Genomic DNA, 57,004 nt, shown 5'->3' with positions numbered 1-57,004 from the left:
ATGCCAAAGAACCGGAGTTTTCCATCCGGTTCTTTTTCGTATGGACGGAAACGGGCGGGATTTAATGCGGTGCGATCGCTTGCGCGCTGCCGAATACGTAGACGAGCACGCTGCGGTCATGGGGGAAGACCCAATCGAGATAGACGCCTTTGAGGCTGCGGTTGGCGGTTCCGCCAAAAGGGGGTTCTTCGCAGAAGCGCTTTTTTTCCACTTTGCGTTTGGACATGCGCAGCACTTCGCAGTGTCCGTCTTCGATCAGTGCCCGTTCCACTTCGGTCATCGTGCCGTCGCGAATCAGGATGAGCATGCGCTGTTCCAGCCAGAACGAATAGATTTTCTCCGGAAAACGCTGTACGTCGTATGTAAGGGCGGCGATATGGCGATGTATTTTGTTTTGATCGGGATAAGGTACGTTTTCACGCAAAAAGGCCGGTTCGGCAAGCAGCATGAAGATCAGGCAGGACAGATCTTCGTCGTTCCAGTCATAGCCGGTAGTCTCGATTTTGAGGCCGCAGTCGTCCTGCACGTAGCGGTACAGTTCGGGCATCAGGTAACCGACCATCAGCTCCCGCATCGATTGCAGCGCGCCGTGTGATTCTTCGAGGATCATGGACTCGACAAGCGGTTGGAGAAAACGTTCGGCGCAGATGACGATGCAGCTGTCGTTCAGCGTGACGTTCACGCGGGCGGGCGAGATGCCGAAGTGTTCGGCAAACAGGGAAAGCGTTTTGTAACGAATGGTATCGGAAGCGGTGTAATTGGACATGGGAAGCCGGCTCCTTCTAAAGTTTGACATCGGGTGGGAGGAGTGGAGGAATGAAGGGGAGATAGCAGGTAATTTTGTCTACTTTAAAATAAACCTAATTGAAGAATTGAAATCGCTTCAAGCCGCAACAAACGAAATAAAGAAGGTTAAATCCGCTTATTTTTAGAAAAACGCCAAAAAAAACCGACATTTCCCTAAAGAATGTCGGTTTAATTATCTATAAATGTAAATTATTCCAGATTGGCGTGCTTGCCGTACATGCGGTCCGTGTCGAGTCCGCGCCGCTGCATCAGCCGCAGCACGGACGCGTCGCAGAACAGCAGCAGCGTCTGCTCGAACAGCGAACCCATCGGCTGGATCGTCGCGTAGTCGTCGTTCTCGCGCGACTTGGACGCGCCCGGCAGGCGCACAAGCATCGTCGCAAGCTTCGCAAGCGTCGAGTCCGGCTTGAGCGTGAGCACCGCGACGTCGGCGCCGAGCTCGCGCGCCTTCTCGGCCATCGGGACCAGCGTCCGGGTCTCGCCCGAACCGGAGCCGATGACGAGCAGGTCGCCCGGGCCGATGCCCGGGGTCGTCGTCTCGCCGACCACATGGGCCTGGCTGCCGGCATGCACGAGGCGCATCGCCAGCGCCTTGCCCATCAATCCGGAACGTCCGGCGCCGGCGGTGAATACGTTGGCCGCGCGATCGAGCGCTTCGGCGAACGATTCCGCCTGCGCCGGGTCGATGCCCCGCACCGATTCCGCGAGTTCCGCGGCGATCCGTGCGGCGAAGCCGGCTGTGCCTGTCGGTTCGGCAAGTGGGCCGCCCATCGACTTAGACCTGCGCGGCGGAGCCGGCTTCGATCAGGCGGCGCATTTCCGCAGCCGTACCCGCTTTGTCGTCCTGGCTGGCGATGCCGCCGCCGACGATGACGAGATCCGGCTGCGCCGCGATAACGCCCGGCAGTGTGTCGAGCTTGATGCCGCCGGCTACGGCCGTTTTGGCGTTTTTGACGACCGCTTTGATTTTTTGCAGGTCTTCGAACGGGCTTTGGCCTTCAGCCTGCAGATCGTAGCCGGTGTGTACGCAGATGTAGTCGACGCCGAGTGCGTCAACTTGAGCCGCGCGCTCTGCCAGGTTCGGCACGTTGATCATGTCGATCAGGATTTGCGTACCGTGCTTGCGCGCTTCTTCGACCGCTCCGCGGATCGTCGAATCGTTCGTCGCGCCGAGAATCGTCACGATGCTTGCGCCGGCTTCGGTCGCTTTCATGACTTCGTAGCCGCCGGCGTCCATAACCTTGAGGTCGGCCAGCACGTCAAGCTGCGGGAAAGCTTCCTTGAGCGCCTTGACGGCGTGCAGTCCTTCGTTGATGACGATCGGCGTACCGATTTCGACGATATCGATATATTTTTGAACTTCCGTCACGATTTCGATCGCGCCCGGGATGTCGACCAGATCCAATGCCAATTGCAATTTCATATTCAAACACTCCTTGGTGGGTTGGGATGGGGTAAACCGATTCGGCGTGATGCCGGTAGACCCATTGTAAGCCCGGAACAGCCGCCGGCGGAAGAAGGCACTTTGAAGTGGGGAAGTTACGTGGAGGATACTATTGCGCCCCGCGCGGGTTTGCGATCATCCGGTATAGCGATCGGACGTACTTTCTTTGCGGGGAGGTACGTATCTAATGTATACTATTGGGAGCGGAGCGGGTTATATGGGACGTCCGCGAGACGTATAAGTTCCGCCAAGCACGGACGAAACGGAGGTCTTTGAAGATGGCAAGCGAAGTGAAAGAACGGATCGACCTGCAGGCAATCAACTGCGAGAAGGAATTGACGCTGGCCGTCATCGGCGGCAAATGGAAACTGATCATTTTGTGGCATCTCGGACTCGAAGGCACGAAGCGGTTCAGCGAATTGAAGAAGCTGATCCCGAATATCACCCAGAAGATGCTGACCAATCAACTGCGCGAACTGGAAGAAGACCTGCTCGTGCACCGCGAAGTGTACCGCGAAGTGCCGCCCAAAGTCGAATATTCGCTGACCGCCTACGGCGAGAGCCTGACTCCGGTCCTGCGCATGATGTACGATTGGGGCAAAAAGTACGGCGAAGAAGTCATCTGGAAAGACGCCGGCCAAAAAGCCGAATAAGCTCTTTTTTCCATAGCAGGTTTGACAGTACGTTCAACTCGGGAGAACCTTTCCCGCTTTCCGGTCCGTTCGTACGGGTTCGGGGCTGCCGGACACGCCGAAAAACCGGCGCATCGATCATCGATGCGCCGGTTTTTTTGACGAAACTTATTTGATGAACCTTTTTTGAACGAACGTTTTTTAGAAAATTTCGGTTTCGCAGCCGCCGTCAGATCGAATACACGAGTCCCTGCTCCAGAAACTCCATTTTGCCGGTCCGGCCGACGAACTGCTCTTTGTTGTCCGCGTAATGCATCAGCTTGATGATCGACTGCATCTCTTCCGGCAGCGACAGCAGCTCGTCCAGCGTCGTATGCACGGCTCCCGGCCCTTCGAGCTGGACTTCGTGCAGGATGCGCCGGATGCCGCGGTCGCGCACAAGCGTCGTCAGCAGCTCGGGCTCGAACGTCATGTCGGCGCTGTAGAACACGTCGCGATTGAGAATCAGCGAATAGCTTTTTTTGCCGGCGATATGCGAGGTGGGAACCAGCTCCACGCACAGGTTGGGCGCCAGTTCCTGCACGTCGCCGACGCGCAGCGGACGGACGTCGAACGCGTCTTCGAGCTTCTCCAGCCCTTCCTGCGTCATGCCGCCCGACAGCGTATTCTGCCACAGCGGATCGACGAGCGCTTCGGGCAGCAGCAGCACCGGCCGGCGTCCATGCTTGAATTTCATCTGGAAGCCGTATTCTTCGAGGCCTCCGACGTGGTCGCCGTGCGTATGCGTCACAAGCACCGCATCCAGTTCTTCCATGCCGATGCCAAGCTCGTACAGCGCCAGAGGCGCCGTAATGCCGCAGTCGATCAGCAGCTTGAAGCCGTCCTGCTCGATCAGCGCATTATTATTGAAATATTTTTTGGCAAAAGCGTTACCCGTCCCGATCATTTGAAGGTTCATTGCGCATGCCCCCAGTCCTGTATTCGACGAGCATCGAAGCCGCAGCCGGATGCGTGCCGTTTCTTCCGAATCATTATGGACGATTTCCGCGCCGGAATCAACAAAGTGACCGCAACTTGACAGGGACGCGCGAGTATACATGTATAAGAACGGTCTTCCGAAAAGGCCGGCAGGCGCTGCAGAGGGGAATGCTTCGGCCTGTAGGTGCAGGAAAGCTTGGACTTGCACACGATGCAAACGATACAGAGAGGATGACGCCCGAATATGAGGTGGAAAAGAATTGCGGCCTGTACGCTGGCTCTGTCGCTGCTTAGCGGCTCCACGGTCTTTGCCGAATCGGCTTTTCAAAAAATAAGGGTTCTGATCAACGGGAATGCCGTCAGCACGGGCGGTTACCTGATCGACGGAACGACTTACGTGCCGGTGCGCGAATTCGACGGCCTGGCCGAATACAACGAGAGCAGCAAGACGGTGACTTTTAACAAGCCCAACGTCGATATGTTCCTGTTCAAAGGAGATACGCCGTTTGGCAACGTCAGCGTAGGGAAACTGAAATTCTACATTTTCTCGCAGATTGACGGCTTGAACACCGATATCCAGTCGGTCAAAGTGTCCATGCGCAATCCGGCGGGGGAAGTCAAAGATATCCAGTCGCAGGACCTGAGTTCGCGCAAAGACAATTTCTGGTTCAAAACGTACGATTTCACGTATGATTTTAGCCGGGCAGGCAAGTATTACGTCGAGTTTTATATCAAAAAAAGCGGCGGAGCCTACTCGATGGTCGCGCAAAAAACGATCAACGCCGTCGACTGATTGCGGGCGCGTTTCTCAAATTGACCTCTACAGGGCGAAGTGGTAGGATAAGCGGTGTGCTTTAAATTTTGGGGCGTACATGCGTCAGGCGCATACGCCGTAGGAAACGGGGTTTTACCACAATGAGCGAACACGAACATAACCACAATCATGCACACGGGGATCATGCCGGTCATGACCATAGCGAAGACGAAGAAATCGTAGTCGCGTTCAGCGACGAAGACGGCAACGAGAAAGAAATGGTGCTCGTGCAGACTTTCGACGTGGGCGAAGACGTCTACGCCCTGCTGCTGGAGCGCAACAATCCGGAAGCGGACGGTTTCATTCTGCGCCTCGAAGAAGAAGACGGGGAGACCGTGCTCGTCAACATCGAGGAAGAAGAAGAATGGGCCAAAGTCGAAGCGGCTTACAACGAACTCGTCGCGGCACAAGGCGAAGAGTAAGCGGAGCTTGGCTCTTGGGCAGACGGCGCGAAGTCTGAAGCCTGAAGCCGACTCCAGAGGATGTTCCCGATCGGGGACATCCTTTTTGTCGTGTCTGCGCTGACGCGTAAGGGAGAAGCGCGTTCGGCGATGCTGCGCGAGAAAAGGCTGGCCGAAGTGCCAGACGACGAGACGGCTTCGGGCAAGAAAAAGCCGGCCCAAGCGCCAAACGCCGAGAAGGCGCTTGTTCGCTTGGGCCGGCCGCATGAATCTGCATCGGGTTCCGCTTCGGAAGCGGACGGAAAAACGTGCTGTGCCGGATCGGGCTTGCGACGAATCGGGTATTGCGGTTTTTCTGTTGCGGTTTTGCGTTTAGCGGATTGCGCCCGGTTCGACGATGACTTTGACGAACTGTACGCTGCGGTCTTCCGGTCCTTTGACCGGGAGGCCGACTTCGACGTGATCGACGATGTAGTCGATATTGTCCTGCGAGATAACTTCGCCCGGCAGCAGAATCGGAATGCCCGGCGGATAGACGTAGATGAATTCGGCGATGATGCGATCCGCGGAATCCTTCAGCGGAATCGACTCGGTCTCGCCGTAGAACGCGTCCCGCGGCAGGATGGCCAGATGCGGGATGTCCGGAATCTTGACGACCAGCTCTTTGACTTCTTTGCCCTGATTGAGGAAATCTTCGGACATTTCGCGCAGCGCGTTCAGCAGGATGCGGATCGTGTCTTCGCTGTCTCCGGCCGTGATGAGGCACAGGACGTTATACATGTCGCTCATTTCGACTTCGATGTTATGGTTGTCCCGCAGCCAGTTCTCGGCTTCGTAGCCGGTGATGCCCAGATGCCGGACCTGGATCGTGATCTTGGTCGGGTCGTAATCGTACGTCGCTTCGCTGCCGATGATGTCCTCGCCGAAGCAGTACAAGCCTTCGATCTGGTTCACGGCGCTGCGCACGTAGTCGGCGAAATCAAGCGCGCGTTCGGCCATCGCGTAACCGTTCAGCGCAAGCTGGCGGCGCGCCGTATCGAGCGACGCGAGCAGGATGTACGAGGTGGACGTCGTCGTCAGCATGCTGATGACCGTCTGTACCCGTTTTGGGTTGATGTACCCGTTTCTCGTGTTCACGTTCAGTACGGAACTTTGCGTCATCGAGCCGCCAAGCTTGTGCACGCTCGTCGCGGCCATGTCCGCGCCCGCCTGCATGGCCGACAGCGGCAGCTGGTCGTGGAAATGGATCAGCACGCCGTGCGCTTCGTCGACGAGCACCGGCACGCCGTAGCTGTGCGACAGCGCCACGATCTGCTGCAGATCGGCGCAGACGCCGTAATACGTCGGATTGATGACAAGCAGCGCTTTGGCGTCGGCATGCAGCTTGAGCGCTTTGCGCACGGAGCTTGTCGTGATGCCGTGGTCGATACCGAGGTTCGTATCGCGTTCCGGCGCGATGAACACCGGCTTGGCGCCGGCGTAGATGATCGCGCCGAGAATCGATTTGTGCACGTTGCGCGGCACGATGATCTTGTCGCCCGGCCCGCAGACGGACAGGATCATCGTGATGATCGCGCTGCTCGTGCCCTGGACGGAGAAGAAGGTATGGGTAGCGCCGAAGGCGTCCGCAGCCAACTGCTGAGCTTCTTCGATCACGCCGGTCGGCTGATGCAAATCGTCGAGGGGAGCGATATTGATCAGGTCTATGGAAAGGGCGTTTTCCCCAATAAATTCACGAAATTCCGGGTCCATCCCCATTCCTTTCTTGTGACCTGGAATGTGAAACTGTACCGGATTTTGGTCCGCGTGCCGTTTGAGGGCGGTAAAAAGCGGAGTACGAGCATGATCCATTAGGGTTGTCACAACCTTTCGTGTGCGTAGAGTATGTTGAAGCACTTATGAAAAAATCAAACAAACTGAGTATAGCAAAACGGGGCGGGATTGCAAGGATGCATTTGGCAGGAACGTCGGTGCGGGGGCGGCGCGGGAAAAAGACGTCTATCGATCGGCGGGCCTGTTAGACTTCCCGAGGGTTCAGCCGATATAATGGCAGAAGATCGATAGAGACAGACCGAAGAGGCGGCGCCGCGCAGGCGCCGCGTGTGGAGAGGCCGACTGCTTTAGGAAGGCGGACGGCTCGAAAGGGGAATATGATGAAAGAGCGGTTAATCGTCCCGCAGTCCAAGCCCAAATTTTTTTCGTTGTTTTCCTGCTTATTCATTATCGTCTTTTTGACCGAATTCGTAAAAGGCGCTTTGTTCGTCACCGTGCTGCCCGTCTACATGAACGATGCGCTGGGGCTTCCGGCCCTTACGATCAGCCTGGCCTTTTCGCTCCAGTACGTGGGCGAAAACGTGCTGCGCAGCCCCGCCGGCTGGATGGCCGAGCACGTCGGACTGCGCGGCACGATCGCGGCCGGGCTGCTGCTGTCATGGGCAGCCGTCGTCGTGATCGCTTTCTCGATGACCGGCCCTTCGCTGATCGTCGCCTGCACGCTGCTCGGAATCGGCACGGCGCCGATCTGGCCGGTCGTCATGAGCACGATCAGCATGGAAGCCGAAGCGACCGGCGATACCGGCTCGCGCATGGGCATCATCCAGATCGCCACGCTTGCCGGAACGGGAGCGGGGCCGCTGATCTCGAACCTGCTGATCGGCGATTCGTACCGGGTCATCTTCTGGGTGCTGGTGTTCGTCATGGCGCTCGTCACGTCCGCCGCGCTGCTGCTGCCGCGCAGAATGCGCAGCGTCGCTCCGCGGCTCGCGCGCCGTCCGCGCATCCATCTGTCGATGCCCAGCCGCGTCCGCCGCGTCGTGAAGCGCCGGGCAATCCGCTCGGTCTATTCCGTCCGCAAAGTGATCCGGGCGCTGCTCGCGCTCAAGCTCACGCCGCTGCTGTACCCGGCGATGTTTCTCCAGTCGTTCGCAATCGGCATCCTGTCGCCGGTCATTGCGATGTATATCCGCAACGAACTCGGCATGACGGCCGGGCAGTTCAATCTGCTGCTGATCGTGGGCGGAGGCGTCGCCGTCGTCGGGCTCATTCCGGCCGGCAAGCTCGTCGACCGGTTCGGCACCCGCTGGTTTTTGCATATCGGCTTCTTGATGGCCGTGATCGCGCTGGCGGGCCTCGCTTCGACGCACACGATGTCGCTCGTCTGGTGCTTCGTCCTGACGGCCGGCGTCGGCTTCGCCATGATTCTGCCCGCCTGGAACACGCTGCTCGCGCAGCTCGTGCCGGAGAAAGAGCGCGGCGCGATCTGGGGCGTCTTCCTGACGCTGCAGGGCGCGGGCACCGTGCTCGGCCCGCTGGCCGGCGGCTGGACCTGGGACCATATCGGTCCGCAGGCGCCGTTCTGGGCGAGCGCCATTTCGATGGCGCTGCTGCTCGTCATCCATGCGCCGATCGCCTGGTCGTCGCGCCGGACTCGGGCCGTCTGAGGGCGGGGGCGAGAGCGGACAGGGACGGATAGGCTTGGCAGCGCCGGCATTCGGCAGATTGCCCCGTCCGCGCGGCCCAACGAATCCTCTTATCGCTATTTGCCGTTATTAGGCCTTTTTCGCGATTCTAACGAATCGTGCTATCGTTATTCGCCGTGCCGGGGCCGTTTTGGGCCTGTTATGCGCCAATAGCGTTGTGACGATTCGTTAGTTTGCCCAAAAGCGCCCCGGGACGCAAATAGCGTGATACGGATTCGCCCGACCCGCCGAAGCCAAGCCGAAGCCGCCCTTTCCGGGCGGCTTTTTTTTTCGCTGCCCCGCGACCAAGCCTCCCCGCGCCCCGCCGCGGATTAAAATCGCGCCAAACGGTTAAAGTAAGAAAGGTGAAAGCAAACACGAAGAGGAGGCAGGCGGCATGCAGTTGAATTTGCAAAACAAAGTCGTAATCGTAACGGGGGCAAGTTCGGGCATCGGCCTGGCGACGGCGAAGCTGTTTCTCGAAGAAGGAGCAAACGTAGTCGGCGCGAGCCGTCATCCCGAACGTATCCGGGAGCTGGGCGAAGAAGACCGGGTGCTGGCCGTGGAAGCGGACCTGAGCACGGCGGAAGGACCGAAGAGACTGGTCGAAGCGGCGATCGCGAAGTTCGGGCGCATCGACGTGCTCGTCAACAATGCGGGCATTTCCCATTCGCGGCTGGACGGGTTTCTCGGGACGACCGACGAGCAGTGGGAAGAGACGTATCTCAACAATCTGATGAGCATGGTGCGCACGTCGCGGGCGGCTATTCCGCATATGGCGGAGCAGGGCAAAGGCGTCATTCTCAGCGTCGCTTCGGAAGACGCGCGCCAGCCGCAGCCGATGTCCGTCGACTATTCGGCGTTCAAGGCAGGGCTGCTCAGCGTAGGCAAAGCGCTGTCGCTGGAATTCGGCGAACAGGGCATCCGCGTCAATACGGTCTCCCCGGGGCCGACGCATACGAATATCTGGGATCAGCCGGGCGGGATGATCGACGCGATCTCGGAAAAGTTCGACAAGCCGAAAAACGAAGTGATCGACTTTTTCGTGGACGAGGTGCGCGAGCTTCCGGTCGGCCGGATCGGACAGCCCGAAGACATCGCGTCGATGATCGTCTTCCTCGCTTCGGACCGGGCGGAATACGCGTCGGGCGCGGAATATCCGGTCAACGGCGGTTCGTTCAAAGGCATGTAACTTCGCAAGCACAAGCCAGGCAGCGCACGAAAAAGCGGCTTCCGTCCATGTATCCCATGAGCGGAAGCCGCGGTTCGTCGATTTTCTTTTTCATCCCATCCAAAAGGTCAAAAAGCCATCCGGTACAGCGGCAGCAGCGTCTCGAACGTGTCTTCGACCGTCCGCGCAAGCGTGTCGCCGTCTTGGAGCCTGGGATCGTCCTTTTGCAAAAAGCGGCCGCACAGCACTTCGGACTGCTTGACGGTCGCGAGGCGGTCGGCGATCAAGCGCAGTCCTTCGCGGCCGAGCTCCGAATGCTTTACGCCGCCCGGCTTCGTATGATCGACCGACCAGTAAAATTCGCTCTGCATTCCGGCCGGGACGAGATCAAGCACTTCGCTCTCGTTCGCGCGCAGCGCCCGGGACAGCACCGTTTTGTTCGGGCTTTCGTAGATGACGGCCATGACGATGAACAGATAGTCGGCGAACAGCCCTACCTGAAAATGCGGCAGCGCTTTGTAACCCCGTTTGCTCGTCGCCCACGCGACCCACGTATCGTTCGGCGGGTGGACGGTGCGGCGGGCGTGCTTGGCGACGTGCGGGTACATCTCTTCGCCGCACTGCGCGGACAGGAACGGCGCGATACCGCGGCCCAGTTCGTCCAGCTTCGGCCGCACGTTCGCGATCAGCGCGTCCATGCGGGGCTGCAGCCCCTCTATTTCGAATACTGCAAAATCTTTTTCGAGAAAACCTTGAACGTTCATGTTGTGGCTCCTTTCGTCGGGCGGTTCCCGGAGGAACCCGCAAGCGATTCAACGGCCATTATAGCACGAGTCCGAAGGACTCAAGCAAGCGGAACACAGCATGAAGGCTTGATGAAGGGGAATTCCGAGGACTTCACTTTACTAAACAAAACGAGTACAATGAAAATTATTGCAACCCTATTTCATACGCAAAGGATGGAGAACCTAAAATGTCGAAACAGCAAATTGGCGTAGTCGGCCTTGCCGTCATGGGCAAAAATCTGGCGCTCAATATCGAAAGCAAAGGTTTTACCGTCTCGGTATATAACCGCTCCCCGCAGAAGACCCACGATCTGGTCGAGGAAGCCAAAGGCAAAAACCTGGTCGGTACGTTCTCGGTGGAAGAATTCGTTCAATCCCTTGAAGTGCCGCGCAAAATCCTGATCATGGTTCAAGCGGGTCCCGCGACGGACGCGACGATCGAGCAGCTGATTCCGTTCCTGGATCAGGGCGACATCATCATCGACGGCGGTAACGCCTACTTCCCGGACACGCAGCGCCGCAGCGAAGACCTTGAAGGCAAAGGCTTCCGCTTTATCGGCACGGGAGTATCGGGCGGCGAAGAAGGCGCGCTCAAAGGCCCTGCGATCATGCCGGGCGGACCGAGAAGCGCTTATGAGCTGGTCGAGCCGATTCTGACCGGAATCTCGGCCCACGTGGACGGCGAACCTTGCTGCACCTACATCGGACCGGGCGGCGCAGGCCACTACGTGAAGATGGTGCACAACGGTATCGAGTACGGCGACATGCAGCTGATCGGCGAAGCGTACCACCTGCTCAAAGACGTGGTCGGCGCCGATACGGACGAGCTGCACGACATTTTCAGCGAATGGAACAAGGGCGAACTCGACAGCTACCTGATCGAGATCACGACCGACATCTTCTCGCAAAAAGATCCGGATACGGGCAAACCGATGGTTGACGTGATCCTCGACTCCGCCGGCCAAAAAGGCACGGGCAAATGGACAAGCCAAAGCGCGCTCGATCTCGGCGTTCCGCTGTCCATGATTACGGAATCCGTGTTCGCGCGTTTCCTGTCCGCCATGAAAGACGAGCGCGTAGCAGCAAGCAAAGTGCTCAGCGGACCGAAGACCGAAGCTTTCTCGGGCGATCGCGCCGAGTTTATCGAGAACGTGCGCAAAGCGCTGTTCGCGAGCAAAATTGTCTCGTACGCGCAGGGCTTCGCGCAAATGCGCGCCGCTTCCGACGAGTACGGCTGGGATCTGCAGTACGGCAACATTGCCATGATCTTCCGCGGCGGCTGCATCATCCGTTCGCAGTTCCTGCAAAACATCAAGGACGCGTACGAGAAAAACGGCGAACTCGCGAACCTGCTGCTCGACGATTACTTCAAGAACATCATCGAGAACTACCAGGATTCGTGGCGTAAAGTGATCGCTTCGGCGGTCATGAACGGCATCCCGGTTCCGGGCTTCGCAAGCGCGCTGGCGTACTACGACAGCTACCGCACGGAGCGTCTGCCGGCGAACCTGCTGCAAGCGCAGCGCGACTACTTCGGCGCCCACACGTTCAAGAGAGTGGACAAAGAAGGCGTCTTCCACCACGAGTGGCTTGACCTCGACAACGGCACGCTTGATCTGCCGGGCACGAAAAACCAATAATCGTTCGCAAACGCCCGCAAGGGAATTTGCCCGATGAACCAAGCGGCGGGGGCCGTCTCTCGAGACAGCCCTGCGCCGCTTTTGTTGTACATAAGCCCGACAAGTGCGGGACATGAACCTGGCAAGTGTCGGATATAAACCGAATAAGCCGCATCCGGCCGAATACGATATTTTAACGCTGCACAGCGTCTAATTGTTGAACGACAACAAGCGACCGTGGTATAATAGACAAAAAAGGAGCCCGAAGGCTCCTGTTGGATCGTCGATCTATTCTTCGTTCCAGGCGAGCATGCCGCCGGACATATTGACGACCTTGTCGAATCCGGACTGCTCCAGATATTCGCAGGCGCGTTCGCTGCGGTAACCGCTGCGGCAAATAAAGACCGTCTCGCGATCGGGGTCGAGTTCGTCCAGTCGTCCGGCCAGTTGGCCGAGCGGAATATGGACGGCGCCGGGGATCATGCCCTGGGCCACCTCTTCGGGTTCTCGCACGTCGATCATCAGCGGGGCTTCGCCCCGTTCGACCCGCTCGCGAAGTTCCGAAGGTTCGATCTGTGCAATGGGATTCATGGCTTTCCTGCCTTTCGGTTGGGATATGTTCATGATAGCCAATATCAAAAACTTGTGTCAAATCCAAATAGACAAGCCCGGAGGAGAATTGTTATGGACGTGATCGTCAGACGCACCGACAAACTGGAAGGCGCGATCGAAGCGCTGTCTTCCAAAAACTATACGACCCGTTACCTGCTCGCCGCCGCTCTGGCGGACGGCACCAGCACCGTGCGCTTTCCCGCGCACAGCGAAGACAGCGACGCGATGCGCCGCTGCATCGCGGAACTCGGAGCCGAACTGCAAGAAGACGACGAGAAAATCGTCATTACCGGCTTCGGCCGGAATCCCAAGCGGACGGCCGAACTGAACGTCGGCAACGCGGGCGCGGTGCTGCGCTTCCTGCTGGCGATCTCCGCGCTGTCAGACGACGTACATTTCGTCAATACGTATCCCGATTCGCTCGGCAAGCGCCCGCATGACGACCTGATCGAAGCGCTGCGCCAGATGGGCGCGCAGATCGACGATAACGGCGGCCGGCTGCCGATCACCGTCAAGGGACCGGTCCGGGGCGGCGCGATTACCGTATCGGGCGAAGTCAGCTCGCAGTATCTCAGCGCGCTGCTGTTCCTGACTCCGCTGCTCGAAGAAGACAGCGAGATTACGGTCACCGGCGACCTGAAGTCCAAAGTCGTCGTCGGCCAGACGCTCGAAGTGCTTGAGCAGTCCGGCATTACGGTCGAAGCGAACGCGGACTACTCGTTGTTCCGCGTGCCGGGCGGGCAGGCTTACCGGGCCGGCGACTATGCCGTGCAGGGCGATTACCCCGGCTCCGCGGCGATCTTGTCCGCGGCTGCCGTGCTGCCGTCCGACGTGACGGTGCGCCGCCTGGCGGTGCACAGCAAGCAGGGCGAACGCGCCGTCGTCGACGTGCTGCGCCTGATGGAAGCGCCGCTGACGCACGAGCACGATATCGCGGTCGTGCGCGGCACAGGCCGGCTTCAAGCCGTCGAATTCGACGGCGACGCGGCTACCGACGCGGTGCTGGCGATGGTGGCGGCGGCCGTGTTCGCGGAAGGTACTTCGCGCTTCTATAATGTGGAAAATTTGCGCTACAAGGAATGCGACCGTATTACCGACTACCTGAACGAGCTGCGCAAAGCGGGCGCGGACGTGGAAGAGACGCAGAGCGAGATCATCGTGCACGGACGTCCGCAGGGCGTAGCCGGCGGCGTTCGCATCGACTCGCATTACGATCACCGCGTGATTATGGCGCTGACGATCGTCGGCCTGCGCGCCGAGCAGCCGATCACGATTACCGACGCGCATCACGTCGCCAAATCGTATCCGGGCTTTTTCGATGACATGATCGCGCTTGGCGCGAACGTGGAATGGGTAAAAGAATAAGCGAAAGCTTATCCCAGGACCCAAGGAGGACAACCCCATGCCTTTTCAAAATCCAAGCCGTGAACAGATCGGCACGCTGCTGCAAGCGGCGGGCAATATCGCGGTCGTCGGCCTGTCCGACAAGCCGGACCGGACCTCGTACATGGTGTCGCACGCGATGCAGTCGCGCGGCTACCGCATCATCCCGGTGAACCCGGCCGCCGCCGGGCAGCAAATTCTCGGCGAGACGTGCTACGCTTCGCTTGCCGACGTGCCCGAGCCGATCGACATCGTCGACGTGTTCCGCCGCAGCGAGTTCTGCGCCGACGTCGCCCGCGAAGCGGTCGAAGTCGGCGCCAAGACGCTGTGGCTCCAGTCCGGCGTGTTCAGCGACGAAGCGGCCGACATTGCCGGCGACGCCGGTCTGACCGTCATTATGGACCGCTGCATCAAGGTCGAAGACGCCGTAACCGGCGCCGGTTCCCGCCGCTGAGCTTGTTCGTTGCGGACGCGCAAGGGCGCGCAACGTTCGGATAATGCGGCTTGGCCGCGCCCGGCAGTCCGGCCCCTTCTTATCCGGCTTGTATCCGAAACGGTGCCCGGCGATCTTGGATCGCCAGGTACCGTTTTTCTCGTTTCTGCGTCACTTCTGTAGCATCCGGCTTGCCGGACGCAGGGAGCGATCGCGGCGAACTTCTCCCCGCCGTTTGCACAAGCTTTTTCCCGAACAGGAAGGCCCGGTTCCAAAGGCTTTTCCGTTCAATCGGAAGAGCTTTTTCCCACGGCGAAAAAACGCCCCGAATCCTTTGACAAACCTTTCCTCAAAGCTTACCATTTGAAAGAAGAGAGGAGAGGGGCATCTTTGAATTGGTTAGGTTCGCTTCAACAGCTTGGACGGGCCGTGATGATCCCGACGATGGTTCTGCCCGCTGCGGCCATCCTGCTCAGCGCGGGCAGCCTTCCCTGGGGAGCATGGGGGCTTCCGGGCGTGTCCGAAGCGTTAAACGTGGCCGGATCGGGCGTACTGCTCTATCTGCCTTATCTATTCGCCGTGGGCGTAGCGCTCGGGCTCGCCAACCAGGCGGGCTATGCCGGTCTGGCGGCGCTGATGGGCATGACCATCTACGAGCGCGTCGTCGATCATTTTGCGAGCGGGCAGATTCAGCCGACGACGCTGATCGGCATCCTGCTCGGCGTGATCGCCGGGGCGCTGTACAATCGCTTCAAGGATCTCAAACTTCCCGAAACGATCCAGTTTTTCGGCGGATCGCGCTTCGTCCTGCTGTTTATGGGACTGCTGTCGGCGCTGTTCGCTTTTGCCATGCTTGCGATCGGGCCGCTGCTGCAGGCGCTGATCAATCTGATGCATCTCGAAGTCCAGTCGACGGGCGGATTCGGCCTGTTCGTCTACGGCATCTTATACCGGGTCCTGTCGGCCTTCGGACTGCATCACCTGCTGAACAATGTCGTCTGGTTCCAGTTCGGTTCGTACGAGACGGCATCCGGCATGGTCGTGCAGGGCGATCTGCCGCGCTTTTTTGCCGGAGATCCGACCGCGGGGCTGTTCATGGCGGGCTTGTTCCCGATCATGATGTTTGCGCTGCCCGCGACCGCGATGGCCGTCATTCACGAAGCGCGCGAAGACTTGAAGCCCAAAGTGCGCAAAACGTTTGTCCGCGCCGCGCTCGTCTGCCTGCTGACCGGCGTGTCGGAACAGATCGAATTCGCGTTCCTGTTCGCTTCGCCGTTCCTGTTCGCGCTGCATGCCGTGCTTGCGGGCTTCGCCATGTGGCTGACGTACGCGCTCGATATTCATCACGGCTTCTCGTATTCGGCCGGCCTGATCGATTTCGTGCTCAATTTCCATCTGTCCACGAACGGCTGGCTGCTGATCCCGATCGGTATCGTTTACGGCCTCGGCTATTATGTACTGTTTCGCTGGGCGATCCGCAAATTCCAGATTCCGACGCCGGGCCGGGAAGAAGGCTCGACGCTCGAAGACTGGGCCGGCAATATCCCGTACCGCGCGCCGCTCATTTTGCAGGCGCTCGGCGGCCGGGATAACATCGTGCAGGTACAGGCCTGCATCACCCGCCTGCGCCTGACGGTCAAAAGCGACCGGAAGATCGACGGACACGCGCTCAAATCGCTTGGTTCCGCGGGCTTGATCCGACTCGGCGGCGGCAACGTCCAGGTCGTGTTCGGCACATACTCCGAGCTGATCCGCGAAGAGATCAATAAGCTGATCGACCGCGAGCTGGACCATGTGCTGTTCGCTTCGCCGGTGCAGGGCCGGATGATTCCGCTCGACGAAGTGCCGGACCAGATTTTTGCCAAAAAACTTGTCGGCGACGGCGTCGCTTTTTTCCCGGAAAAAGACGAGCTTGTCTCGCCGGTGGGGGGCACGGTGCTGCATGTGTATCCGACGCAGCACGCGCTCGGCATCCGGACGAACGAAGATATCGACGTGCTGCTGCATGTCGGCATCGATACGTCGCATATCGAAGGGGCATTCAAAGCGTTCGTCGAAGTCGGCGACATCGTGGAACCCGGCCAGCTGCTGATCCGTTTCGATCTGCCGCTGCTGCGGGAAAAAGCGAAATCGCTCGCGACGCCGATGCTGATCACGAATCCGGACCGCGTCCGTTCCTGGAGTTTTGCGCCGTTCAAAGCGGTCAAAAAAGGCCAGGCTTCGGTCATGTCGGTCGTGCTGTACGATAAAGATAGAGAAACGGGAGGGGGAGGACGATGATTACCTGTATCGGGGCCGCACCCGGCGTAGCGATCGGGAGAGCTTTCGTTCTGCCGACATGGGAATGGGACGTGCCGGACCAGAAAATGGACGTGGTCGATCTGACGCGCGAATTCGAACGTCTGACCGAAGGCATCCATACGTCCCGCTGCGAGATCGAAGACATGAAAAAAGAGGTCAAAGAAATGGTCGGACCGGAGGAATCGAGCATTTTCGATGCCCATCTGGCCATTCTCGAAGACCCGGTATTCATGAGCGAAATCAAAGGAATCATCGAGCGGCAGTACAAAGCGGCGGAAGTGGCGGTCAAGGAAGCGATCGACCACTTCGTCACCATGTTCGACCTGCTCGACGACGAGTACATGAAAGAGCGCGCGACCGATATCAAAGACGTGGGCAACCGCCTGCTCAAGCATCTGCTCGGCGCGCCCGAGATCAAACTGCCTTCGGACACGCAGCCGTACATTTTGGTCGCCAAAGAGCTGTCTCCGTCGCAGCTCGTGCATCTCAATCCGCAGCATGTGCTCGGCATCGTGACGCTGATCGGCGGCAAAACGTCGCATTCGGCGATTATGTCGCGGGCGATGGGCATTCCTCTCGTGGCGGGCCTCGAAGGCAAGCGCGAAGAAGCGTTCCAGACAGGCGAGCTGCTCGTGATCGACGGAGACGAAGGCGTCTTGTTCATCGATCCGGACGAAGAGACGCAGCGCGTCTACGCGGACAAACAGCGCAAGCTTCAGCGTAAAAAAGAGCAGCTGCAGCTGTTGGCCGAAGTCGATGCGGTAACCCGCGACGGAGAGCATCTGACGCTTGCCGCGAACATCAGCTCGCTGCGCGAACTGGAAACGTCGCTCAAGCACGGCGCCCAGGGCGTCGGGCTTTTCCGGACCGAGTTCCTCTACATGGACCGGTCGGAATTCCCGAGCGAAGACGAACAGTTCGACGTGTACCGCCGCATAGCGCAGCGGGCGTCCGGCCAGCCGGTCGTTATCCGCACGCTCGATATCGGCGGCGACAAGCAGCTCGATTATTTCGCGCTGCCGGAAGAAGACAATCCGTTTCTCGGCTACCGGGCGATCCGGATCAGTCTGGACCGGCCGGATCTGTTCCTGACGCAGCTGCGCGCGATTTTGCGCGCCAGCGCTTTCGGCGACGTGCGCGTGCTGTATCCGATGATCTCGTCGGTGGACGAAGTGCTGCAGGCCAAAGAACTGCTGAAGCGGGCAATGGGTCAGCTAGGCGACCGGGGAGAAGCGTATAACGCGGACATTCCGGTCGGCATCATGATCGAAGTGCCGGCGGCGGCCGCTATCGCGGACCTGCTGGCCGAAGAAGTCGACTTTTTCAGCATCGGCACGAACGATCTCGTGCAGTACGTGCTGGCCGTCGACCGGATGAACGAGCAGATCGCGCATATGTACCATCCGTACCATCCGGCTGTGCTGCGTATGCTGCGCATGACCGTGAACGCGGCGCGCGACCGCGGCATCGAAGTGAGCGTCTGCGGCGAATTGGCCGGCGACGAGCGGGCGATCCCGATCTGGCTCGAACTCGGCGTCAGCAAGCTCAGCATGTCGCCGCAGTCGCTGCTGCGCGTGAAGCACCGTGTGCTGAAAACGTCGGCGGCCGAAGCGCGCGACACGGGCCGGCAGTGTTTCCGGCTCGGCCGCTCCGGCGAGATCGAGCGGCTGCTGTCCGCCTACGTCACGCCGGTAAGGTGAAGGCCCGGCGGGATTGATGCGGCGCAGCCGCAACGAAAAAAACCGCCCCCGATCCGGGGGTGGTTTTTTTGCATAACGAAAACCGAAAATCAAAAACCGGAACAGAACGAGGCGCCGCTCAGTTCCCGGCTGCCGAATTCGCCAGCGCGTCGCAGAACGCGAGGCCGTAAGGCGGCAGATCCGGCGGTCTGCGGGCCGAGATAATATGGCCGTCGACGACGACCGGCTCGTCTTGCCAGATTGCGCCGGCATTCTCCATATCGTCGCGAATGCCCGGCGTCGACGTGACCGTCACGCCGTCCAGAATTTTGGCCGAGATCAGCACCCAACCGGCGTGACAGATTTGTCCGATCGGCTTTTTGGCTTCGTGCATCTCCCGAACGAGCTGGAGCACTTTCGGATAACGGCGGAGCTTGTCCGGCGCCCAACCGCCCGGCACAAGAATGCCGTCGTAATCGGCGCTGTCCAACTCGTCGAAGCCGTATTCCGCTTCGGCGGGGACGCCGTATTTGCCGATATACGTTTTGCCTTTTTCCGCGCCGGCCAGATGAACTTCGGCTCCTTCTTCGCGTACCCGGTAAACGGGCACCCACAATTCCAGATCTTCGAATTCTTCGTCGACCAAAGCGATCACTTTTTTTCCTTCAAGACGCATGGAGATTCACCGATCCTTTCCGTAAGGGTCTATGCGGTCCAATAACCTCTTTCATTGTAACAGGACGGAAGGTCAGCCGCAAAACGGAGAAAAAAAACGTAAAACGTTTTTTTGAAAGCGCTTAATTATTTTGGAAAACAAGCAGGAATTTGCGTGACGCGCAGCGAATCTATTTGCAGAAGCCTTTCTTTTGCCGCCTACCGCGCATGGGCAGGCTTTTTACGCCGGAATACGGCGAATATTATATCCAAGGTGGAGGGATTGTTGGATGCTGGAGCATTGCGGATGCGGACAAAGATACGACCTGGATTTTCGACTCGTCGATTACAAACAGCATGTCAGCATTGACAACGTGCCCGTTCTGATCTGCCCGAAATGCGAACACGAAGAAGTGCTGCACTGGGTGAAGCGCGACCTGACCACGCTGCTGGAGAGCCTGCCGCTGGACGGGGACCGTTACGGATTGGACTACACGGATTTTAACGAGCTGGCCCATATCGTGTATACGATCTTTACGTGCAGCGAAGTGGATACCAAAGACGCGTTCAAGGCGGAGATCACGGAAACGTGTATGCTCCGGATCAACGCACTGCTGGATTTGTACCGCTGCGCGGCGGGAGTCGGAGACCGGTCTTGGATGACGGAGATCGAATGCAGTCTGGCCCAACTGACGGAGAAAGTGGTCGTAGACGGACAGGAGCTGCGTTTTTCGCCGGCTTGAAGGAAGCGGTATGTTTTGAGCACTTTTGACTTCGATTTACCCTATTGATACACTGAAAATTGACACTTGTATGGACAATGACAGGTGCCCAGATTCGCAGAACCGGGAGGAGACCGCATCATCATGCCTACTTTTAACCAGATCACGACCAGCGAGCAGCTGGAAGCCGTTATTCGCGAGTCGCAGGAGAAGCCGGTGCTGCTGTTCAAGCATAGCACGCGCTGCCCGATCAGTGCCGGAGCCTATGCGCAAGCGCAGAGCTATTTGAAAGGTTCGCCGAATCCGGACGCTTCCTACGCGCTGATCCATGTCGTGGAAGACCGTCCGGTATCGCTTGAAGCCGCGGACCGCCTCGGGGTGGAGCATGCGTCGCCGCAGGCGATTTTGCTCAAGGAAGGCCGGGCGGTTTGGAACGTTTCGCATTCCCGCATCACTTCTTCCGCTTTGCAGGAGGCGCTGTCCTAGGACAGCCGCCTTTTTTGGAAAAAAGTGAAGCGTTAACATTGCGCACTAAGCAAATTTATCGTATCATGGTACTAATGAAAGCTTGAATGTAATTCATTGAAACATGATTGAAAAATTTACTGGCAATGGAGAGAACAGATGTGACGGTAACTATTTATGATGTGGCACGCGAAGCAGGCGTATCGATGGCCACGGTTTCGCGGGTCGTAAACAACAACCCGAACGTAAAGCCGCAGACCCGCAAGAAAGTCTACGAAGCGATCGAACGTTTGGGCTATCGTCCGAATGCGGTTGCACGCGGCCTTGCAAGCAAGAAGACGACGACGGTCGGGGTAGTCATTCCCGATATTTCCAATTCGATTTTCGCCGAGATCGCGCGCGGCATCGAAGATATCGCCAACATGTACCATTACAATATCATTTTGTGCAACGCCGATAAGAAAAAAGACAAAGAGATTCGCGTCATCAACACGCTGCTGGAGAAACAGGTCGACGGCCTGCTGTTCATGGGCGGAACGATTACCGAAGATCATGTCCAGGCTTTCCAGACGGCTTCGGTTCCGATCGTTCTTTGCGCAACCAAAGATGAAAACGGTACGATTCCGGCTGTCGACATCGACCACGAAGCGGCGGCGTTCGACGCGGTCAGCACGCTGGTCCGTCACGGGCACCGCGAAATCGCGATGATCAGCGGCACGCTGCAGGATCCGGCCAACGGTTACTCGCGCTTCCAGGGATACAAACGCGCGCTGGAAACAGCGGGTATCGAGTACCAGGAAGATCTGGTCCGCATCGGCAACTACCGGTACGAATCGGGCGTGGAAGCGATGAAATATTTCCTCGGCCTCAAACGCAAACCGAGCGCAATCTTCGCCGCAACGGACGAGATGGCGATCGGCGCGATCCACAGCGTGCAGGACGAAGGCTATAAAGTGCCGGACGACTTCTCGATCATCAGCGTGGACAATATCCGTATGGCTTCGATGGTTCGCCCGCAGCTGACGACCGTCGCCCAGCCGATGTACGATATCGGCGCGGTCGCGATGCGCCTGCTGACGAAGCTGATGAAAAAAGAGAACGTCGAAAACGCGCAGGTCATTCTGCCGCACGAAACGATTCTCCGTCTGTCCGTCGCCCGCTTGAACGACTAGGCGCCGATGGACAACACGATCCGTCCGATCGCCCTGATGGGCGCGATGGACGAAGAAATCAGGCTTCTGCTTGACGAAATGCAGCATGCCCGCAGCCGGAAGGCGGCGGGCATTATGTATACGGAAGGCATGTTCCGCGGCCGGCACGTCGTCGTCTGCCGCAGCGGAGTCGGCAAAGTCAACGCCGCGGCCGCCGCGCAGATCCTGATCAGCGAGTTTCGCGTGCAGGCGCTGATCTTTACCGGGGTGGCGGGGGCGCTGCATCCGGAACTCCGGATCGGCGACATCGTCGTGTCTGCCGACAGCCGGCAGCACGATATGGATGTGTCGCCGCTTGGCTATGCGCCGGGCGAGATTCCGTTTCACGCCGAATCGATCTTTCCGGCCGACCGCCGGTTGATCGAGCTGGCCGAACGATCGTGCCGGGCGGAAGGCGCTTCCTTCCGGGTAGGGCGGGTGCTCTCGGGCGACCGCTTTATCGCGGATCGCGACGACGTCCGGCGTCTGCGCGATGACTTCGGCGGACTCTGCACCGAAATGGAAGGGGCGGCGGTCGGCCAGGTCTGCCGTATGAACGACCTGCCGCACGTCATTCTGCGTTCGATGTCCGATCGGGCCAACGGCGAAGCGCCCGCAAGCTTCGCCGAGTTCACCCGGACCGCTTCGGCCCGTTCGTTCGCGATCGCGGCCGGCATCCTCGAACGTTGGGACGAGGCTTAATGCGGCGGACAAGATCGGCTGGCGGGCGGAAGAGGTAGCGATTCGATTGGACGAGAGATAGCGAGCGAATAAGACAGTGAGCCGCCTTGCGGCCGGCAGGCGCCGGCTGCAACGCGCATAACAAAACCCCCGGATACCGCTGCTGCGGTATCCGGGGGTTTTTGCGTTCGTGTTTTTGCGTTCGTTTGGTATTCATATGAAGGGAAAGGGAGCAGGAGTGAAGCTTGCTCCTGCGGCCGGGCAATCGCAGCCGGTCCGTTACGGACTGGCCACGCTCACGGCCGCGGACTGGGCCGATTCGCCGGCTTCATTGGAAGCCGACACTTTGAACCATGCCGCGTACGGCGCCTCCAGCGTATACGAGAACGAAGCCGAAGCCGTCGTTCCGATTACGTTGTAAGGGCCTCCGGCCGACGTGCTGTAATACACGGTGTAGGAAGTCGCGCCTTCCGACTTCTGCCAACCGAGCCTTGCTCCACTGGCCGAACCGTTGCCTTGAAGCTGGCGCGGTTCTACCGGCGGCGTAACGGCGGCCGGCACTTCCGGCTGCTCGGCTTCCGCAGGCGGCGTCTCGGCTTCGGCCGGCGCTTCCGGCGGTGCTTCCGGCTCGGCCGTGCCGTCTCCGAGTTCGCCGATCGGCTGTTCTTCTTCGATCGGCTCTTCCGGCGTCTCGGCCGCCGGTTCTTCGATCACGTCGTTTGGCACGACGATGCCTTCGACCGCTGCGCCTTCTTCCGGCACGCTAGGCACCGGGTCCGGCGTATCGTTCACGGGCGGCGGCGCCTGGACGGCCGCTCCGACGATCCGGCTCGGCGACGATTCGTTGCCCGAGACGTCGACGGCCGTCACGTAATGCGTGGCGGAGCTTGGCGAGATGCGGAATTGCAGGAATTCGCCCGTGCGAACGCTGCCTGCGCGCTGGAACGAACTTCCGCCGTCCCAGGAGCTGTACAACCGGTAGCCGACGACGTCGTTTTCCGGATTCGCGGTGAACGCGATCTCCGTGCCGGAGTTGTCCATCCAGACGTTGACGGGAGCGGAAGGAGCATAGCCGTCGTCCGTTCGCGGGTCCACTTCTTTGGGCATGTCGACGCCCGCATCCGCGGGAATGTAATAATCGAGCGATTGGCCGTTGCTCATCTTGGAGAGCGCGTTCTGCAGCTCAAGAATCAGCTCGTTGATCGGCTTCTCGCGGTTAACGGTCACTTTGTCCAGCACCATGTCGTCCGGCGTTTCCGCGTGCGGCACGTAGTTGACGCCGTTATAGATAATATATTTGGCCTGGACGAGACCGTCGTCGTAATCGGTCGGCACAAATTTTTCGTTGAAAATGTCCGTGACCAGCTTGCCCGACTGTACCGTCAATTCGGTCGGGAGCTTGCCGCTGAAGCCGGATACGGTCTGGGTGACGATCCCTTCCGGTTCCGCGAACGTTTTGGTCGGGAACAGCTCCGGCTTGCGCGCGTTGACTTCGTTCATAATCGTCGCCCATAGAATTCGGGCACGGCCTTTGTCGTCGTTCATCGTATTGACCGGCTGGTTGTAACCGGCCCAGACGCCGAGCGCCAGGTCGGGCGTGTAGCCCATGAACCAGACGTCGCCGTAATCCTGGGTCGAACCCGTTTTGCCGGCTACGGCGATCTCTCCGTACGAATTGAACAGCTCGGGAATGCTTCCGTTCGAAGCGTCGCCCGTGCCGTCGCTGACGACGCTCTCCAGCATGTCGGTCATCAGATAAGCCGTCTGCTTGGAGAAGACCCGATCCGGATTGACCTGATGCTTGTAGACGATATTGCCTTTGGAGTCGACGATCTTCTCGATCATGTACGTCGGATTGAATTCGCCGCCGTTGCCGATCGCGGCATAGGCCCCGGTCATTTCCTTGACCGTGACGCCCTGGCTCATGCCGCCGAGCACGCCGGTCTGCGCTTTATAATCGCTGTCGGCGATCGTGGTGATGCCCAGCTTCTTGGCGAAAGCCCACGCGTCTTTGATGCCGACCTTTTCGTTGAACAGCTTGAGCGCGATCGTGTTCAGCGATTGGTTCAGCGCATAACGCGCCGTAACCAGTCCCTGATACCGTCCGTTGGCGTTTTTCGGAATATGGAACGTCGAGCCGGTCGCCAAAATGATCGGCGCGTCGTCGACGACGCTCGCCGGCTGGATCGTGCCGTTGTCGAGCGCCGGCAGATAAGCCGCGATCGGCTTCATCGCCGAACCCGGCTGCCGCTTCATCTGCGTGGAGAGGTTCATCTCCAGCGTGTCGAAGCTGCGGCCTTCGATCATGCCGAGCACCGCGCCGGTCTTCTGGTCGACGAGGCTGGCCGCGAGCTGCTGCGGCAGCCCGCCCGGATCGGCGGCGCCGAAGTTGGCCGGATTCTCCGCCACGCCGCGCATCGTTTTGTAGATGTCTTTGTCGATCGTCGTGTAGACGCGGTAGCCTCCGGTCAGCAGCAGTTGGTTCGCCGTCTCGTAGGAAGAACTGCTCTCGCCCGACGAAGCGTCCCCGCCCGGATTTTGCAGCGTCATGATGATCTTCGTCGCTTCGCGTTCGACTTCGGCCATCAGGTACGGATACGTCGCGTACGCTTTCGGCATTTTGCCCGACAGCGAGCCCTGCAGATCGAAAGCGAGCGCTTCGTCGTATTCGCCCTGGGTGATCTTGCCGTCTTCCAGCATGTTCGACAGTACCCGATGCTGGCGGCTGACGGCGTTATTGAACCCTTTTTCGTTGAATCCGCCCCGGCTGTCAAAAGCGGAATACGTCGTCGGCAGCTGCGGCAGACCCGACAGGTAAGCGGCCTGGGCCAGATTCAGCTGCGACGGATCGCTGAGGCCGAAGATGCCTTTGGCCGCCGCCTTGATGCCGAACAGATTGTAGCCGGCGGACCCTTTGCCGAACGGCATCTTGTTCAGGTAAGCCGTCATGATCTCTTCTTTGGACAGGAAACGTTCCATCCGCAGGGAGAGCAGGATTTCCTTGATCTTGCGGTCGTTCGTTTTGTCGAGACTCAAAAACACGCGCCGCGCGAGCTGCTGCGTCAGCGTACTGCCGCCGGTTTGCACCGACTCGTTCAGCAATTTTTGCTTGACCGCACGCAGCGTGCTTTTGGTATCGATACCGGGATGTTCATAGAAACTTTTGTCTTCGATCGAGACCAGCGCGTCGATCGCGGTCTGCGGAATCTGTTCGTACACGACCGGTCTGCGGTCTTCGTCGGTACGCAGCTGGCCGATCGGGGCGCTGTCCCGGAAATAAGCGAAGCCCGTGATGGCGTTCTCGTCGATGGCTTGTTCGATCGAAGCTCGGGAGCGAACAGGCTCGTCTTTGAGAATGGAGGTCACATACCCCGCTGCCGCGCCTCCGCCAAACAAAACGATCGCAAATCCGAGAATGACGACCCACTTGAAAAAGGTCAGCGTTTTGCGGAAAAACGATCTTTTCTTGACGGAAGGTTTATTTTCGGGCATTTTGTTTTCGTCTGCCATTGGCGTATCTTCCTCCTTTGAACAGGGCTTATTATAGCATAAAAACAAGAAAAACAGCACAAAAAATGGGGAGGAGGGCCAGGGAAGAGGAGGTGCTGCGGCCGGGGGAACAGGGGACGAACATCGACTTGCGCATAAAAAAATACCCGCAAGCTGCAAAGCTTGCGGGTATTGGGGCCGGACTTCCGATTAACGGTTGTAGAATTCGACGATTTGCTTCTCGTCGATTTCTTGCGACAGTTCGGCACGCTCAGGCAAACGGATGTATTTGCCTTCTTGAGCGGCTTCGTTGTACTCGACGTAAGCAACGAGGTGCGAACGGTTTTCGACAGCTTCTTTGATCGAAGCCATACCGCGGCTTTTCTCGCGAAGACCGATTACGTCGCCGAGGCTTACCGCGTAAGACGCGATGTCGACTTTTTTGCCGTTAACCGTTACGTGGCCGTGAGCAACCAGCTGACGCGCGCCTGCGCGGGAGTTGGCGAAGCCCAGACGGTACACGAGGTTGTCCAGACGGCTTTCCAGCAGGAACATGAAGTTCTCGCCGGCGATGCCTTGCATTTTTTGTGCTTTTGCGAACAGCGTACGGAACTGCTTCTCGCCCAGGCCGTACATGTGGCGCAGCTTTTGCTTTTCTTGGAGCTGCATGCCGTAGTTGCTTTGTTTTCTGCGTTGGTTAGCGCCGTGCTGACCCGGAGGGAAGTTGCGCTTGAGATCTTTGCCGTTACCGCTCAGGGAAATACCGAGGCGGCGGCTGAGTTTGAATTTTGGGCCTGTATAACGTGCCATATTGGAAAAACTCCTTTGTCATGTGTAATGGCCGGGGAACCGTGTGCGCCGTATTTTGTTTCGCGTACGCAGGCCGGAGACGTTCTTCTCTATATAGAGAGAAACGAATCAACGTACTCATATCGGGAGAGTTCAGCCGCTGTCCCGATAGCAACAAAACGCGTGAGGGTGACGCACCGTTACACCCGGATACGTAGGTATCCGGCGTTCATACATCACTAAATTCTAAAGGATAACTCTTTACCCGTCAAGCTTAAAAAGCAAATAAATCCACATAATTTTCAAACAAAAAAAGGCTTGAGCCGAAAGACCCAATAAAAGGCGGAAATTCAAGAAAAATAGGATGCAAAACTGGGGCGAAAAGAGTAGTATAGGAGGAAGGTATTTGGAAGAAGCGAATAAGCCCGGCTTTTGCATGCGCTACGTATTCGGTTTGCGGAACCCGGGCTTTGCAATGCGGCAGGTATTGTTTTCGGCAAAGGAGAGAAATTATGTCCGAGCACGCAGGGAAGAACCCGGTGGAAGAAATTCGGCGCGACGAGGTCGGAGAAGCGCTGTTTCCCGTCGTATCCCGCGGCGACCAGTCGTTCTGGATTCAGTCCGTGGATATAGGCACGGCCGATTTCCCTTATATAGAACCTTTGCTCAAAGAAAGTTTTGCCGAATGGCAGGCCCAGAGCGCCGGATCGGCGCCGGGAGCGGAATGGTTTTTGTTCAGTCACGAAGGCGAAGCGGCCGCGGGCAGTCCCGAGCTGATCCTCCGTCTCAAGGAACAATCGGAGCATGCCGGCTGGATGTCGCTTGCGCGCCGGGAACCGGTGCAGGTGTCCGGCGATCGCCATCAAGGCGCCTATATGCGGGAACAAGCCTGTTTTGCCGTTCCGGTGTTTACGCGCAGCGGCGGCGAAGTGTTCGCCGTGCTCGGCTGCGCGGTACCGCAAAACGAAGCCGCCGGCATGCTGCGGGTCGTCGAAATGGCGGCTGCCCATTTTCGGACGTGCTTTTACCAGCGGCTGGAGTATTCGTTCATCTATGACACGCTGTACACGCGGCAGGCCGGAGCGTCGGAGCTTGGCGGGGATTCGGCACTGTTTCGCATGGTTCGCAGGCTGTACGACAAATTTAACGTCGACGGCGTGCTGGAGGAACTGCTGCGCATCGTGCTCGTTCTGCATCCCGCCGCCCGCTGCAAGCTGCTCATGACCCAGGATTACCAGAGTTCGAATCCGCAGCTGCAGGCGTTTTTGCTCAATCAGCACGACTCCGACATTTGCACCAAAGCGTTCATGAAAGGCAGCGTGGAAGTGGCCCGCATTCCCGCGCCCGACCATCCGGAACGGATCGAAGCGGCGCTTCCGCTCGCCGGGCATCAGGGCATTTACGGCGTGTTTCATTTTACGCTCGATTTCCCGCCCGACCGGCTCGATACGCGCCTGCTTGGCATGATCGCGGACACCGCGGGCAAAGCGTTCGAGAACGCCAAGCTGTACGAACAGTCGAATCTGCTCATCCGGGAACTGCTGCTGATCAACGAACTGACCAAGCGGCTCAACCAGAATCTTCAGCTCAGCGACGTGTTTTCTTTTGCTATCCAGGAATTGGTCGGCATTTTCCGTGCGCAGTACTGCTGCATCATCAAGGACAATCCGGCGGAGCAGCGCTTCGACGTCGTGGCCTGCAGTCTGCCCGAGCTTGAAGGCGCTTCGTTCAGCCGGGATTACGGATTCGGGGGCACGGTGCTGCGCACCCAGGAACCGCTGATCGTCTCGGACTACTTGGAATCGGACATGCCGTCGCGCTTCATGGAGCTGGCCGAAGCGCGTTCGATGATCGCCGCTCCGCTGATCTCCAACGGCAAAGCGATGGGCGCGGTGCTGCTGGCCCAGCGGGAACACCATTATTTTTCGTACGAAAATTTCAAGCTGCTGCAAATGCTGTCGACGCATATCGGCCTTGCCGTGAGCAACGCGACGCTGCATGCCGAGCTTCAGCGCATGGCGAACCGCGACGCGCTGACCGGCCTGCACGTGCGGCGGCATCTGGACGAGCGCATTCATGCGCATCAGCTCGAAGGGTCCAAAGGTTCGCTGCTCGTAATCGATATCGACCGCTTCAAGCAGGTGAACGATACGTACGGTCACCAGATCGGCGATTCCATTCTCCAGCAGGTGAGCGGCATCGTCGTGCATTCGATCCGCGAGACAGACGTGTCGGCGCGTTGGGGAGGCGAGGAACTCGCCGTGTACTTCCCCGAGACGGCGCTCGAAGAAGCGCTGATCGTAGCCGAGCGGATTCGCTGTACGGTGGAAGAAGAGACCCGGCCTGGCGTGACCGTATCTTGCGGCGTCGCCGAATGGGCGCGCGAAGATGCGACGATCAGCGTCGAGTCGCTGTTCTACCGGGCGGACATGGCGTTGTATCAAGCGAAGAACAGCGGCCGCAATCGGATTCGCACCGCCGTGGCCGAATGAAGCTTCCGGCTCCATGCACGAAAGTGTCCCGTACGGCTGCCGCCGTTCGGGGCTTTTTTTTGTGCCGGAACTCGGAGGAGCGCGATGACTTCAAGCGGGGGAAGTGCTACAATGGGAGAGCTATCGGCGGCGCTTTTTGTTGACCGTCGTTCAATTCAAGCGGGGCCGCGGGCGCTACGCCCGTCCCCGATCCGCGGGAGGAACAGACATCATGCGTGATCCTAGAGTACAGAAATTGGCGAAAACGCTGGCGGGCTATTCCGTCAACGTCCAGCCCGGAGAGAACATCCTGGTCGAGATGATCGGCCCCGAACGCGACCTGCTTCAGGCCGTGGTCGAAGAGATCAGCGCTTTGGGCGGCAACCCGTTCGTGCAGTTGACGGACAAAAGGGTGCAGCGCACGCTGCTCATGAACGCGACCGAAGAGATGATCCGCACGTGGGCGGACACGGACCTGAACCGGATGAAGCAGATGCAGGGCTATATCGGAATCCGCTCGGGCGAAAACGTCAACGAATTGGCGGACGTGCCGGAAGAGAAGATGAAGATGTACAACGCGCTCTACAACCATCCGGTCCACAGCGAGCAGCGCGTCAAGCGAACCAAGTGGGTCGTCATGCGTTATCCGAGCGCCAGCATGGCCCAGTTGGCCAATATGAGCACGCAGGCGTTCGAAGACTTCTACTTCGACGTATGCAACCTCGATTACGCCAAAATGGACCGCGCGCAGGATTCTCTGCAGAAGCTCATGAACGAGACGTCGAACGTCCGCATCGTCGGGCCGGGCACCGACCTGAGCTTCTCGATCGAGAATATCCCCGCGATCAAATGTTCCGGCACGGCGAATATTCCGGACGGCGAAGTCTATACGGCGCCGGTACGGAATTCCGTCAATGGAATGATTGCCTATAACGCGGCCAGCGTCTATAATGGCATCACGTTCGAGAACGTCACGTTCCGCTTCGAGAACGGCCGCATCGTCGAAGCGACCGCGAACGATACGGACAAGCTGAACAACATTCTCGACTCGGACGAAGGGGCGCGCCATATCGGCGAGTTCGCGATCGGATTCAATCCGTATATTCTGACCCCGATGAAGGACACGCTGTTCGACGAGAAAATCGCGGGCAGCCTGCATTTCACGCCGGGACAAGCGTACGAAGTGGCCGACAACGGCAACCGTTCGTCGATCCATTGGGATCTCGTGCTGATCCAGCGGCCGGAGTACGGCGGCGGCGAAATTTACTTCGACGACCGTTTGATCCGCAAAGACGGCATCTTCGTCGTGCCGGAACTGGAATGCCTTAATCCTGAAAATTTGAAGTAAGTTTCAAAAGTACGGAAAACGGTTGATAAGAAAGCGGATACAAGTTATCATGAGACATGTGAGAACCAAGCATTCATTCAGATTTGGACGGAGGGATACAAATGGCCAAGAACAACGCAGCAGTTGTCGAAATCGCGCAGACCGCATCCCGCTTCTCTTCTTCGATCGTTCTGCAGGCAGAGAACAAGTACATCGACGTGAAGAGCATCCTGGGACTGTTCACGACTCTCGTGAGCAACCAACAGTATGAGCTTCACGTGATCGGACCCGACGCCGAAGAAGCCAAGGCGGCAATGATCGAAGTGTTCGAGAGACACGGACTGAACGTCGTTATCGCTCCGGAATAATTCAAGCGAGCGACAAGCCGGGCACCGCACTTCCTAACGGATGCGGTGCTTTTCCGCGTGCTCGTTTACATTTTGTTAGCCGCTTCTTGTATTACCTTTTAAATTCGTCTAATATTAGAGTAGAAACGCCGGCCACACTTTCAGGCATAGGGGGGAGAAAATATGACTTCATCTGATGTGCAAGAGCAATTTCAAATCAAGGCAGCCAATCTTCTTCAAGAAGATGCAGATAAAATCGAGAAGTTGATAGAAGTACAGATGGAGAATCTGGCGACCCGCTACTGTCCTCTCTATGAGGAAGTGCTGGATACGCAAATGTACGGGTTTTCCAGACAAGTCGATTTTGCGATTCGGGCGGGCCTCGTCGGCGAGTCCGAAGGCAAGCAGATCGTAAGCAAGCTGGAACGCAATTTGGCCGTTCTCTACGAAGCCCTGAACAACAAGGAATAGCGGACCTGCCGCCTTTTTCGGGCTTCGACATAACAAAAGCGCGCACGGAGTTTTCGCTCCGTACGCGCTTTTTTTTTGCGTTCTGTCAAGTTCTTGCGCCAAGTGCTTAATGGACCATGAAGAACGATACGCCGAGAATAATATACACGGCGATCAGCAGCAGGCCTTCGTACCAGTTCGTCTCGCCGTCCTGAATGATGGACTTGGCGACGAACACGGATACGGCGATCGCGACGATCTCGATCGTCGAGAACACGATATTCATCGTGCCGCTCAGGCCGCCCATGAAGAAGCTGATAAAGATCAGTACCGGCGCGACGAACAGCGAGATTTGCAGGCTGCTGCCGACAGCGATTTCGACCGAAGTGCCGATCTTGTTCTTCATCGCAAGCATGATCGCGGCGCTGTGTTCGGCGGCGTTGCCAACGATCGCCACGACGAACGCGCCGACGAACAATTCGCTCAGCCCGAACTGCGTCGTGAACGTCTCAAGCGTGCCGACGAGCCATTCGCTGACGAATGCCACCATGACGGTCGCGATAACGAGGTACAAAATGGAACGGTTTTTCGACCAGGCCGGCGCGTGTTCGTCAGGCTCACCCGCATGCGGCGCGGAAGCCGGAACAGCCTGGACGCTGCCTGCCGGAATGCCGCTTCCGACCGTGGAAGCCGAAGCGGCAGGCGCTTCCGAAGGTTCGGACAGATACTCTTTGTGCGTGATCATCGAGAACACGAGCCAGGCGATGTAGGCGGCGATCAGGATGCCGGCCACGATCAGGCTCAGCGTATTGATCTGGAGTCCTTCGATCGAATGGGTGTTGAGGAACACGGCCGGCACGAACAGCGCGATCACGGCTACGATCATCAACGATCCGTTCATGCCCGCAAGCGGCACGTTGAAGCGCTGCACCTTGAACTTCACGCCGCCCGCGAACAGGCTGAGTCCCAGCACGAGCAGCAGGTTGCCGATGATCGAGCCGGTCAGGCTCGCTTTGACCATGTCGAACAATCCTTCTTTGACGAGCAGGATGGCGATGATCAATTCGGCCGCGTTGCCGAACGTCGCGTTCAGGAAGCCGCCGAGCCTCTGCCCGGCATAATGGGCGACGCTTTCGGTGGCACGTCCGAGAAATCCGGCCACGAAAATGACCGAGATCGCGGACAGCACGAACTCGAGCGTCGAATTCCAATGCAGCAGATGTCCGGCCGCGCTGAGCAGGAACGTGACGATCAAGAGGATGGGGGACAGCATTTTTTTCATACGATCAGGCCTCCGTTGAGAAATTCGGCTTCATTCGTTCAGTTATGTAAAGATGAAGATAAGAAGTCCATTCTCAATATACGCCACTTCGGGCATCCTTGAAACGATTTACCGATCACGGAGCGAAAAAAAGACAAAATCGGCATTTGCGCTGCAAGGGGGTTAGCCCTTAAAATAGAGGTATGAAGTAAGGAGGGATGGTCATGTCCGAACAAGTTCAACTGGACAATGGGAATGTACGAATCGCAAACGAGGTCGTAGCCAAGATAGCGGGAATGGCCGCGCTCGAAACGCCGGGAATCGCTGCGATGTCCGGCGGATTGTCGGAAGGCTGGGCCAAGCGTCTGAGCGGGAAAAACGTGCAAAAAGGCGTCATCGTCGAAGTCGGCCAGCTGGAGACGGCGATCGACCTGCGCATTATCGTGCTGTACGAGACGCCGATTCACGAAGTCTGCCGCATGCTGCAGCAAAACGTGCGCGAAGCGGTGGAGAACATGACCGGCCTGAAAGTGATCGAAGTCAATGTCAAAGTCGAAGGCGTCGCCTTCAAAGACGACATTTCGATCGAAGAGCCGTCCCGCATTCGATAAAGCGAGCTGCGGCGCACGCGGCCGCTCCGCCGCGCCGCACGCAAAAAGGTTCTCCCGGACATACCGGGAGAACCTTTTTTGTCGTGCGGCAACTTGGCCTTCGCGCATCAGCGGGAACGGTACAATGCCGGGCGGCGTTCCGATACGCTGACCGTCTCGGTGGTCTGTCCTTTGACGGCCGGCGCGGCTTTTTTGGAATCGCGCGAGATGCTGAGCAGGATGCCCATGCTGAACAGCGTGATCAGCAGCGACGTGCCGCCGTGGCTGATAAAAGGCAGCGTGACGCCGGTCAGCGGAATCGTGTTCGTGACGCCGCCGATATTGACGAATGCCTGGATACCGATCAGCCCGACGATGCCGACGCCGGTCAGCGTGCCGAAAATGTCCGGGCAGCGCAGCGAAATGAGCAGTCCTCTCCACAGGAAGTAGAGGTAGAGCAGCAGGAACGCGGCCGTGCCGATAAAGCCGAATTCTTCGCCGATAATGGCGAAAATGAAGTCGTTGTGCGGGTTGGACAGGTAGGACAATTTCTGCACGCTTTGTCCGTAGCCCGCGCCGGTCGCCCCGCCTTCGCCGATCGCAATCAGCGAGTTCAGCAGGTTCTGCGTCGACCCTTTCGGATCGGCGAACGGATCGAGGTAAGCTTCGATCCGGTCGGCTTTGTAGCTGGAGCTTGCGCTGGCTTCATCCGCGCTTTTGGGTGTCAGCAGCTCCCGTCCGCCGAGGAACAGCGCGAGCACCGTGACGAGGATCAGCGCCGATCCGAGCAGATGCTTGACGCTGGCCCCGCCGGCATAAATGACGAGCATGCAGGCGGAGACGAGCACGAGGCAGGAGCCCAGGTCCGGCTGCAGCATGACGAGTCCGGCGATGACCGCGACGATGACGATGACCGGCATGAAGCCGGAACGCAGGTCGCGGAAACGGTCGCCTTTTTTGGAGATGAGCGCCGCCAGATACAGAATCGTGCTGATCTTCGCCAGTTCGGTCGGCTGAAGCGTGAGCGGGCCAATCCTGATCCAACTGTGAGCACCGTTGATCGCGGGCGTGAACAGCACGACGATCAGCAGCAGGAAGGTCAGCAGAAACAGCGGAACGAACAATCGCTTGAAATTTTTGTACGGGATATTCATGACGACCAGCATGACGACGATGCCGAGCAGCGCGTATTGAAACTGGGGCAGCGCAAAATAAAACGGATCGTTGTCGAATTTACTGCCCAGCAGCGTAAAGCTGGAACTGGCGCTGAAGACCATCAGCAGGCCGAAGCCGGTCAGGATCAGGGTCAGGATCAAAAGTTGAAAATCGGGCGGCGCTTTGGGCGATCTTGTCTGCGTCTTGGTGCCGGTACGGCTTGTCCCATTCTTTTTTACTGTGCTCATGTAAGTTCAATCCTTCGGCGGACGCTGCAAGAGCGCCGTTTATGTGTGCAAAGAGTCGGGCAAGGCGCAAGGCCGGCTGCGGTGTTCGAACAGGCATCAAAACTTCATCTTTCATCATAGTCGCTTTGAAAGGGAGGTGCAAGACCTCTCATAACGATGGGCTTCGCTTTTGTTTTTTGCTACAATGACGAACAGGCCGCGGCAAGCAGGCGGTCCCCATTTATAAACGGGCGAGCTTGAGGCCACACGGAAAGGACCTGAAAAGATGAACGAAACGGTGGAACACGGATTCGCGGAGATGGTGGAATGGCGCAGGCATCTGCACCGCCATCCGGAATTGTCTTATAAGGAACAGGAAACGGCGGACTTCGTCGCCGGCAAGCTGGAGGCGTTCGGGATCGAAGTCCGGCGCGATCTCGGCGGGCACGGACTGATCGGCACGGTGCGGGGCGCGCTGCCGGGGCGCACCGTGGCGCTGCGCGCGGACATGGACGCGCTGCCGATCGAAGAAGAAGGCGGCGCTGTCTACGCGTCGACGCGCAGCGGCGTCATGCACGCCTGCGGCCATGACGGGCACACGGCGGCGCTGCTCGGCGTCGCGCGCTATTTCGCGCAGCGCCGCGCGACGCTGCGCGGGGAAGTGCGGCTGCTGTTCCAGGCTTCCGAGGAAGTGTGCCCGGGCGGCGCCAGGCCGCTGATCGAGCACGGCGCGCTGGACGGCGTGGATGCGGTATACGGCGTGCATCTGTGGACGCCGCTTCCGGTCGGGACGGTCGCTTCGACCGGAGGACCGATGATGGCGTCGACAGACGAATTTTTTATCGACATTACGGGACGCGGCGGCCACGGCGGCATGCCGCACGAGACGGTGGACAGCATCGTCGCCGCTTCGGCGCTCGTCATGCAGCTGCAGACGGTCGTCAGCCGTTCGGTCGATCCGCTGCGGCCCGCGGTGCTCAGCATCGGGACGATCAACGGCGGGTTCGCGCAGAACGTCGTGGCGGAGAAGACCCGGATTACCGGCACGGTGCGCACGTTCGACGAAGCGACGAGAGCGCTGATCCGCCGGCGGATCGAAGACATGAGCCGGCAGGTGGCCGAGACATACGGCGCTTCGGCGGAAGTGGATTATTTGGTCGGGTATCCGGCCCTTGTGAACCACGAGTCCGAAGCGGAGCGGTTTTTCCGGGTCGCACCCGCGGCGCTGCCGGGCTTTGCGGTCGAAAAGGCGGTTCCGCTCATGCCGGCCGAAGATTTCGCCTATTACGTGCGCGAGCGTCCGGGCTGCTTCATGCTCGTCGGAGCGGGCAATACCGAAAAGGGATTCGTGTATCCGCATCATCACCCGAAATTCGATTTCGACGAATCGGCGATGAAAGCGTCGGCTGCCCTGCTGATCGCAATGGCCGAATCGGCGCTGGCCGACGAATCGTAAACAAGCGGCGGATTCGGCGAGTTCGGGAGAGACTTTTTGTAACTCATCCTCTTCTGTTAAAGGCTTACATCCTGTACGGCGTTATGCTATGATATTCGTACCTGCCCTTCCCGGGTGGGAACGGGCAGAGTTTGCGTATAGAAGCGAGATGACCTAATGAGCGTATCGGAGATTGAGACAGTCGACATGGCCCGCGTGCTCATGAACGCATATGATTTGGGCGATATGATCAACGGTTCCGTCGAAGTTGCTGATTATTTATATTGGCGCGAACGGATGCAGGAGCATCCCGAAGTGCGGCGGCTCATCGTGGAGTTGAACGCCAGAAAAGAACTGTTCGAAGAAACGCAGCGGTTCGGGCATTTCCATCCGAACTATCACGCCGCAAAAGAAGAAGTCGAACAGGTGGAGCGGGCGATGGAAGAGATCGAAGCCGTAGCCCGGTTCCAGGCCGCCGAAAAAGCGCTGGACGATCTGCTCTTTGAAATGTCGGAGACGATCGCGTATTCCGTGTCTTCGAGCATCAAGGTGCCGGGCAACAATCCGCTGCCGAAATCGGGCTGCGGAAGCGGCGGCTCGTGCGGCTGCGGCTGAGAAGCGGTACCGGTCTATTTACAGAAAGAAGGTGCAGCATGATGGTTCCCGAACGAATCGGTTATATCGTATGGGTCAATGACCTCAAAGCGGCACGCAACTTGGAGAAGTACGGAACGCTCCATTACGTATCGCGCCGGATGCATTACGCCGTCGTCTACCTCAACGCCGACCGGGCGGAGGAGACGGCCAAACATATGCGGAGACTCTCTTACGTGCGCAAGATCGAAAGATCGCATCGCACGGACCTCAAGACGGATTACGGCAGCAAGATTCCGGAAGAACTGGAGACGGACCTTCCCGATTCCGAAGCGTTGACGAGCTGACGACCGGCTCCGCGCGCAGGCAAAAAGAAAAAAGCGGCCCCAATCGGGCCGCTTCTTCTATAGCTTGTCCCCAAAGCTTGTATCCGATTCATTGGCTTTTTTTGAATCGCTTGTATAAATTAGAGGCATGATGTAGTATACCGGGTATATATACATAGATATAAAGACCTACGGCCTATCCGGCCGACTCTTCGGCTGCCTGAATCCCGGTTAGGCCGAAGCTTGCCGGATAGGTCCAAAACAGACCAAGTCGAGTCTCTGGAGAGTGATAAACGGTGCGGGATAAGGCGACGGAACGATGGAGCACTTACGAACCTTTTTTCATCGCTCTCGGTGACAAAAAGGTGGCGGATATCGTCATTACGAATCATGCCAAAGGCCGCTACGGCGATCGCGTGGACAGCGGGCATGAAGATGCGGAAGAGATTGCGGCCTGGTTGTGGGAATGTCTCCAGACCGGGCGGATCGTTCCGTATTATCGCAAAGAAGAAGACGTCTACCTGATCGACGACGACATCGTCATGGTGGCGGAATTCGGCGAGCTGACCGGACCTTATCCGGTCGAAAGCGGACCGCTGCACAAGATGATCGTGGTGACTTTTCTGGGCCGAATGTCGGAAACTATCGAACTGCGCGATTTGAAATCGTATTATTCGTGGCTGCGGCATTCGCGAAGAATGACGTTGATGAAGAACAACCGCAAGAAACGGTAGCGCGCCCGGGCACGAAGCGCGGCGCTGCCGTCAACCGAATACGAAGAAAGCCTGGCATGGAAATTTATTTTCATGCTTTTTTTGCGAGGAGGATTCCGATGGCGCTTAATTTCCACCAGCTTCATATTTTTCATACCGTCGCCGAAAAAGGCAGTTTTTCCGCGGCGGCCGTCGCGATGCATATGACGCAGCCGGCGGTGACGATGCAGGTCCAGACGCTGGAAGAATATTTCGGCACCAAGCTGCTCGACCGTTCCACCAAAAAGATCGCGCTGACCGAATCCGGCCGCATGCTGCTGCCGTTCGCGCGGCGCAGCATCGAATTGATGCGCGAGACGGAGAGCGAGATGACGCGGTTCACGCACAAGCTGGAAGGCCGGCTGCAGCTCGGAGCGAGCAACACGATCGGCGAATACGTGCTGCCGCCCCTGCTGGTCCCGTTCGGCCGCCAGCACCCGCATATCGCGATCTCGCTCAAAGTGATGAACACGACGCAAATTTTGGATGAAATCGCCCGGCATACGCTGAATTTCGGCCTGGTCGAAGCGCCGGTCGTCCATCCCGATATCATCAGCGAATCGGTCATGCACGACGAACTTCGGCTGATCGTGCCGGCCGGCCACCCGCTCGAAGGCCGCCCGGCGGTCACGCTGGAAGAAGCGTCGGCCTACCCGTTCGTGCTGCGCGAAGAAGGCTCGGGTACAAGGCAGGTGATGGAAGACGAATGGAGAGCCAAAGGCATGGACCCGCGGGCGCTGCAAACGGTCATGGAACTGGGCAGCACCGGAGCGGTCAAATCGGCGGTGGAAGCGGGACTCGGCCTGACGATGCTGTCGCCGTCTTCGGTCAAGCATGAATTGGCGCTCGGCCTGCTGCATGCGGTTCCGATCGAAAATGCCTCGTTCAAACGACAGTTTTATTCGGTTCGGCTCAAATCGACGCTGCTGCCGCTGGCGGCGGTCGCTTTTTTGAATTTTTTGCGGGAAAGAACGCTTGGCGAGAGCGGAGAAGGGAGCGGGACGTTATGACGAATCCGGAAAAAGAAAACGGACGGTACGACCTGCATATGCACAGCACGTCGTCCGACGGGATGAATACGCCGTCGGAGCTTGTCGGACTTGCCGCCGGGCGCGGCCTGGCGGGGATCGCGCTGACGGATCACGACACCGTCGCGGGCGTTGGCGAAGCGGCGGAGGCGGCCGCGCGCGCCGGGCTCGACTTCGTGCCGGGCGTGGAGATCAGCACCCGCGCGGGCAGCCGGGACATCCATATGCTCGGCTATTTCTTCGATCCGGCGGACGCGCGGCTGCGGCAGCGCCTGGCCGGCCTGCGCGACGTGCGCGATGTGCGCAACGACCGCATCCTGGAGCGGCTGCGCGAACTCGGCGTGGATATTACGCTGGCGGAAGTGAAAGACCGCGGCGGGCGCCCGCTGCAGCCGGGCGAGAGCGTGGGCCGCCCGCATATGGCGGACGTGCTCGTGCGCAAAGGCTATGCCGTCGACCTGCGCGACGCGTTCGACAAGTATTTGGCGGAAGGCGCGGCGGCGTATGTCTCGCCGCCGCGCGTCTCGCCGGTCGAAGCCGCGGCTTGGATCCGGGAAGCGGGCGGCGTGCCGGTGCTCGCGCATCCGGGCCTGTACGGCGACGACGCGCTCGTGCGGCAGGTGCTCGCCGAAGCGAAGCCTGCCGGAATCGAAGTCCGGCACCCGGACCATGATCCGGCAGCGGAAGAACGTTACCGCCGCTTGGCTGCGGAGTACGGGCTGCTGACGACGGCCGGGTCGGATTACCACGGGATTCGCCAGGGGAAAGTCTTCCACGGGGAACTCGGCGGGTATACGGTGGAAAAAGCCCGGGTGGCGGCTCTGCGCGCCGCCGCTTCGGCGCCGGAATCCGGTTAACGGTTCGGGATTCGGGTCCGATTGGTCCGATCGGATTCGACGCGCCCCGCCCCGATCCGGTTTGACCCAACCCGATTCGACGCGCCCCGATTCGATCCGGTCAGATCCGACCTGCGGCAGCAGCGTTAAAAAGCCGGCTTTCCCATTCGCGGGAAAGCCGGCTTTTGGCGTATACAGGTTTATAACAATCTTGTTTGATCAGGCACCCGCCGCCGCGAGCTGCGCCGCGAATCAGCCGTTCTTGACCGCGCTCGGCAGCGCCTTGATCAGGTCTTCGTCGGGCGTGACGAACAGCGTCTTCTGGTGATCGTAGATAACGAAGCCGGGCTTGGAGCCGCTCGGCTTGCGCACATGCCGGATCTGCGTCGTGTCGACCGGCACGCTGCTGGAATGTTTGGCCTGACTGAAGTAGGCGGCGAGCTGGGCCGCTTCGTTTAGCGTCGCTTCGCCGTATTCGGCGCTGCGGATCACGACGTGCGAACCCGGAATGTCTTTCGTATGCAGCCACGTGTCGCTGGAATGCGCCAGACGGTTCGTGATGAACTCGTTTTGCAGATTGTTTTTGCCGACGTAGATCTCGATGCCTTCCGAAGACGTGTACAGATGCAGCGTCGGTTTGTCGTTCTTTTTTTTCTTTTTGGCCCCGCGGGGAACCCGGCTGCGGACATAACCCTGTTCCGCCAGCTCCGCCCGGATCTCGTCGACGTCGCGCAGCGAAGCGTCGTTCAGCTGCTGGAGCAGGCTGTCCATGTAGGCGATCTCTTCGTGCGTCTTCTTGATCTGTTCGTCGATAACGACCAGGCTGTTTTTGTATTTGTTGTACTTTTTGAAATAGCGCTGGGCGTTGTCGGACGGGTTGATCAGCGGATCGAGCGCAATTTTAATCTCGCGCTGTTCCTCGTCGTAGAAATTGACTACCTCGATTTCCTTCATGCCTTTTTTCAGCAGATGGAGCGAAGCGAAAAGCAGTTCGCCCTTGATCCGGTACTGCTCGGCATCCTGCGCTTCTTCGAGGTCTTTGTCCAGGTGAACGAGCTTTTTGACGTTTTTGCCGCGCTCGTTCTGCAGGAACTTGATCAGGTCGCCGACTTTTTGCTTGACCGTGTCGCGGTCGGCTTTGTCGCCGTAATAATGTTCCATGCAGAAGCTGATCGAATCGAATGTGCGGCGCTCATCTACGATCAGGGTAAGCGGAACAGCCGAGAAGACCAGCTTGCCGCGCGCGTTGAGTCCGGTGCACGGAGCGAAGCGCCCTTCGCGCACGTCGGTCATCAGGGCGTCGAACGCCTGCCAGATCGCGGACACGTCCGGATCGGCTGCCGAATGGTCCGCATCGCCGGACCCGTTCGCCCGGTGCAGCACTTCCTGGGCGATCAGCGGGCTGAGGCCGGTATACGCTTCGACCAGCCGGTTCACGGGCGTGTCCACGACATTCTCGTTCCATTTTTGCTTGAACAATTCTTCGCCCGTCTCCAGCGGATTGAGCTTGTGCTGCTGCGGCGGTTCCTGATATTGGAAACCGGGCATGATGATGCGGTAGCTGCTGATCGCCGGCGTGACGTGGTGGATGCCGTCGAGGATGGCGTCCGTCGCGGCGTCCAGCAGGATGATGTTGCTGTGGCGGCCCATCAGCTCGATCACGAGTTTTTTGAGCGACACGTCGCCCACTTCGTCGCGCTGCCGGATCCAGAAATGCAGGATGCGTTCCATGCCGACCTGTTCGATCTTCTCGATCACGCCGCCTTCGCAGTGTTTGCGCAGCAGCATGCAGAACATCGGCGCTTCCGGCGGATTCATGTACGATTGTTCCGTGAATTGAATCCGCGGATACGTCAGGCTGGCGGACAACAGCAGTTTTTTGTTGCCTGCGCGGGAGCGAATCTGGAAAATGATATCGCTGCCCGAAGGTTGGTGGATTTTGCCGATCCGGGCACCTTGAAGCGATGCCAGTTCGTCGGCGATTGCGCGTGTGACGATTCCGTCCAATGCCATCTATAACGACCTTCTTTCTGTATGCGTCCGGGTGGATTACGGTTCGCCGCGCGGAAAAACACAAAGTTTCACGCAGAAAATCAATAGCAATCGCGCGGAGGTTCGGGTATCTTAGTTAATGTAGCTTTCGCGGAGAATCCGCGCTAAAGCCCGATACCCGAGGCTGCCGCGGGCGGGCTTCCGCAAACGGACGCGGCAAGATCTATATTGAGCGAAACCGGCCCTTTCGTCAACTTTTCGCGGCGCGGGAAGCGGGCGAAGGACCGGTCTCGAAACCTATAAGGAGTGGAATGCGTGATGGAATTTACGAAAATGCACGGCTTGGGCAACGACTTTGTTATCGTGTACGGAGAACAGGAACTGCCGGCGAATGCGGCCGAGCTTGCGATCCGGGTATGCGACCGGTTTTTCGGCGTGGGGGCGGACGGGCTCGTCTATATTCTGCCTTCGGAAAATGCGGACTTTAAAATGCGCATCATGAACTCGGACGGATCGGAAGCGGAGCAGTGCGGCAACGCCATCCGCTGCGTCGCCAAATACGTCTACGACCACAAGCTCGCCGAAGGCGAAAGCTTGACGATCGAAACGATCGGCGCGGGCGTACAGCCGCTGACGATCCGCGCGGAGAACGGCGTCGCCCGTACGGTGCGGGTCGATATGGGCGCCCCGATTCTCGAAGGCGCCAAAATCCCGGTCGCGGTAGACGGCGAACCGGTCGTCGACCAGCCGATCGAAGCGCTGGGCGAACAGTTCCGCTTCACCGCCGTGTCGATGGGCAATCCGCACTGCGTCATCTACGTGGACGACGCGGTCAACTTCGACCTCGCCACATGGGGACCGGTGCTTGAGAAGCATCCGCTGTTCCCCAAAAAGGTCAACGTCGAGTTCGCGACGGTGAACAGCGCGGAGCAGATTGATATGCGCGTCTGGGAACGCGGAGCCGGCCCGACGCTGGCCTGCGGAACGGGCGCCTGCGCGACGCTCGTCTCGTCGGTGCTGAACGGCCTGAGCGGACGCGAAGCGACCGTCTCGCTCAAAGGCGGCGACCTGTTCATCGAATGGAACGAAGCCGATAACCACGTCTACATGACGGGGCCGGCCGCCTTTGTCTACACCGGCCGTCTGACCGACTGACCGGCCGCGGCCCGGCGCCGCCGCTTCTTCCGAATCGCCAATCAACCGACCGCAGCCGCGCGAAGCCGCCGTTTGCGTTCGTCACGGGTGCGTGACGACGCAGGGGGCAGCCGCGCCGCTGCGGTTTTTGCTTGCGCCTGCGGTTAGGCTCCTTATTAGGCATTAGGCATTAGGCGCCTGCCGGTGCGCGGCACGCGCATCGGAGCCTGAGCCGGAGCGCAGCAAAGCCGCCTTTCCGTAAGGAAAAGCGGCTTGAAGGCGAGTGAAAGCGCAAAGGTTGAATCCGCGTCAGGCAGCGCGTCGGGCCTCACTGCCTGGGAAAGCCCGACGCTGCCCGGAAGTCTGCCTTAGAGCGTGAGCGGACGCAGCTTCGCTTCGATCTCGGCGCGGCGCGGTTCGAGGAACGAAGGCAGGCCGAGCTTCTCGCCGAGCGATTCGATCGGTTCGTCGATATCGAATCCCGGCGTGTCCGTCGACAGTTCGAACAGGATGCCGTTCGGTTCGCGGAAATACAGGGCGCGGAAGTAGTCGCGGTCGACGCGGCCCGAGTTCGGCAGGCCGCTTGCGGCCAGGCGGTCGATCCATTTGGCATATTCTTCTTCGTTCGGGATGCGGAACGCGACATGGTGCACGCCGCCGCGTCCGAGCCGGAACTTCGGCAGGTCGGGCCGCGCTTCCAGATGCACTTCGGCGCCCGAGCCGCCTTCGCCGGTCGCGAACACTTCGATCTCGGCGAAGTCGCCGGCCGGAGAAGGATAGGCGCCGATCCGGCGGAAGCCCATCAGCTGCGTGAGCACGAGCGCGGTCGGCTTCGGATCGGCGACGGTCAGCGTCACCGGACCGAGGCCGACGATCGCGTGTTCGAGCGGAATGTCGGCTGCCGCCCACGGTTCGCCCGGCGCGACGCCGGCTTCGCCGTTATCGGCGACGAGCACCAGACGCGTGCCTTCGAAATCTTCGAACGCCAGCGCGTCGCGTCCGGCGCGCGCGGAGATGCCCGCATGGTGGATGCCGAGCGTATCCAGCCGTTCGGCCCAGAACTTCAGCGAAGCGGTCGTCGGCACGCGCAGCGAAGTGGACGAAATGCTGGAGACGCCGGGATAGGACGGGCCGATGCCCGGATAATCGAAGTAGGTGACTTCGGTGCCGGGATTGGCCACCGCATCGCCGTAGAAGAGATGGTAGGAAGTTGTGTTATCCTGGTTTACCGATTTTTTGACCAAACGCATGCCGAGCACGCGGGTGAAGAAATCGAAGTTTTTTTCGGCCTGGCCGGTCATGATCGAAACATGGTGCTGTCCGAGAAGCTGCATGAACATCGTCTCCTTTATTCGTCAGTTTATTGTTAAAAGTAAAGCTGCTTTATTAATTTCAGTATATATCTTTAATTGAAGATATGCAAGGGCGAATCCCGAATTTGCAAACACTCGCGATTCCCCTTGTTTCGGTATGCATAATCCATTAAAATAGGGTAACGGATGTGATGACGATGTCTTTCAGTATGACCGGCTACGGTCAATCCGCCATGCAGCAGGGCGGATACAAAATTCAATTTGAGGTCAAATCCGTCAATCATCGCTACTGCGAAGTCGTGCTGCGGATACCGAGGGAATGGAACGTTTTTGAAGACGTTCTCCGGCGGCTCGTCCAGCAGCACGTGAAGCGCGGGCGGATAGACGTATACGTGACCAGAGAAAGCGAATCGCAGGGGAATTCGATGGTGCTGAACCGCGCGGCGGCGGAGTCCTATATCCGGGCCGCACGCGAATTGGAACAGGCTTACGGAATCGACGGACGCATTCGGGCAGCCGAGCTGCTATCGCTTCCGGACTTGATGATTCCCATGGAATCGCCTCTTCCCGGGACCGAAGACGAAGATTGGGAACGCGTGCTGCGGGAAGGGCTCGGCGAAGCGCTCGGCCAGCTACTCTCGATGCGAAGCGCGGAAGGCGGCCATCTGATCCGCGACTGCCGGCTGCGCCTCGCCAACCTGACCGCGGCCCGGGAGCAGCTCGTTCGCCTGGCTCCGACGGTCGTCGAAGACTACCGGACGAAGCTGCGCCAGCGGCTTGCGGAGCTCGGCGAAGGCAGTTTCGGGCTCGACGAGCACCGGCTCGGCATGGAGGTGGCGCTGTTTGCCGACCGGTGCAGCATCGACGAAGAACTGGCGAGGCTCGGCAGCCACTTCGACCAATGCGCCGAACTGCTCGGCAGCGGCGACGCCAAAGGGCGCAAACTGGATTTTCTGATCCAGGAAATGAATAGGGAAGTCAATACGATCGGCTCGAAGGCGAATCATCTGGCGCTCGGAGGCCATGTCGTCGAGATGAAGGCGGAGCTCGAGAAGATGCGCGAGCAGGCCGCCAATCTCGAATAACGGCCGGGCGCCGGCCCGACTTACAGAAAAAGAACCGAACTTACTTAGGGGGAAAACCTGGACATGGCAATCAAGCTCATCAATATCGGCTTCGGGAACATTGTATCGGCTAACCGAATCATTTCCATCGTAAGCCCGGAATCCGCTCCGATCAAGCGGATCATTCAGGAAGCGCGGGACAGGCATATGCTGATCGACGCGACGTACGGACGCCGAACGCGTGCCGTCATCATCACCGACAGCGATCATGTCATTTTGTCCGCGGTACAACCGGAGACGGTCGCGCACCGCCTGTCCACCAAAGACGACGATAACGACGAATAAATGGAGAGAACTATGTCTAAAGGGTTATTGATTGTATTGTCCGGACCATCGGGAGTCGGCAAAGGAACCGTATGCAGCGCGCTGCGCAAAAGATTGCCGGGACTCGTGTATTCGGTGTCGGCGACGACCCGTTCGCCCCGTTCGGGCGAGCAGCACGGCGTCAATTATTTTTTCAAAAGCCAGGAAGAGTTCCGCGACATGATCGCAAACGACCAACTGCTCGAATATGCGCAGTACGTCGAGAACTTTTACGGAACGCCGCGCGATTTCGTCGAACAGACGATCGAAGCGGGGAACGACATCATTTTGGAGATCGAAGTGCAGGGCGCGCTCAAGGTGAAGCAGACTTTCCCGGACGGCGTATTCATTTTCCTCACTCCGCCTTCGCTCAAGGAACTGAAAGATCGCATCGTCGGACGCGGAACGGAGACGGAATCGGTTATTCACGATCGCTTGTCGATTGCCGAAGAAGAGATAGCGCTTATGCGCCATTACGATTACGCCGTCGTGAACGACGAAGTGGACCGGGCCTGCATGCGGATCGAATCGATCATCGTGGCGGAACACTGCCGCATCGCGAAGTAGGCCGCCCTTTTTTGCCCATAGATTGCCGGAGAACCGGACCGCCTCTTTACTCAAGCCGCGCCCGCGCGGAAGACGGAGGCACAGAGAGGACGATAAACATGTTATATCCTTCCATCGACAAAATCATGACCAAAGTAGACAGCAAGTATTCCCTGGTCGTAGCCGCAAGCAGACGGGCTAGACAGCTGCGCGAAGGCGCCGAATCGGACATGCCCAACCCAAGATCGCACAAGCAGGTCGGCGTGGCTCTCGAAGAGATCTACAACGATTACCTGAAGATCGAAGCGCGCGACGAGAACGAAGTGGTCGAAGAACAAAAAGGCAAACGGAACCTGTAAAGGTCCGTTCGGCGCATTCCGCGCACATCATTTTGCCCAAATAGACAAAATACGCCGCAAGGCTCCGTCTTTAACAACCGATAAGGTTGTTATTTTTTTTCAGAAGGGGGAATAAGGCATGTTGAAAGGGAAAAAAATTCTGCTTGGCGTAACCGGAGGCATCGCCGCTTACAAAGCCGCGACGCTGTGCAGTCAGCTGGTCAAAGCGGGCGCAGACGTTCAGGTCATCATGACCGAGTCCGCGCAGGCGTTCATTCCGGCGCTTACGCTGCAGGTGCTGACCCGCAATCCGGTGCATACGGACACTTTCGAAGAGATCAACCCGAAAGTCGTCAATCATATCGATCTGGCCGACTGGGCCGATCTGGTGCTGATCGCGCCGGCGACAGCCAACAGCATCGGCAAACTGGCCCACGGGCTGGCCGACGATATGCTGTCCACGACGCTGCTTGCGGTCACCGCTCCGGTTATGGTCGCTCCGGCGATGAACGTGCATATGTACACGCATCCGGCCGTCATGCACAATCTGCAGACGCTCGCGGATCGCGGCGTTCTGATGATCGAACCCGGCAGCGGCATGCTCGCCTGCGGATACGTCGGCAAAGGGCGGATGGAAGAGCCGGAGACGATCGTCGACGTGCTGCGGAACTTTTTCGCCGAGCGCGAACATCCGGCTTCTGCCGGCAGCGAGGCGCAGGCGATTGTCGGCGGCGTTTCGGACGAGCCCGCCTTTCTCGATCCGGGTCCGGAATCGTTCCCGACCTCGCTGGATGAGCGGCCGGCCGGCCGCGGCGAAACGCTGTTCGCCACGGCCGGCGGCGTCTCGGAGCTTGGGCTGGCCGGCGGGGAAGCGGTGCTGCCCGTATCCGCCGCGGCGGAAGAGGCAGCGGCTTCGACGCCCGGCGACGGAAGTCTTCCGTTAGCGGGCAAAAAAGTCGTCGTCACGGCGGGCGGCACGATCGAACGTATCGATCCCGTCCGCTACATTACGAACGATTCGTCCGGCAAAATGGGCGCGGCGCTGGCGCAGGCCGCGCGCGATCTCGGCGCCGACGTGAAGCTGATCGCGGGCAAAGTGCAAATCCCGCTTCCTCCCGGTATGGACATTATCCGGATCGAGTCGGCCGAAGACATGTACGAAGCGTGCCTGAACGAATGGGCCGATACCGACATGCTCATCATGGCGGCCGCGATCGCCGATTATCGCCCGAAATCGAGTTCGCCGCGCAAAATCAAAAAAGGCGGCGAGCATATGGCGCTTGAACTGGTCAAAACGGTGGACGTGCTGCAAACGCTCGGTTCGCAAAAAGAACATCAATTTCTGGTCGGCTTCGCGGCAGAGACGAACGATATCGACGTCTACGCCGCCGAAAAGCTCCAGCGCAAAAACTGCGATCTGCTCGTGGCGAACGACGTCACGCAGGCGGGCGCGGGCTTCGGAACCGACACGAACATCGTGCGGCTGTTCGGACGGGAAGGCAAGATCGCCGATCTGCCGAAACAGTCCAAAGCCGATACGGCGCGCGATATTCTGCTTGAAGCTTCGCGGCGCATGGCGGAGGGAGCGAAGCGATGAATTTTGCGCGGGTCATTGTGGACGTGCCGGTACGGGCGGTCAGCCGGCCGTTCGACTACCGGATTCCGCCCGAGATGCAGGACTGGATCGCTGTCGGCAGCCGCGTCGGCGTGCCGTTCGGCGGACGTACCGTGCAGGGGTTCGTCGTCGGCCTGACGGACGAAAGCGAATATAAGCACGGACGGATCAAAGCGATTCGCGACCTGCTCGATCTGGTGCCGCCGCTGCCGCCGGATCTGGTCGAACTGGGCGGCTGGATCGCCGAGAAATACGCCTGTCACGAGACGACGGCGCTGCAGGCGATGATTCCTTCGGCGCTCAAAGGCAAAGCGGAGCGGTTCATCCATGCGGCGCATACGGAGCAGACCGAAGGCGAGAGTGAGGAAATCGGCCGGCTGCTGGAGAATATGCCGGAAGAGAATGACGAACTGTCCCTGTTCGGCGGACCTTCTTCGGCTGACGTGCCTTCGGCGCAGGAGATTCTTGACTACGTCAGAAGCCGGGGACAGGTCAAAGCCGAACAGCTGCGCCAAAGCTTCCCCGGCCGGGAAAAAACGGTGCAGGCGCTCATCCGCGGCGGTCTGCTGTTCGAAAGCCAGGAGATCCGCGACCGCATGGGCCGCAAAACGGTCAAAACGGTCGTGCTGAACGTCGATGCGCAGCAGGCGGCCGAGCAGCTGGAACAGTTCCCGGCCAGAGCCAAAAAGCAGAAGGAAGTGTTTGCTTTCCTGATGCAGCTTGGCGTACCGATGGCGCTCAAGGAAGTGATGAGCGTGCTCGGCGTGACGTCGAGCGCGGTGAAGTCGCTTGAGGAAAAAGGACTGGTGCGGTTCGAGGACGTGGAAGTGTTCCGCGATCCGTATGCGGGACGCAGCTTCAAGCCGAGCGAAGCGCCCAAGCTGACCGGCGAACAGCAGCAGGTGTACGACGCCGTCGTCGGCCGGCTGAACGAGCACCGGGAAGGCGTGTTCCTGCTGCACGGCATTACCGGCAGCGGCAAGACGGAAGTGTATCTGCAATCGATCGAACGCTGCATCGAGCAGGGCCGCCAGGCGATCGTGCTCGTGCCCGAAATTTCGCTGACGCCGCAGATGGTGGAACGGTTCAAAAGCCGCTTCGGAGCCAAAGTCGCCGTCATGCACAGCCGCCTGTCCGGCGGCGAACGGTACGACGAATGGCGCAAAATCCGCGAAGGCCGGGTGCAGGTCGCGATCGGCGCGCGGTCGGCCATTTTCGCCCCGTTCAAGGACATCGGGCTGATCGTTATGGACGAAGAGCACGAATCGTCCTACAAGCAGGAAGAAAGCCCGAAATATCACGCCCGGAACGTCGCCGTCAAGCGGGCCGAGCAGCATGAAGCCGTCGTCATTCTCGGTTCGGCCACGCCGTCGCTGGAGACGTATCATGCGGCGCGCTCGCAAAGCGACCCGCATTTCTCGCCGGTGCTGACCGAAATTTCGCTGCGCGCGCTCGGAAGCGAACTGCCGGGCGTTACTATCGTCGATATGCGCGAAGAGTTAAAAGAAGGCAACCGCTCGATGTTCAGCCGGGATCTGCACAAAGCGATCGAGCAGCGCCTGGAGCGGGGCGAGCAGACGGTGCTGCTGCTCAACCGGCGCGGCTATTCGACGTTCGTCATGTGCCGCACATGCGGCTACGTCGCGGAATGCCCGAACTGCGATATCTCGCTGACGTTCCATCAGCGCTCCAACAATTTGCGCTGCCATTACTGCGGCCATGCCGAGACGGTGCCGGAGACGTGCCCGGAATGCGGCAGCGAGCATATCCGCTATTTCGGCACCGGCACGCAGCGGGTCGAGGAAGAACTCGCCAAGCTGTTCCCGGCTATTCGCGTCGTACGCATGGACGTCGACACGACGAGCGAAAAAGGCTCGCACGAAAAGCTGCTGCAGCAGTTCCGCGACAAAAAAGCGGACGTGCTGCTCGGCACGCAGATGGTCGCGAAAGGGCTCGACTTTCCCGACGTGACGCTGGTCGGGGTCATCGCGGCCGATTCGGCCCTGAACCTGCCCGATTTCCGGGCGGCCGAAAAAACGTTCCAACTGCTCACGCAGGTCGCCGGACGGGCAGGGCGGCATCATCTGCCCGGCGAAGTGTTTATCCAATCGTACAACCCGGATCATTATTCGGTGCTGCACGCTTCGAAGCACGATTACCATTCGTTCGTGCGCGAGGAACTCGGGCATCGGCGCAAGCTCGGCTACCCGCCGTACTGCAGGCTCATTCTTGTCACGTTCTCGCATGAACAATTGCCGGTCGTCGTGCGCATGGCGGAGAATTACGCCGCCCTGATCAAAGAAAAAGCGCACGCCCGCGGCTGGCTGGCACGGATGGACAAGCTTGTACCGAACGTGCTGGACCTGCTCGGGCCGATCGCATCGCCGATTCCCCGGATCAAAAATAGATACCGGTTTCAATGTATGATAAAATGGCGTGGAGAAATGGACGCCGCTCTGCTGGCGCGGGAAATCGCGGATGAACTGGAAGACACGGCGAAGGAGCAGGATCTGCTCATCAGCATCGACGTCGACCCTCAGGTCATGATGTGACGCGGTTCCCCGCGTTTTTTGCATGGGACGAAGACGGGCCCGACGACTACTACGGATTCAAGGAAGGTGCTTGACATGGCTATTCGATTGATCGTAAAACAACCCGACGAGGTGCTGCGCAAAAAAGCAAAAGAAGTGACGAAGATTACGCCGAACGTCCAGAAACTGATGGCCGATATGGCGGAGACGATGTACGACGCGCAGGGCGTCGGCCTCGCCGCGCCGCAGGTAGGCATCCTGAAGCGCGTCATCGTGATCGACGTCGGCGACGAACACGGGTTGATCGCGATGATCAATCCCGAAATCGTGGAGCGCGAAGGCGAACAGTTCGGAGCGGAAGGCTGCCTGAGCATCCCGGGACTGAACGGCGACGTGCGCCGTGCGCAGACCGTGACGGTTCGCGGACTGGATCGTGACGGCCAAAGCCTGAGCGTTACCGGCAGCGGGCTGCTGGCCCGCGCGCTGCAGCACGAAATCGACCATTTGGACGGCATTCTGTTTACGGACGTGGCGGACAAAATTTATGAATGGGGTCAGGAAAGCGAGGCAAACCAATGAGTGAAAAGAAAAGAATCGTATTTATGGGTACGCCGCAGTTTGCGGTGTCCTGCCTGGAGGCGCTGCTGGAAAGCGACTGCAACGTCGTGGCGGTCGTGACCCAACCCGACCGGCCGCAGGGCCGCAAAAAGGTGCTGACGCCGTCGCCTGTCAAGGAAGCGGCGCTGAAGCGTCATCTGCCCGTGCTGCAGCCCGAGCGAATGCGCAGCAAGGACGCGGTCGAAGAGCTGGCTTCGTTCCATCCCGACCTGATCGTCACGGCCGCCTACGGCCAGATTCTGCCGAAGTCTCTGCTCGAAGTGCCGGAACTCGGCTGCGTCAACGTGCACGGCTCGCTGCTGCCCGCTTACCGGGGCGGCGCTCCGATCCAGCGTTCGATCATGAACGGCGAACCAAAAACGGGCATTACGCTCATGTATATGGCCGAAGGGCTCGATACGGGCGACATGATCGCCGTCACCGAAGTGGACATCACGGACCGGGACGATTCCGGGTCGCTGTTCGACAAAATGGCGGAAGCCGGCGCGGCGCTGCTCAAGCGCGAACTGCCCCGCCTGCTGAACGGCCGCGTCGCGGCCCAGGCACAGGACGAGTCGCTCGCGACGTACGCGCCGAACCTGTCGCGCGAAGACGAACGGATCGACTGGACCCGTTCGCCGCGGGAGATCTTCAATCAGGTGCGCGGTTTGTCTCCGTTCTCCGGCGGCTATACGCTGTGGAACGAAGAAGTGTTCAAGATTTGGCAGGTGGAACCGCCCGAAGAGAACGGACCCGAAGCGGGAGCCGCTCCCGGAACGGTGCTTGACGTGAACAGCGAGGCGATCGTCGTCGCCTGCGGCAGCGGAGCCGTCCGGCTGACCAAAGTGCAGCCTGCCGGCAAAAAAGCGATGCCGGTGTCCGAATTCGTGCGCGGAACGTCGATGCAAGCAGGGACGGTGCTCGGATGAACGGAAACAAAGAGAACGGAAACAAAGCAAACGGCAAACGTCCCGAAGGAACAGGCATCCGCATGTTCGGCACGGGAGCCAAGCCGTCCGGCGGCTTCGATCCGAACAAGCCCGCGGCTTCCGCGACAAGCGCCGACGGCAAAAAGCCGACCGACCGCAAAAAAGTAGATGACCGTAAAAAAACGGACGATCGCAAAAAAGCGGACGATCGTAAAAAGGCCAAAGAACTCGGCCGGAACGCAAGCGGCGCGCTCAAGCGGATCGAAGCCAAAGCGGCCGGCAAATCCGCGGGCGGATCCGATTCGAACAACGGAAACGCCGCGAAGCCGGCGGCCCGGCAGACCGCCAAGCCTGCCGCGCGGCCGTCGTCCAGACCGGCAGCACCGCAGACGGCCGGGCCGCGCTCGCAATCGGCGCCGGCCTCGCAATCCGGAGCCGCAGCCAAACCGGTAGCTCCGGCAGCAGCCAAGCCGGCAGCCGTGCATGAGTCGGCATCTCGCTCGACATCCGGACCGAAATCCGGCTCGAATTCCGAGAGCAGATCCAAATCCGCATTCGCCGCCGGCCCGGCAGACCGCCGTCCGGCGGCGTCGACCTCCGATCGGCCTCGCTCCGGCGGAACCCGTCCTGCGGGCGCAGCCCAGAAGCCGGCGTCCGCCGCAGCGCAGCCGGCCAAGCCGAAGCCCGGCCCGAACGGCGGCTATCCGCGCCGGAGCCGCGAAGCTTCGACCGCGCGCGAAGTGGCGCTCAATGTGCTCACCGGCGTCGACGAGAACGCCGCGTACAGCAATTTGCTGCTGAACCGCGCGCTGCAGCAGGCGGAGTTGAGCCCGGCGGACGCGGGCCTTGCGACCGAGCTCGTCTACGGGACGATCTCGCGCCAGGCGACGCTGGATTATTTCCTTGATCGGTTTATCAAGAGCGGCGTCAAGCGCCTGAACCCGTGGGTGCGCAGCCTGATGCGGATGTCGCTGTACCAGATCCGCTACCTGGACCGGGTTCCTGCTCACGCGGCGGTGAACGAAGCGGTCGAGATCGCCAAGAAAAGAGGCCATTCCGGTATCGCCGCGATGATCAACGGCGTGCTGCGCAGCGTGCTGCGCGAAGGCGACGCGCTGTCGATTCCGGACGATCTGCCGACGGCGGAGCGAATCGCCCTGCAGCATTCGCACCCGCAGTGGCTCGTCGAGCGCTGGATTGCCCAATACGGCGAAGAAACGGCGGAAGCCGTCTGCGCGTCGAACAACGAAGCGCCGAAGACGAGCCTTCGCGTCAACACGCTGCGAATGGACCGCGCGGAACTGCTGCGCGAACTGGAAGCCGAAGGCCGCAGCGTTCGCGCTTCGGACCTTGCGCCGCAGGGCGTCATCGTCGAGAGCGGCGGCAATCTGGCGAACGACCGCCTGTACCGGGACGGCCGCTTCAGTATTCAGGACGAGAGTTCGATGCTCGTGGCCGAAGCGCTGGCGCCGGAACCGGGCATGAGCGTGCTGGACTGCTGCGCCGCACCGGGCGGCAAAACGGCGCATATCGCCGAGAAGATGGGCAACCGCGGGCGCATCGTGGCCAACGATCTGCATGAACACAAGCAGGGGTTGATCGCGGAGCAGGCCGAGCGGCTGGGCCTGTCGTGCATCGAGACGAGCGTGGGCGACGCCCTGACGCTCAAAGATCGCTTCGAACCGGCTTCGTTCGACCGCGTCCTGCTGGATGCGCCGTGTTCGGGCTTCGGCGTAATCCGGCGCAAACCGGATCTGCGCTGGGCCAAGACGCCGGAAGACGCCGCTTCGATCGCGAAGCTGCAGCGGCAGATGCTGGGCGCCGTGGCCGGCTTGGTGAAGCCGGGCGGCATCCTCGTCTACAGCACGTGCACGATCGAGCGCGAAGAAAACCAGCGCGCGGTCGCCGAGTTCCTGCGCGACCATGCGGAATACGTCGCGGAGCCGTTCGACGCGCCTACGCTCGATGATCTGCCGCAGGCCGGCGGCGCGGGCGTGCAAATCCTGCCGAACCAGTTCGGTTCGGACGGCTTCTATATCGCCAGACTGCGCCGCAGAGACTAAAGTTCCGGTACTTTTTTACCGAAAAAAAGTATCGAAAGGACGCTCGCGTCCGATAACAAAGAGGGACCTTCGCCAGACCCGCCAGAGGGACGGTCGGGGTTCCTCTTTAGCATGAACGCCTTTTGTGCTAATATAGATAAGATGAAAACCGATAAAGTCAACGCATTCGATAAAATCAACGAACAGGGGATAACCGACAACATGAAACCTTTCATATACGATTACAATCTTGACGCTCTGCGAGAGTGGGTCAAGGAAAACGGAGAAGCGGCTTTCCGCGCCGACCAGATCTTCGATTGGATCTACGTCAAGCGCGTATCGAGCTTCGAGGAAATGACCAACCTGTCCAAAAGCCTGCGCGAGAAGCTGGACGGTCAGTTCGCTTTTGTCACGCTCAAAGAAATTACGAAATTCCAGTCCAAAGACGGCACCGTGAAGTTCCTGTTCGGCCTGCATGACGAACATGCAATCGAAACGGTCATCATGAAGCACAACTACGGCAACAGCGTCTGCGTAACGACCCAGGTCGGCTGCCGGATCGGCTGCACGTTCTGCGCGTCCACGCTCGGTGGACTGAAGCGCAACCTGACAGCGGGTGAGATCGTCGCCCAGGTCGTCGAAGCGCAGAAGATGCTCGACAAAGACGGCGAACGCGTCAGCAGCATCGTGATCATGGGCTCCGGCGAGCCGTTCGAGAACTATGAAGCGACGATGACGTTCCTGCGCATCATGATCCACGAAAAAGGTCTGAATATCGGACAGCGCCACATTACCGTCTCGACGAGCGGCATCGTGCCGAACATTTACAAATTCGCCGACGAAGACACACAGATCAACCTGGCGATTTCGATCCACGCGCCGAACGACAAGCTGCGTTCCAAGCTGATGCCGGTCAACCGCCGTTATCCGTTCGACGACGTGATCGCTTCGCTCGATTATTATTTCGAAAAAACGGGCCGTCGCCTCACGTTCGAGTACGCGCTGATCGGCGGGGTGAACGACCAGGCCGAACACGCGCAGGAATTGGCGGACGTGCTGAAGACGCGTATGGCGCACGTCAACCTCATTCCGGTCAACCACGTGCCGGAGCGCAAATACGTCCGTACGTCGCGCAGCGACATTTTCAACTTCCAGCGCATCCTGACCGAGAACGGCATCAATGCGACGATCCGCCGCGAGCAGGGACACGATATCGCCGCGGCCTGCGGCCAGCTGCGCGCCCAACATATGCAAAAAGGACAGGAAAAGGCTGCGAGGTGAGCTAGGATGGCGATTCATACCGTTCATGCAACGCATATCGGAAACGTACGCAGCGTCAACGAAGATCTGTCGTGGGTCGGCCGGATCAAACCGGGCGGCTACACGCTCGGCATCGTGGCGGACGGAATGGGCGGCCACCTGGCCGGCGACACGGCGAGCCGCCTGACGGTGGAGACGATCGTCGCCGATCTCGGCGGACTGGAGCCCGGTCTGTCGATCGAAGCGTGCGAAGCGGCGCTCGGCGATGCGATCCTGCATGCGAACGAAGTCGTGTACCGCAAAGGCGAATCGGATATTCGCTACCATAACATGGGCACGACGGTCGTCGCGGTGCTGCTCAGCGGAACCGAAGGCATCGTCGCGCATATCGGCGATAGCCGGGCGTACCGGATAGATTCCGGCGGCATCGAGCGTCTGACCGACGATCATACGCTGGTCAACGAACTGCTCAAAAGCGGGCAGATCACGCCGCAGGAAGCGGGAGCCCATCCGCGGCGCAACGTGCTGACGCGGGCGCTCGGCACCGACGCCGAAGTCAAGGTCGACGTGCGCCGCATCTCGCTGAATCCGGGCGAGGGGCTGCTGCTGTGCAGCGACGGCTTGAGCAATTTCGTGGCCGAGGCCGAAATGCTGCGCACGGTGCTCAAGCCGGGCGCGGCGCTCGAAGACCGCGCGCACAAGCTGGTCCGCATGGCGCTGGGTTCAGGGGGCGACGACAACATCACCGTCGCCCTGTTCGAAAACGGGCGCGCCGGCCAGGATCCGGCGACGAAGGAGTGGGTACAATGATCGGTCAGGTGTTCAGCGGCCGCTACGAAATCATGGAGCGCGTCGGCGGCGGGGGCATGGCGCTCGTGTACAAGGCGCTCGACCTGCTGTTGAATCGTCACGTGGCGGTCAAGGTGCTGCGCCAGCAGTTCATACACGACGACGAGTTTATCCGGCGTTTCCGCAGGGAAGCGCAGTCGGCGGCGTCGCTGTCCCACCCGAACATCGTCAGCATCTACGACGTGGGGCAGGAAGGCGAGACCCCGTACATCGTCATGGAATATATCGAAGGCCAGGATTTGGATCAGGTGATCAAGGAACGCGCCCCTCTTCCGGTCGAAGAAGCGGTTCGCTTCGCGTCCCAGATCTGCGACGCGCTCGACCACGCCCATACGAACCAGATTATTCACCGGGACATCAAACCCCACAATATTTTGATCGGCCGGGGCGGACGGGTCAAAGTGACGGACTTCGGGATCGCCCGCGCCGTCACGTCGACGACGATTACCCAGACGGGTTCGGTCGTCGGTTCCGTCCATTATTTCTCCCCGGAGCATGCCAAAGGCGTCAACGCCGGCGAAAAGTCCGATCTGTATTCGCTTGGCATCGTCATCTACCAGATGCTGACCGGGGCGCTGCCGTTCGAGGGCGAAAGCCCGATCAGCGTGGCGCTCAAGCATTTGCAGGACGAGTTCGAAGAACCGCGCAAGCTGAATCCGATAATTCCGCAGAGCGTGGAGAACATCATTGTCCGGGCGATGCGCAAAAATCCGTCCGAACGGTACGCGTCCGCGGCCGAGATGCAAAGCGATCTCGATACGTGCCTGCTGCCTTCGCGGCGCGACGAGCAGAAAATGCTGTTCGACGAAAAAGACGACGTAGACCGGACGCTCGTCGTGCCGGCGATCCGTTCTTCGTATGCGTCCGCGCCGGACATGCAGCGCAGTGATTCGGCGGACAAAGGCAAAGGGAAAGCCAAGTCTGCCGGCAAAAAAAGCTGGAAAAAGCCGGCGATCATTATCGGCTCGACGCTGCTGTTTCTGGCAATCGTGTTTATCGCGGTCATGCTGTGGAGCCGTCAGTTCGTCGTGCCGGAGACGACCGTGCCGAACGTAATCGGCCTGACCGAAGACGAAGCGCGCACGACGCTCGCCGCGCGCAAGCTGGAAGTGGAAGGGGTCAAGT

General features: G+C 59.4%; 52 protein-coding genes (1 of these 52 running past the window's edge). 38 read left to right on the top strand and 14 right to left on the bottom strand.

Features of this window, described 5'->3' with window-relative positions; all coding sequences use genetic code 11:
• Positions 1-61: 61 nt before the first annotated feature.
• The 3 genes from FTE24_RS13440 to hxlA form a co-directional block, all read right to left on the bottom strand.
• Positions 62-766 (bottom strand): Na-translocating system protein MpsC family protein, encoded by a 705-nt coding sequence (locus FTE24_RS13440; protein WP_160441759.1) that lies wholly within the window; start codon positions 764-766, stop codon positions 62-64.
• A 230-nt stretch (positions 767-996) separates the two neighbouring features.
• Positions 997-1,578 (bottom strand): 6-phospho-3-hexuloisomerase, encoded by a 582-nt coding sequence (gene hxlB, locus FTE24_RS13435; RefSeq protein WP_150230092.1) that lies wholly within the window; start codon positions 1,576-1,578, stop codon positions 997-999.
• 4 nt (positions 1,579-1,582) lie between these two features.
• The gene (gene hxlA, locus FTE24_RS13430) at positions 1,583-2,230 is read right to left on the bottom strand and encodes a 3-hexulose-6-phosphate synthase (protein ID WP_150230089.1); all 648 of its coding nucleotides are present in this window, start codon (positions 2,228-2,230) and stop codon (positions 1,583-1,585) included.
• Between the two features lie 299 nt (positions 2,231-2,529).
• Between hxlA and FTE24_RS13425 the strand changes: the two genes are divergently transcribed.
• The gene (locus FTE24_RS13425; RefSeq protein WP_141446161.1) at positions 2,530-2,904 is read left to right on the top strand and encodes a winged helix-turn-helix transcriptional regulator; all 375 of its coding nucleotides are present in this window, start codon (positions 2,530-2,532) and stop codon (positions 2,902-2,904) included.
• A gap of 208 nt (positions 2,905-3,112) precedes the next feature.
• Here FTE24_RS13425 and FTE24_RS13420 read toward each other — a convergent pair whose 3' ends face one another.
• Positions 3,113-3,841: an MBL fold metallo-hydrolase gene (locus FTE24_RS13420; RefSeq protein WP_150230087.1), complete on the bottom strand. Its 729-nt coding sequence runs from the start codon at positions 3,839-3,841 to the stop codon at positions 3,113-3,115.
• A 264-nt stretch (positions 3,842-4,105) separates the two neighbouring features.
• Between FTE24_RS13420 and FTE24_RS13415 the strand changes: the two genes are divergently transcribed.
• Positions 4,106-4,654, top strand: coding sequence for a copper amine oxidase (locus FTE24_RS13415; RefSeq protein ID WP_150230084.1), 549 nt, complete (start codon positions 4,106-4,108; stop codon positions 4,652-4,654).
• Positions 4,655-4,776: 122 nt separating this feature from the next.
• A complete protein-coding gene (locus tag FTE24_RS13410; RefSeq protein WP_141446157.1) occupies positions 4,777-5,097 on the top strand; it encodes a DUF1292 domain-containing protein in 321 nt (106 codons plus the stop codon).
• A gap of 351 nt (positions 5,098-5,448) precedes the next feature.
• On the opposite strand, the gene FTE24_RS13405 is transcribed toward FTE24_RS13410, so the two are convergent.
• Positions 5,449-6,927: an aminotransferase class I/II-fold pyridoxal phosphate-dependent enzyme gene (locus FTE24_RS13405; protein WP_141446156.1), complete on the bottom strand. Its 1,479-nt coding sequence runs from the start codon at positions 6,925-6,927 to the stop codon at positions 5,449-5,451.
• A gap of 302 nt (positions 6,928-7,229) precedes the next feature.
• On the opposite strand from FTE24_RS13405, the gene FTE24_RS13400 reads away from it, so the two are divergent.
• Both FTE24_RS13400 and FTE24_RS13395 read left to right on the top strand, forming a co-directional pair.
• Positions 7,230-8,516: an MFS transporter gene (locus FTE24_RS13400; RefSeq protein ID WP_150230081.1), complete on the top strand. Its 1,287-nt coding sequence runs from the start codon at positions 7,230-7,232 to the stop codon at positions 8,514-8,516.
• A gap of 415 nt (positions 8,517-8,931) precedes the next feature.
• Positions 8,932-9,726 carry an SDR family NAD(P)-dependent oxidoreductase gene (locus FTE24_RS13395; RefSeq protein ID WP_150230078.1) on the top strand — a complete coding sequence of 265 codons (795 nt, stop codon included), beginning with the start codon at positions 8,932-8,934 and terminating at the stop codon, positions 9,724-9,726.
• 107 nt (positions 9,727-9,833) lie between these two features.
• Here the strand turns inward: FTE24_RS13395 and FTE24_RS13390 are convergent, their stop codons facing one another.
• Entirely contained in the window at positions 9,834-10,469 is a 636-nt protein-coding gene (locus tag FTE24_RS13390; protein WP_150230075.1) for a DUF1054 domain-containing protein, read from the bottom strand.
• Between the two features lie 209 nt (positions 10,470-10,678).
• Between FTE24_RS13390 and gndA the strand changes: the two genes are divergently transcribed.
• Complete coding sequence (gndA, locus tag FTE24_RS13385; RefSeq protein WP_141446152.1) at positions 10,679-12,130, top strand: NADP-dependent phosphogluconate dehydrogenase; 1,452 nt, start codon at positions 10,679-10,681, stop codon at positions 12,128-12,130.
• Positions 12,131-12,397: 267 nt separating this feature from the next.
• Here the strand turns inward: gndA and FTE24_RS13380 are convergent, their stop codons facing one another.
• Entirely contained in the window at positions 12,398-12,700 is a 303-nt protein-coding gene (locus tag FTE24_RS13380; protein ID WP_141446151.1) for a rhodanese-like domain-containing protein, read from the bottom strand.
• A 93-nt stretch (positions 12,701-12,793) separates the two neighbouring features.
• Between FTE24_RS13380 and aroA the strand changes: the two genes are divergently transcribed.
• From aroA to ptsP, 4 genes are all read left to right on the top strand, one after another.
• Positions 12,794-14,086 carry a 3-phosphoshikimate 1-carboxyvinyltransferase gene (aroA, locus tag FTE24_RS13375; RefSeq protein ID WP_150230073.1) on the top strand — a complete coding sequence of 431 codons (1,293 nt, stop codon included), beginning with the start codon at positions 12,794-12,796 and terminating at the stop codon, positions 14,084-14,086.
• 37 nt (positions 14,087-14,123) lie between these two features.
• A complete protein-coding gene (locus tag FTE24_RS13370) occupies positions 14,124-14,558 on the top strand; it encodes a CoA-binding protein (RefSeq protein ID WP_150230070.1) in 435 nt (144 codons plus the stop codon).
• 369 nt (positions 14,559-14,927) lie between these two features.
• Positions 14,928-16,817, top strand: a complete 1,890-nt coding sequence (locus FTE24_RS13365) for a glucose PTS transporter subunit IIA (protein WP_141446148.1) — start codon at positions 14,928-14,930, stop codon at positions 16,815-16,817.
• Positions 16,814-18,538, top strand: a complete 1,725-nt coding sequence (ptsP, locus tag FTE24_RS13360; protein ID WP_150230069.1) for a phosphoenolpyruvate--protein phosphotransferase — start codon at positions 16,814-16,816, stop codon at positions 18,536-18,538. Before FTE24_RS13365 ends, ptsP begins: the two co-directional genes overlap by 4 nt.
• A 118-nt stretch (positions 18,539-18,656) precedes the next feature.
• Here ptsP and FTE24_RS13355 read toward each other — a convergent pair whose 3' ends face one another.
• Positions 18,657-19,193 carry a type 1 glutamine amidotransferase domain-containing protein gene (locus FTE24_RS13355; protein WP_150230067.1) on the bottom strand — a complete coding sequence of 179 codons (537 nt, stop codon included), beginning with the start codon at positions 19,191-19,193 and terminating at the stop codon, positions 18,657-18,659.
• A 268-nt stretch (positions 19,194-19,461) separates the two neighbouring features.
• On the opposite strand from FTE24_RS13355, the gene FTE24_RS13350 reads away from it, so the two are divergent.
• The 4 genes from FTE24_RS13350 (at position 19,462) to FTE24_RS13335 (ending at position 22,250) form a co-directional block, all read left to right on the top strand.
• A complete protein-coding gene (locus FTE24_RS13350; RefSeq protein WP_150230064.1) occupies positions 19,462-19,914 on the top strand; it encodes a hypothetical protein in 453 nt (150 codons plus the stop codon).
• A gap of 123 nt (positions 19,915-20,037) precedes the next feature.
• Positions 20,038-20,379: a bacillithiol system redox-active protein YtxJ gene (ytxJ, locus tag FTE24_RS13345; RefSeq protein ID WP_150230061.1), complete on the top strand. Its 342-nt coding sequence runs from the start codon at positions 20,038-20,040 to the stop codon at positions 20,377-20,379.
• Between the two features lie 140 nt (positions 20,380-20,519).
• A complete protein-coding gene (ccpA, locus tag FTE24_RS13340) occupies positions 20,520-21,530 on the top strand; it encodes a catabolite control protein A (RefSeq protein WP_141446143.1) in 1,011 nt (336 codons plus the stop codon).
• A gap of 6 nt (positions 21,531-21,536) precedes the next feature.
• Positions 21,537-22,250: a 5'-methylthioadenosine/adenosylhomocysteine nucleosidase gene (locus FTE24_RS13335; protein ID WP_150230059.1), complete on the top strand. Its 714-nt coding sequence runs from the start codon at positions 21,537-21,539 to the stop codon at positions 22,248-22,250.
• A gap of 258 nt (positions 22,251-22,508) precedes the next feature.
• Here the strand turns inward: FTE24_RS13335 and FTE24_RS13330 are convergent, their stop codons facing one another.
• Both FTE24_RS13330 and rpsD read right to left on the bottom strand, forming a co-directional pair.
• Entirely contained in the window at positions 22,509-25,739 is a 3,231-nt protein-coding gene (locus tag FTE24_RS13330) for a penicillin-binding protein 1A (RefSeq protein ID WP_150230056.1), read from the bottom strand.
• A gap of 189 nt (positions 25,740-25,928) precedes the next feature.
• Positions 25,929-26,528: a 30S ribosomal protein S4 gene (gene rpsD / locus FTE24_RS13325; RefSeq protein WP_141446140.1), complete on the bottom strand. Its 600-nt coding sequence runs from the start codon at positions 26,526-26,528 to the stop codon at positions 25,929-25,931.
• A 491-nt stretch (positions 26,529-27,019) separates the two neighbouring features.
• Between rpsD and FTE24_RS13320 the strand changes: the two genes are divergently transcribed.
• From FTE24_RS13320 to FTE24_RS13305, 4 genes are all read left to right on the top strand, one after another.
• Positions 27,020-28,999, top strand: a complete 1,980-nt coding sequence (locus FTE24_RS13320; protein ID WP_150230054.1) for a sensor domain-containing diguanylate cyclase — start codon at positions 27,020-27,022, stop codon at positions 28,997-28,999.
• Positions 29,000-29,210: 211 nt separating this feature from the next.
• Entirely contained in the window at positions 29,211-30,326 is a 1,116-nt protein-coding gene (locus FTE24_RS13315; protein WP_150230052.1) for an aminopeptidase, read from the top strand.
• Between the two features lie 101 nt (positions 30,327-30,427).
• Positions 30,428-30,673: an HPr family phosphocarrier protein gene (locus tag FTE24_RS13310; protein ID WP_141446137.1), complete on the top strand. Its 246-nt coding sequence runs from the start codon at positions 30,428-30,430 to the stop codon at positions 30,671-30,673.
• Positions 30,674-30,835: 162 nt separating this feature from the next.
• On the top strand, positions 30,836-31,123 hold the full coding sequence (locus tag FTE24_RS13305) for a YlaN family protein (protein WP_037289645.1): 288 nt from the start codon (positions 30,836-30,838) through the stop codon (positions 31,121-31,123).
• Positions 31,124-31,229: 106 nt separating this feature from the next.
• Here FTE24_RS13305 and cax read toward each other — a convergent pair whose 3' ends face one another.
• Positions 31,230-32,384: a calcium/proton exchanger gene (gene cax, locus FTE24_RS13300; protein WP_150230050.1), complete on the bottom strand. Its 1,155-nt coding sequence runs from the start codon at positions 32,382-32,384 to the stop codon at positions 31,230-31,232.
• A 203-nt stretch (positions 32,385-32,587) separates the two neighbouring features.
• Here cax and FTE24_RS13295 point away from each other — a divergent pair, with 203 nt between their 5' ends.
• On the top strand, positions 32,588-32,974 hold the full coding sequence (locus FTE24_RS13295; protein WP_141446135.1) for an Asp23/Gls24 family envelope stress response protein: 387 nt from the start codon (positions 32,588-32,590) through the stop codon (positions 32,972-32,974).
• A gap of 107 nt (positions 32,975-33,081) precedes the next feature.
• Here FTE24_RS13295 and ftsW read toward each other — a convergent pair whose 3' ends face one another.
• Positions 33,082-34,356 (bottom strand): putative lipid II flippase FtsW, encoded by a 1,275-nt coding sequence (gene ftsW, locus FTE24_RS13290; protein WP_150230048.1) that lies wholly within the window; start codon positions 34,354-34,356, stop codon positions 33,082-33,084.
• 265 nt (positions 34,357-34,621) lie between these two features.
• Between ftsW and FTE24_RS13285 the strand changes: the two genes are divergently transcribed.
• The 6 genes from FTE24_RS13285 (at position 34,622) to FTE24_RS13260 (ending at position 39,327) form a co-directional block, all read left to right on the top strand.
• On the top strand, positions 34,622-35,791 hold the full coding sequence (locus FTE24_RS13285) for an amidohydrolase (RefSeq protein WP_150230046.1): 1,170 nt from the start codon (positions 34,622-34,624) through the stop codon (positions 35,789-35,791).
• A gap of 156 nt (positions 35,792-35,947) precedes the next feature.
• Positions 35,948-36,385 (top strand): YlbF family regulator, encoded by a 438-nt coding sequence (locus tag FTE24_RS13280; RefSeq protein WP_141446132.1) that lies wholly within the window; start codon positions 35,948-35,950, stop codon positions 36,383-36,385.
• A 41-nt stretch (positions 36,386-36,426) separates the two neighbouring features.
• Positions 36,427-36,711: a YlbG family protein gene (locus FTE24_RS13275; RefSeq protein ID WP_141450282.1), complete on the top strand. Its 285-nt coding sequence runs from the start codon at positions 36,427-36,429 to the stop codon at positions 36,709-36,711.
• Between the two features lie 275 nt (positions 36,712-36,986).
• Positions 36,987-37,424 carry a hypothetical protein gene (locus tag FTE24_RS13270; RefSeq protein WP_150230044.1) on the top strand — a complete coding sequence of 146 codons (438 nt, stop codon included), beginning with the start codon at positions 36,987-36,989 and terminating at the stop codon, positions 37,422-37,424.
• A gap of 98 nt (positions 37,425-37,522) precedes the next feature.
• A complete protein-coding gene (locus FTE24_RS13265) occupies positions 37,523-38,452 on the top strand; it encodes a LysR family transcriptional regulator (protein ID WP_150230042.1) in 930 nt (309 codons plus the stop codon).
• Positions 38,449-39,327 (top strand): PHP domain-containing protein, encoded by an 879-nt coding sequence (locus FTE24_RS13260; protein ID WP_150230040.1) that lies wholly within the window; start codon positions 38,449-38,451, stop codon positions 39,325-39,327. Before FTE24_RS13265 ends, FTE24_RS13260 begins: the two co-directional genes overlap by 4 nt.
• Positions 39,328-39,558: 231 nt before the next feature.
• On the opposite strand, the gene FTE24_RS13255 is transcribed toward FTE24_RS13260, so the two are convergent.
• Entirely contained in the window at positions 39,559-41,319 is a 1,761-nt protein-coding gene (locus FTE24_RS13255; RefSeq protein WP_150230038.1) for an Rqc2 family fibronectin-binding protein, read from the bottom strand.
• A gap of 297 nt (positions 41,320-41,616) precedes the next feature.
• Here FTE24_RS13255 and dapF point away from each other — a divergent pair, with 297 nt between their 5' ends.
• Positions 41,617-42,453: a diaminopimelate epimerase gene (dapF, locus tag FTE24_RS13250; protein ID WP_150230036.1), complete on the top strand. Its 837-nt coding sequence runs from the start codon at positions 41,617-41,619 to the stop codon at positions 42,451-42,453.
• Positions 42,454-42,800: 347 nt separating this feature from the next.
• Here the strand turns inward: dapF and FTE24_RS13245 are convergent, their stop codons facing one another.
• Positions 42,801-43,766 carry a ring-cleaving dioxygenase gene (locus FTE24_RS13245; protein WP_150230034.1) on the bottom strand — a complete coding sequence of 322 codons (966 nt, stop codon included), beginning with the start codon at positions 43,764-43,766 and terminating at the stop codon, positions 42,801-42,803.
• Between the two features lie 176 nt (positions 43,767-43,942).
• On the opposite strand from FTE24_RS13245, the gene FTE24_RS13240 reads away from it, so the two are divergent.
• The 12 genes from FTE24_RS13240 to pknB form a co-directional block, all read left to right on the top strand.
• A complete protein-coding gene (locus FTE24_RS13240; protein ID WP_150230031.1) occupies positions 43,943-44,830 on the top strand; it encodes a YicC/YloC family endoribonuclease in 888 nt (295 codons plus the stop codon).
• 63 nt (positions 44,831-44,893) lie between these two features.
• Complete coding sequence (gene remA, locus FTE24_RS13235; RefSeq protein WP_005548256.1) at positions 44,894-45,154, top strand: extracellular matrix/biofilm regulator RemA; 261 nt, start codon at positions 44,894-44,896, stop codon at positions 45,152-45,154.
• Between the two features lie 12 nt (positions 45,155-45,166).
• Positions 45,167-45,739, top strand: coding sequence for a guanylate kinase (gmk, locus tag FTE24_RS13230; RefSeq protein WP_141446124.1), 573 nt, complete (start codon positions 45,167-45,169; stop codon positions 45,737-45,739).
• A gap of 98 nt (positions 45,740-45,837) precedes the next feature.
• Positions 45,838-46,077, top strand: a complete 240-nt coding sequence (gene rpoZ, locus FTE24_RS13225) for a DNA-directed RNA polymerase subunit omega (protein ID WP_150230029.1) — start codon at positions 45,838-45,840, stop codon at positions 46,075-46,077.
• 118 nt (positions 46,078-46,195) lie between these two features.
• Complete coding sequence (gene coaBC / locus FTE24_RS23285) at positions 46,196-47,653, top strand: bifunctional phosphopantothenoylcysteine decarboxylase/phosphopantothenate--cysteine ligase CoaBC (protein ID WP_237401756.1); 1,458 nt, start codon at positions 46,196-46,198, stop codon at positions 47,651-47,653.
• Positions 47,650-50,223: a primosomal protein N' gene (priA, locus tag FTE24_RS13210; RefSeq protein ID WP_150230027.1), complete on the top strand. Its 2,574-nt coding sequence runs from the start codon at positions 47,650-47,652 to the stop codon at positions 50,221-50,223. The genes coaBC and priA overlap by 4 nt, the downstream gene beginning before the upstream one ends.
• Positions 50,224-50,298: 75 nt before the next feature.
• Complete coding sequence (gene def, locus FTE24_RS13205) at positions 50,299-50,781, top strand: peptide deformylase (RefSeq protein ID WP_141446121.1); 483 nt, start codon at positions 50,299-50,301, stop codon at positions 50,779-50,781.
• Positions 50,778-51,728 carry a methionyl-tRNA formyltransferase gene (gene fmt, locus FTE24_RS13200; RefSeq protein WP_150230024.1) on the top strand — a complete coding sequence of 317 codons (951 nt, stop codon included), beginning with the start codon at positions 50,778-50,780 and terminating at the stop codon, positions 51,726-51,728. Before def ends, fmt begins: the two co-directional genes overlap by 4 nt.
• A 479-nt stretch (positions 51,729-52,207) precedes the next feature.
• Positions 52,208-53,791, top strand: coding sequence for a 16S rRNA (cytosine(967)-C(5))-methyltransferase RsmB (rsmB, locus tag FTE24_RS13195; protein ID WP_415663135.1), 1,584 nt, complete (start codon positions 52,208-52,210; stop codon positions 53,789-53,791).
• A gap of 201 nt (positions 53,792-53,992) precedes the next feature.
• Positions 53,993-55,051 carry a 23S rRNA (adenine(2503)-C(2))-methyltransferase RlmN gene (gene rlmN, locus FTE24_RS13190; RefSeq protein WP_141446119.1) on the top strand — a complete coding sequence of 353 codons (1,059 nt, stop codon included), beginning with the start codon at positions 53,993-53,995 and terminating at the stop codon, positions 55,049-55,051.
• A gap of 6 nt (positions 55,052-55,057) precedes the next feature.
• Positions 55,058-55,840, top strand: coding sequence for a Stp1/IreP family PP2C-type Ser/Thr phosphatase (locus FTE24_RS13185; protein WP_141446118.1), 783 nt, complete (start codon positions 55,058-55,060; stop codon positions 55,838-55,840).
• Positions 55,837-57,004: the start of a Stk1 family PASTA domain-containing Ser/Thr kinase gene (pknB, locus tag FTE24_RS13180; RefSeq protein WP_150230021.1), read on the top strand. 1,181 nt of this gene lie beyond the right edge of the window; 1,168 of the gene's 2,349 nt are visible here — the first part of the coding sequence; the start codon lies at positions 55,837-55,839; the stop codon falls past the right edge of the window. Before FTE24_RS13185 ends, pknB begins: the two co-directional genes overlap by 4 nt.

Source organism: Saccharibacillus sp. WB 17, assembly GCF_008634075.2.
Lineage (GTDB): Bacteria > Bacillota > Bacilli > Paenibacillales > Paenibacillaceae > Saccharibacillus > Saccharibacillus brassicae.
Note: the sequence above shows the minus strand (reverse complement) of the source record. Positions and strands in the feature narration are given on the sequence as shown.

Excerpts from the sequence above, each read along its gene's own strand:
- ytxJ (WP_150230061.1), top strand. The coding sequence starts at position 20,038 with ATGCCTACTTTTAACCAGATCACGACCAGCGAGCAGCTGGAAGCCGTT.
- rpoZ (WP_150230029.1), top strand. The coding sequence starts at position 45,838 with ATGTTATATCCTTCCATCGACAAAATCATGACCAAAGTAGACAGCAAG.
- FTE24_RS13305 (WP_037289645.1), top strand. The coding sequence starts at position 30,836 with ATGACTTCATCTGATGTGCAAGAGCAATTTCAAATCAAGGCAGCCAAT.
- rlmN (WP_141446119.1), top strand. The coding sequence starts at position 53,993 with ATGAAACCTTTCATATACGATTACAATCTTGACGCTCTGCGAGAGTGG.
- coaBC (WP_237401756.1), top strand. The coding sequence starts at position 46,196 with ATGTTGAAAGGGAAAAAAATTCTGCTTGGCGTAACCGGAGGCATCGCC.
- FTE24_RS13315 (WP_150230052.1), top strand. The coding sequence starts at position 29,211 with ATGCGTGATCCTAGAGTACAGAAATTGGCGAAAACGCTGGCGGGCTAT.
- dapF (WP_150230036.1), top strand. The coding sequence starts at position 41,617 with ATGGAATTTACGAAAATGCACGGCTTGGGCAACGACTTTGTTATCGTG.
- ftsW (WP_150230048.1), bottom strand. The coding sequence starts at position 34,356 with ATGAGCACAGTAAAAAAGAATGGGACAAGCCGTACCGGCACCAAGACG.
- FTE24_RS13265 (WP_150230042.1), top strand. The coding sequence starts at position 37,523 with ATGGCGCTTAATTTCCACCAGCTTCATATTTTTCATACCGTCGCCGAA.
- FTE24_RS13320 (WP_150230054.1), top strand. The coding sequence starts at position 27,020 with ATGTCCGAGCACGCAGGGAAGAACCCGGTGGAAGAAATTCGGCGCGAC.
- FTE24_RS13295 (WP_141446135.1), top strand. The coding sequence starts at position 32,588 with ATGTCCGAACAAGTTCAACTGGACAATGGGAATGTACGAATCGCAAAC.
- FTE24_RS13410 (WP_141446157.1), top strand. The coding sequence starts at position 4,777 with ATGAGCGAACACGAACATAACCACAATCATGCACACGGGGATCATGCC.
- hxlA (WP_150230089.1), bottom strand. The coding sequence starts at position 2,230 with ATGAAATTGCAATTGGCATTGGATCTGGTCGACATCCCGGGCGCGATC.
- FTE24_RS13245 (WP_150230034.1), bottom strand. The coding sequence starts at position 43,766 with ATGCAGCTTCTCGGACAGCACCATGTTTCGATCATGACCGGCCAGGCC.
- FTE24_RS13350 (WP_150230064.1), top strand. The coding sequence starts at position 19,462 with ATGCTGGAGCATTGCGGATGCGGACAAAGATACGACCTGGATTTTCGA.
- priA (WP_150230027.1), top strand. The coding sequence starts at position 47,650 with ATGAATTTTGCGCGGGTCATTGTGGACGTGCCGGTACGGGCGGTCAGC.
- rpsD (WP_141446140.1), bottom strand. The coding sequence starts at position 26,528 with ATGGCACGTTATACAGGCCCAAAATTCAAACTCAGCCGCCGCCTCGGT.
- FTE24_RS13380 (WP_141446151.1), bottom strand. The coding sequence starts at position 12,700 with ATGAATCCCATTGCACAGATCGAACCTTCGGAACTTCGCGAGCGGGTC.
- FTE24_RS13420 (WP_150230087.1), bottom strand. The coding sequence starts at position 3,841 with ATGAACCTTCAAATGATCGGGACGGGTAACGCTTTTGCCAAAAAATAT.
- aroA (WP_150230073.1), top strand. The coding sequence starts at position 12,794 with ATGGACGTGATCGTCAGACGCACCGACAAACTGGAAGGCGCGATCGAA.
- FTE24_RS13185 (WP_141446118.1), top strand. The coding sequence starts at position 55,058 with ATGGCGATTCATACCGTTCATGCAACGCATATCGGAAACGTACGCAGC.
- FTE24_RS13355 (WP_150230067.1), bottom strand. The coding sequence starts at position 19,193 with ATGCGTCTTGAAGGAAAAAAAGTGATCGCTTTGGTCGACGAAGAATTC.
- FTE24_RS13280 (WP_141446132.1), top strand. The coding sequence starts at position 35,948 with ATGAGCGTATCGGAGATTGAGACAGTCGACATGGCCCGCGTGCTCATG.
- def (WP_141446121.1), top strand. The coding sequence starts at position 50,299 with ATGGCTATTCGATTGATCGTAAAACAACCCGACGAGGTGCTGCGCAAA.
- FTE24_RS13260 (WP_150230040.1), top strand. The coding sequence starts at position 38,449 with ATGACGAATCCGGAAAAAGAAAACGGACGGTACGACCTGCATATGCAC.
- FTE24_RS13275 (WP_141450282.1), top strand. The coding sequence starts at position 36,427 with ATGGTTCCCGAACGAATCGGTTATATCGTATGGGTCAATGACCTCAAA.
- FTE24_RS13310 (WP_141446137.1), top strand. The coding sequence starts at position 30,428 with ATGGCCAAGAACAACGCAGCAGTTGTCGAAATCGCGCAGACCGCATCC.
- FTE24_RS13395 (WP_150230078.1), top strand. The coding sequence starts at position 8,932 with ATGCAGTTGAATTTGCAAAACAAAGTCGTAATCGTAACGGGGGCAAGT.
- cax (WP_150230050.1), bottom strand. The coding sequence starts at position 32,384 with ATGAAAAAAATGCTGTCCCCCATCCTCTTGATCGTCACGTTCCTGCTC.
- FTE24_RS13370 (WP_150230070.1), top strand. The coding sequence starts at position 14,124 with ATGCCTTTTCAAAATCCAAGCCGTGAACAGATCGGCACGCTGCTGCAA.
- FTE24_RS13425 (WP_141446161.1), top strand. The coding sequence starts at position 2,530 with ATGGCAAGCGAAGTGAAAGAACGGATCGACCTGCAGGCAATCAACTGC.
- FTE24_RS13405 (WP_141446156.1), bottom strand. The coding sequence starts at position 6,927 with ATGGATCATGCTCGTACTCCGCTTTTTACCGCCCTCAAACGGCACGCG.
- FTE24_RS13330 (WP_150230056.1), bottom strand. The coding sequence starts at position 25,739 with ATGGCAGACGAAAACAAAATGCCCGAAAATAAACCTTCCGTCAAGAAA.
- FTE24_RS13415 (WP_150230084.1), top strand. The coding sequence starts at position 4,106 with ATGAGGTGGAAAAGAATTGCGGCCTGTACGCTGGCTCTGTCGCTGCTT.
- FTE24_RS13255 (WP_150230038.1), bottom strand. The coding sequence starts at position 41,319 with ATGGCATTGGACGGAATCGTCACACGCGCAATCGCCGACGAACTGGCA.
- FTE24_RS13440 (WP_160441759.1), bottom strand. The coding sequence starts at position 766 with ATGTCCAATTACACCGCTTCCGATACCATTCGTTACAAAACGCTTTCC.
- gndA (WP_141446152.1), top strand. The coding sequence starts at position 10,679 with ATGTCGAAACAGCAAATTGGCGTAGTCGGCCTTGCCGTCATGGGCAAA.
- fmt (WP_150230024.1), top strand. The coding sequence starts at position 50,778 with ATGAGTGAAAAGAAAAGAATCGTATTTATGGGTACGCCGCAGTTTGCG.
- ptsP (WP_150230069.1), top strand. The coding sequence starts at position 16,814 with ATGATTACCTGTATCGGGGCCGCACCCGGCGTAGCGATCGGGAGAGCT.
- FTE24_RS13390 (WP_150230075.1), bottom strand. The coding sequence starts at position 10,469 with ATGAACGTTCAAGGTTTTCTCGAAAAAGATTTTGCAGTATTCGAAATA.
- FTE24_RS13240 (WP_150230031.1), top strand. The coding sequence starts at position 43,943 with ATGTCTTTCAGTATGACCGGCTACGGTCAATCCGCCATGCAGCAGGGC.
- hxlB (WP_150230092.1), bottom strand. The coding sequence starts at position 1,578 with ATGGGCGGCCCACTTGCCGAACCGACAGGCACAGCCGGCTTCGCCGCA.
- FTE24_RS13285 (WP_150230046.1), top strand. The coding sequence starts at position 34,622 with ATGAACGAAACGGTGGAACACGGATTCGCGGAGATGGTGGAATGGCGC.
- FTE24_RS13400 (WP_150230081.1), top strand. The coding sequence starts at position 7,230 with ATGAAAGAGCGGTTAATCGTCCCGCAGTCCAAGCCCAAATTTTTTTCG.
- FTE24_RS13335 (WP_150230059.1), top strand. The coding sequence starts at position 21,537 with ATGGACAACACGATCCGTCCGATCGCCCTGATGGGCGCGATGGACGAA.
- remA (WP_005548256.1), top strand. The coding sequence starts at position 44,894 with ATGGCAATCAAGCTCATCAATATCGGCTTCGGGAACATTGTATCGGCT.
- gmk (WP_141446124.1), top strand. The coding sequence starts at position 45,167 with ATGTCTAAAGGGTTATTGATTGTATTGTCCGGACCATCGGGAGTCGGC.